The following is a 57,671-nucleotide window of genomic DNA, read 5'->3' as shown; positions in this document are numbered from 1 at the left end:
GTGTGTTGTCGTTAATAAAGTTTTTGAGTTGAGCGCGTAGCTCTGCGATATTGACTGCGCAAGCCTTTAAGACCTCTACCGCGGTAGCGTTATCTAATAAGGCTGCGAGTAAATGCTCGACCGTAATGAACTCATGTCGCGATGCCCTTGCGTCAACAAACGCCATGTGCAAACTCACTTCTAATTCTTGGGCAATCATGCTTCCTCCATAGTGCACTGTAGTGGGTGACCCGCTTCACGGGAGAGTTCGATAACTTGATGCACTTTCGTAGCGGCAACATCGCGGGTAAATACTCCGCAAACACCCTTGCCAACTAAATGTACTTGCAACATGATGCGTGTAGCTGTTTCATGATCCTTATTAAAATACTCCTGAATCACCATCACCACAAATTCCATTGGTGTGTAATCGTCATTCATTAATAAAACTTTATACATCGAAGGCGCCTTAACTTGCTCAATTTGCTTTTCGAGCAGAAGGGTATCTTCAACGTACGGATTGCTGGGGTTGCCAATAGTGGGATTTTTGGGAGCGCGACTCATGAGAAACATTCTAAACACAGATATCCAAACTTTAATTTACAGGGGTCATGTTGCGAAAAACACGCAAAAACCCCTCTTAAACCCATATTGGGGCATTTTTCGATAAAAAAAGGGGTAATTACTAGGGGGTAGGGGCATATAACTCCTTGACACCCCTCCAAAAAGGGCAAACAATCGGGGGGTAGGCTTCAAGAGAGGTTCTATTTAGGCGTGTTGTGGATTGAGACTGATTAAAAAGTATTTACCCTCATCACGGTTGTTTTAAGTTTATGTAATGGAGTTCGCATGGCGACCGGAATTGTTAAGTGGTTCAATGATGCAAAAGGTTTTGGCTTTATCAAACCTGATGATGGTGAAGAAGAGTTGTTCGCGCATTTCAGCGCAATTACTATGCCTGGGTTCAAAACCCTCAAGGAAAACCAAAAGGTAACGTTTGACATTACCCAAGGTCCTAAAGGCAAGCAAGCTACCAATATCCAAGCGGCTTAATAGTCCTTAGATCATTATTAAAAACCCAGGATTCGTTCCTGGGTTTTTTTTCGCCTGCAATTTGTATGACTTAAAATACACAGCATGTCTATATCAATCTCCAGCACTTCACAATTATTGCGCCAAGTATTTTCTACTGCGCTCTTTCTTTACTCCACCCTAACGCTCGCCCAGGTTAACGTTGGTCTACCCAACATTGAATTAAAGACGGGCATCTACCGTATTCAGGCTGAGCTTGCCGATACACCGAAGGCTAGAGAAGTTGGTCTCATGAACCGAGCCAGCATGCCAAGCAATTCTGGAATGTTATTTATATTCGAACAAAAAGCTGGTCACTGCTTCTGGATGAACAACACCAAGATCCCGCTCTCGATTGCGTTCATTGCAGATGATGGCAAGATTGTGAACATTGAAGAGATGCAGGCTGAAACTACCAACAATCACTGCCCTAAAGCAGCTGTGCGCTATGCACTGGAAATGAACAAGCAGTGGTTCTCTGAGCGTGTGATCGTCCCAGGGACGGTTGTTACGGGTTTGCCGAGAAATTAATTCAACATCACTCAAATCCATTGATGTTAGGCCAATAAAAAACGCAGACCGAGGTCTGCGTTTTGTTTGTGGGCACCTTTGATTTATTCAAAATGGCAAACGTAGTGCACTGGTTGCTCAGCACGAATAATGAAGTAACCGCCCTTTTCCACTTCCCAGCTTTGACCAGCCTTGAACTCTTGCTCAGGGGCCCCATTGATGCTGACAAAAGCATTGCCATCAACTACTTCCATAATCTCCCTAGTGCTTAAGTCAAAACGCAAGGTGCTTGGCAATACCACACCAACTGACTTACGAACGCCATTAGGCAATGTCACAGTATGAGAAACACACTTGCCATCAAAAAATACATTGGCCTTCTTGCCTACGGAAACTTGGTCAAATTGCATCTTGGTTCTTTCTATTCTGTTAGGTTCTAATAGTTTGCTTGTTTTATTGTTTTTTATTTCTTGGCGCGCTTACGTCTAGCTGTTTCAGCAATACGCATACGTAATGCATTGAGCTTAATAAAGCCGCCAGCATCTGCTTGATTATATGCGCCACCGTCATCATCAAAGGTTGCAATATTTTGATCAAACAAAGTATTTGCTGAATCACGTGAAATCACGGAGACGGAACCTTTGTAGAGCTTGAGGCGCACAACGCCATTCACAGCCAGTTGTGTATGGTCAATCAAGGTTTGGAGTGCGAGACGCTCTGGCGCCCACCACAAACCGTTGTAGATCAAACTGGCATAGCGAGGCATCAAATCATCCTTTAAGTGGGCTACTTCACGGTCCAAGGTGATGCTTTCGATACCACGATGAGCCTTTAGAAGAATGGTGCCGCCAGGCGTTTCGTAACAGCCACGGCTCTTCATGCCAACAAAGCGGTTTTCTACTAGGTCGAGACGACCAATGCCATGTTTACCACCAAGACGATTTAATTCAGCCAACAACTCATGTGGCTTATAGGCTTTTCCATCAATCGCTACCGGGTCGCCAGCCTTAAATTCGAGCTCGATAATTTCTGGGGCATCTGGAGCCTTTTCAGGAGAAACGGTCCAACGCCACATAGACTCTTCTGCCTCTGCGTTTGGATTCTCGAGGTGACGGCCTTCATAGCTAATGTGCAAGAGGTTCGCATCCATTGAGTACGGTGAACCGCCTTGCTTATGCTTCATCTCAACCGGAATGCCATGCTTTTCTGCGTAAGCCATCAACTTCTCACGTGAGAGAAGATCCCATTCACGCCAAGGAGCGATTACCTTGATTCCTGGTTCAAGGGCGTAGTAACCTAGTTCAAAGCGAACCTGGTCATTTCCCTTGCCGGTCGCGCCGTGCGATACAGAGTCAGCGCCAGTCAAGCGAGCAATTTCAATTTGGCGCTTAGCGATTAATGGGCGCGCAATAGAGGTGCCCAACAAATATTCACCCTCGTAAATCGTATTCGCACGGAACATTGGGAACACAAAGTCACGAACAAACTCTTCGCGCAAGTCATCAATAAAAATGTTTTCAGGCTTGATGCCAAATTGCAAAGCCTTAGCGCGCGCTGGTTCCAGCTCTTCGCCCTGACCTAAGTCAGCGGTAAAGGTCACGATCTCGCAGCCATAAGTATCTTGAAGCCACTTCAAGATCACGCTGGTATCTAGACCGCCAGAATACGCCAAGACTGCTTTTTTAATATCGGACATGTTTTTCTTATTCAATCAAAATTAATGAAAACGAATTGCTTGTTATTTGTTAATTATTTTATTGCTGAAGTTTTATTACTTAATCCAAACGACCACAGAGTAAATATTCCATTAGAGCCTTTTGGACATGCAAACGATTTTCCGCCTCTTCCCAAACAATACTTTGTGGTCCGTCAATCACTTCTGCTGAAACCTCTTCACCACGGTGCGCTGGCAAGCAGTGCATAAACAGCGCATTAGGCTTAGCTAATGCCATCAACTCTTCATCCACCATCCAATCCTGGAAAGCATTCATGCGTAAAGTATTTTCGTCTTCATAACCCATGCTGGTCCAGACGTCGGTGCTCACTAGGTCAGCCCCGTTGCAGGCCTCTTTAGGATCGGCGCAAATGGTTAAATGCTTGGCGGATTTCGGCGACAAACGTGTTGCATCCAACTGATAGCCCTCTGGCGCAGAGAAGCGCAACTGAAAATCTAAACATTCAGCCGCTTGTATCCAGGTATAGGCCATATTATTGGCATCACCTACCCAAGCTACCGTCTTTCCTTGAATCGGGCCACGGGCCTCTACAAACGTGAAGATATCGGCCAATACTTGGCAAGGGTGAAATTCGTTTGTTAGGCCATTGATTACCGGCACCCGTGAATTCGATGCAAAACGCTCAATAATGTCTTGGCCAAAGGTGCGAATCATGATGATGTCAGTCATCCTTGAAATCACCTGAGCAGCATCCTCTACAGGCTCGCCACGACCCAATTGGGTATCTCTGGTGTTCAGGTATACCGCATGACCACCAAGCTGATGGATGCCCGCCTCGAAGGACAGACGAGTACGGGTGGAGTGCTTCTCAAAAATCATGGCCAAAGTGCGGTCATGCAGTGGATGCCAAGTTTCATAGCTCTTGAATTTGGCCTTAAGCCACGCCGAACGCTTGAGTAAATAGTCGTACTCTTGACGAGTCAGGTCGGAAAACTGCAGGTAGTGCTTTACCTTACCGGGCACTTGAGGCTTTGCCAGCGATGTCATAGTTGAGCTTTCTACTAAAGTTTTGGCTTGCATTTTTTTCTTCAAACATTCGGCTGCACGAAAATAGACCCTAAAGCCATCTTACGGCCAACTTGGGCTGTTAAGCTAGAGGACTTAGTAATACTATTTCTTACAACCATCATTACGCGAACTTGAACCACAAAAAGCTTTTCATTCAAGGCATTACCACTTCTGGCAAACCATTTCGACCCAGCGATTGGGCGGAGCGTCTGTGCGGGGTGATGGCCACTTTTCGCCCTCCCGGTGATTCCGGGGACCCTCGCTTCACTTATTCGCCCTATGTCAGACCAGTGCTTATTGCAAAAGTGAAATGCGTTGTTATTGATACTCGACTGAGGGATCTAGATCCCCGAGCGCTAGACTTTGTCATGAACTTTGCCAAAGACAATAGCCTACCAATCGAAGAGGCGTGTGAGTTCAACCCAACAACCCCAGCCCAGCTTTAAAAACAAAAACCCGCTCTGATGAGGAGCGGGCTTAGGTCGAAACTACTTCGACCAGCCTAAAACTAAAACTGTATTACGCTGCCATCGCCTTGATAGCTGCAGACAAACGTGACTTCTGACGAGCTGCAGTGTTTTTGTGAGCAATCTTTTTGTCAGCAATCTTGTCGATTGTTGCTTGAGTTGCCGCGAAAACTTTCGCTGCAGAAGCTTTATCACCAGTTTCAATCGCTTTACGAACTGCCTTAATGGAAGTGCGGAGCTTTGAACGCAAACTGGAGTTATGTTCGTTTTGTTTTACTGCTTGGCGTGCACGCTTGCGCGCTTGTGCTGTATTGGCCATCTTTAAACCTTGCCTCTATAAATTGCAAAATGCGGTTAGTTAAAAATCTTGCGGACTTGCCAGAATCATAAGCAAGCTCGCCAAAACCCAAGATTTTACCTTAAAGGGGCAAAAAAGCCCAGCCGACCGATAAATAGGTGAAAATCGCCTCATGAATCTGCTTTCTGCCGCTGCCAAGGTCAGCTCCCTGACTATGCTGTCCCGTATTACGGGCCTGCTCCGGGAGACCCTCATTGCCCGTAGTTTCGGGGCTTCCGAGTGGACAGATGCCTTTAATGTGGCTTTTAGACTACCCAATTTGCTACGTCGGCTATTTGCCGAAGGGGCCTTTTCTCAAGCTTTTGTGCCGATTTTGGGCGAAATTGCCACAAACGAAGATCAAACTAAGGCCAAAATCCTCATAAATGCAGTCGCCACGCTCTTATTTTGGGCCTTGCTGCTTACGGTACTACTGGGAGTCATTGGCGCCCCAGTGCTCATTCTGGTCATTGCCACAGGGTTTAAAGGCGGCCCAGCCTATGACGCCAGCGTCGTTATGACCCGAATCATGTTCCCCTATATCGGGCTAATTTCTATGGTCTCGCTCTCAGCGGGGATCTTGAATACTTATCACCGCTTTGCAATCCCAGCTTTTACGCCTGTCTTACTCAACCTTGCCTTAATTGGTAGCGCCATCTTTTTGGCGCCCCACTTAGAGCAACCAATTTATGCCTTAAGTATTGGTGTTTTACTTGGTGGAATACTGCAACTTGCCCTTCAAGTTCCAACGCTTGCTCGCCTCGGCCTATTGCCTCGTATTGGCTTATTGCCTGGTGCCATCAAATCAGCCGTCACCAATCCGGAAGCTCGGCGCGTCATGAAATTAATGGGGCCAGCAGTCTTTGCAGTTTCTGTCGCACAAATCTCCCTCATCATTAATACCAACATTGCTTCACGTCTGCAGGCGGGAAGTGTGTCGTGGCTATCCTACGCAGATCGCTTGATGGAATTTCCAACTGCACTACTGGGTGTTGCCTTGGGAACCGTTCTTTTACCAAGCCTCAGCAAGGCCAACGCCAAAAACGATTTGGTACATGCCGGCGAATTACTCATCTGGGGATTGCAACTCACATTCTTACTGGCCGCGCCTTGCGCAATTGCACTCTTTATTTTTGGCGAGCCTTTAGCAGCAGTCTTGTATCACTACGGTAAATTCAGTGCGCTTGATGTCGTGATGACGCAACGTGCATTAGCGGCTTATGGTGTTGGCCTCATTGGTTTAATTCTGGTAAAAATTTTGGCACCCGGATTTTATTCACGTCAAGACATCCGCACCCCCGTCAAGATTGGATTACTCGTTTTAGTAGCCACCCAGTTAGCCAACCTAGTATTTGTTCCCTGGCTTGGGCATGCTGGCCTTGCCCTTTCAGTTGGTACTGGCGCCTGTCTAAACGCCGCCCTGCTATGGGTTGGCCTGCATCGACGCGGAGCTCTACCTAATTCAGGCTGGCTCAAGTACCTCGGTCAGCTATTGTTAGCTCTCATCCCCTTCGCAGCAGTGCTTTTTTATGCTGCTGGCACACACAATTGGATTGCCCTCCAAGCTGAGCCATGGCTACGTATTGGCTTGGTGGGAGCATGGCTAGGTCTTGCGGCCATTGTTTACTTCGCATCACTAGGTTTAGTTGGAATTCGCTGGCAAAAATTCTTGCGTCATGCAAAATAGCCAGTATGCCAACACAACAACTCGACTATTTCACCTCCCTAGTTGCTGAAGACGAACATCTTCCTTTAACGGAGGCAGCAATCGCTGTCGCACAGCACGCTTATCCTGATTTAGATGTTCAAGGGGTTCTCGATCAAATTGATGAGATGGGTAACAAACTCAAAACTCGCATCACGCCTGATACCTCACCTGTTCAGCGCTTACAAATTTTGAAGCATTTCTTTTATACCGAGCTGGGTTTTGGTCCGAACCCAAATGATTTCTATGCTCCTGAAAATTCGTACTTGCATTACATCCTTGAAAATCGCAGAGGGATCCCCATCTCATTAGCTATTTTGATGATGGAATTAGGCAATCAAATTGGTTTGAAAATTCGGGGGGTTTCATTTCCGAATCACTTCATGATGCGAATCTCTTTGCAACAGGGTGAAGTCATCATGGATCCCTTGACCGGTGAATCGTTATCAAAGACTCAGTTACAAGAAATGCTTGATCCCTACCTCGACGCTAAAGGCTATCGGGGTGAGTTGAGTCTGCCGCTCAATATCTTCCTACGTGCTTCTAGCTCGAGAGAGATTCTGTCGCGCTTTCTGAGAAACCTCAAAATGATTTACTCAGAACATGAGCGCTGGGAGCGTTTACTGGGTATTCAAGAGCGCTTGGTGATCCTACTGCCGGACTCTATTGAAGAGATTCGGGATAGAGGTTTGATCTTTGCGCAACTAGAGTATTTACGTCCCGCATTGGCGGATATGCATCGCTATCTCAGCGAAGTTCCAGAAGCTGAGGATGCTGGCGACATCCGCGAGCACATTGCCACACTTGAAAGTCAAACCAAGCTGCACTAAGGCCGAGTGGGCATTAGTGTTAGTACTTTGGTTTTTAAACTTCTGTTAGCTTTTCTTGCGCTGAAAAATTTTGTAGGCTGCTGCAAATAAAACTGGCACAACAGCTGCACCCACACCTACCAGGACGATCACATTGAGATTCTGGCGAATGACAGGGATATTGCCAAAGAAATATCCTGCTACGACCAATCCAAAGACCCACAACGCTGCACCAGTGATATTGAATAACTGGAAACGTGAGAAGTTCATCTCGGATACGCCGGCAATAAAAGGTGCAAAGGTACGAATAATTGGCAAGAAGCGGGCAAGGATGATTGTTTTGCCACCATGCTTTTCATAAAAAGCGTGGGTTTTTAATAAAGCGCCTTGATCAATCCAGCGTGATTGACTGCTGAATACTCGTTTACCAATCCAGCGGCCAATGAAGTAGTTCACGGTATTGCCTGCGACCGCAGCAATCAATAAACCAATACACAAGGTCCAGATATTGAAATGCTCGGTAGCGCAATAGGCGCCTGCAATGAACAGAAGCGAATCACCTGGTAAGAAAGGTGCGACCACTAGGCCTGTTTCTGCAAAAACAATAGCAAATAGGAGGCCATAGGCCCAAGGACCGTATTGCTGAATCACCACATCTAAATGTTTATCAATATGCAGCAATAAATCACTAATTTGCAAAAGGGTATCCATCAACTCGCTCTTTAACTTATGGGTTGTTGCGGATATTAACAGGCTCTTATAATCAGGTATGCAAACTGAACCCTACATTCAGCCTATGCATGCTCCAGATGAAGTCTCAACGCTTTGTATTGTTGGGCCCACTGGTGCAGGCAAAACCCATCTCGCCATGTCTTTAGCTGAGTATGCGAAATCCGTTGGCCTAACGATTGAACTTATCAGCATGGATTCTGCTTTGGTCTATCGGGGTCTAGATATCGGGAGTGCCAAACCAACTAAGTCAGAACAAGAAGCAGTTATTCATCATCTGATTGACATAATCGATCCTACTGAAGTGTATTCAGCGGCGCGTTTTGCTAACGATGCAAAACGACTTTGCACCGAGATTCGTGCGCGAGGCAATATTCCAGTGGTGGTTGGTGGAACGATGTTGTATTGGCGGGCTTGGGCTCATGGCCTCTCCTCGCTCCCTCCTGCAAATCCAGAAATTCGTGCTCGTTTGGATGAAGAGGGTAAAGCCATTGGCTGGCCAGCAATGCACGACAAGCTTGCCAAGGTTGATCCCAAAACTGCAGCGCGCTTAAAGCCAAACGATTCCCAACGAGTGCAACGCGCTCTAGAGGTTTATGAAATTACTGGCAAACCGATGTCCATATTACTGGCCGACTCACCCAGTGAAGATGGCAGAGAAGGTTCAGCGATTCCATCATGGATTAAGTTAGTTTCGCTTGAACCAAGTGATCGTAAGCGTTTGCATCTGAACTTAGAAAAGCGTTTTGATGAAATGCTTGCCGCTGGATTTATGGATGAAGTCAAAGCGCTACGTACCAATACTGGATTGCATGCAGATCTTCCAGCGATACGTTCGGTTGGTTATCGCCAAGCTTGGGAGTTTCTCAATGGTGAAATTGATGCTGAGGAAATGCGCTACAAAGCATTGGCAGCCACACGCCAACTTGGTAAGCGTCAACTGACTTGGCTGCGTGCAATAGATGGAAGAAGCACATTTGACCCCTTCAACCCCGAAGAGTTGAAGGCGGCGCTAGATTATTGCAAAAGCAATCTCATCCAAAAATAAAGGTAGATCGTTTAGATAACGATGGTTTGTGGCGCATCTTTTGGACGCTCAACCACTTCACCAACTGTCCAAGCCTTGAGACCTTGCGCAGTTAATGATTTGATTGCTGTATCCACTTGATCAGGCGCAACAATCACAACCATACCGATGCCGCAGTTAAATACGCGCACCATTTCAGCATCAGCAACGCCACCCTTCATCTGCAACCAACGGAAGAGGTCTGGCATTTGCCAGCTATCACGATGCAAAATTGCTTGAGTATTTTCTGGGAGCACGCGTGGTACGTTGTCAACCAAACCACCACCCGTAATATGTGCCATTCCTTTTACATTGATTTCAGAAATCAATTTGAGAAGCGGCTGCACATAAATTTCTGTTGGCGCCATCACCACATCACCCAATGGACGACCGCCCAAATCATCAGTAGGCTTTGCACCAGCACGCTCAATAATCTTACGGACCAATGAGTAGCCATTTGAATGTGCGCCACTAGAGCCAACTGCTAATACCGCATCACCCGGAACAATCGTTGCGCCAGTAATGATTTTGGATTTTTCAACTGCGCCCACGGCAAATCCGGCTAAGTCATATTCGCCTGGTGGGTACATGCCCGGCATTTCTGCGGTCTCACCACCGATTAATGCGCAACCAGATAATTCACAACCCTTGGCAATGCCACCAACAACCGTTGCTGCGGTATCCACAGTCAACTTGCCGCATGCAAAGTAGTCCAAGAAGAAAAGGGGCTCAGCACCCTGAACCAGGATGTCATTCACACTCATGGCTACCAAGTCTTGACCAATGGTTTCATGACGATTCCACTCAAAAGCCAGCCTTAGCTTAGTACCAACACCATCCGTACCGGATACTAATACTGGCTCCTTATAGCGCTTAGGTACCTCAAAAAGGGCCCCAAAGCCGCCAATTCCGGCCAAAACACCCTCGCGCATGGTTTTCTTGGCAAGCGGCTTAATGCGGTCAACCAGGGCATCGCCAGCATCAATATCGACACCAGCGTCACGGTAGGAAAGGCCTTTTGAGGAAGAATTAGTAGATGAGGTCATGTCAGCGCTGGAATATTAGTAAAAAATGCTACTAGGTCAGTAGAATCATTGAATTCTAGAGGATTACTCGTCATGGCTGAAATTTTTACCCCTTTTCTGGCTGCATTCATCCTTGCCTACATCCTGAGGCCTGCTTTTCTATGGCTGGAAAGAAGACGCATTCCCTCATCCCTGGCTGCAGGACTCACTGTCATCTTAGGGTTGGCTGCAGTAACGGCGATATTGAGCCTCTTTATAGGCCTCCTCAAAACAGAAATTCCCCTAATCAAAGCCCAGCTCCCAGGATGGATCTCAAATACACAGGCATGGCTGGGTCCTAAATTAGCTGAATTTCATATTGATGTTGATTGGGGTAGCTTAAAAAGCACCGCCTCTCAAAAGATTTCGGAACACATTAGCGACAATGCTGACTCCCTGATGAGCACTACGATAGATACAGTACTCATGTCGGGTAGCTCAGTAATCACTGGCTTTGTAAATTCCGTATTAATTTTATTTGTGATGTTTTATTTATTGATCGATTGGAATCAATTTTTTCAGTACGTCAAAAATTTAGTGCCTAAGCGCGCCCAAGAAACCGTACACCATCTTGCAATGCATACCGATGGCCTGCTCTCGCAGTATCTCAATGGCATGGTAATCGTTGTCTCCATCATGTCCGCTTTCTATAGCATTAGCTTGACTTTGATTGGCATCAAAGGTGCGGTTGCTTTGGGTATTTTTACCGCCTTAATGATTGTGATTCCTTATATCGGCATTGCACTAGGATTCACGCTTGCTATAGTTTCGGCCCTTCTTCAATTTGGTCCGGGCTCAGAAATCATCGGTGTACTAGTCATCTATGGAATTGGGCAATTCTTAGAAGGCTTCTTCTTGACGCCACGCCTAGTGGGCGAGCGCATTGGCCTGCATCCCGTTGCCGTCTTGTTTGCGTTGCTTTTCTTTGGCAAGCTATTTGGCTTCTTTGGTGTATTACTCGCCCTACCAATTAGTGCGGTCAGCTTAGTCTTAGTCCAGTACTTATGGTCTATTTATACGCAAAGCTCTTGGTATCAAAAATAAGTTTGGTAGCAATGAATACACCCTCGCTTCCAAAACAATTTGCGCTAGACATTAGTCACTCACCCATAGCTAGTTTAGAAAACTATCTTCCCGGGAAAGATCTTGCCTTAATTTCTGCTCTGCAAAATATTGAAAAATCTTGGGGCAAGGTCAGCCCTCAAAGCTCTGATAACCCGCTCAATCAGCGCTGGATTTATTGGTGGGGGCCAGAGGGTTCAGGTCGTACTCATCTACTAAATGCCATTGAAAATGCGGCGAAGCATGCTGGCCTGTTACACATTGCCCTCTCTCCACTCGAACCTACTGCTTGGGTTCGCTTAGAAGAAAAGATGAATGCAATGACTGAAAGTGATACCCCTTCAGTCATCACCGTTGATGATGTTGACCAGCTAGATGATCGTCTTGTTGGCTCCTTATTTCGGATCCTGAATGGCGTTCAAGGAAGCAAAGCGATTCATATTTTTATGGCCGGAAACGCTGCTCCAGCCAATCTCAAGCTTCGAGAAGACCTGCGAACCCGTCTGGGCTGGGGCTTAATCTTTCAAACGCAGCTTTTGGATGATGATGAGAAAATACAAGCACTAGAGGAAGCAGCCAAAGAGCGAGGGCTTGTTTTATCCCCCGATGTGTTGCCTTGGCTGTTAAGTCGCTTTTATCGCGATATGCCCAGCCTGATGGCATTGATGGATGCTTTAGACGCTTACTCCCTTGAAACAAAACGTGCTGTAACCTTACCCCTTGTTCGCGAGCTCTTGCAGCCCAAATAATTTATTAAATATCAATTCGTGACTCAGCTAGCCCTTTTCGATTTAGACCACACCCTTTTGCCTTGCGATAGCGATTACGAATGGGGTCAATTTTTGGCTCGCATTGGTGTTGTAGACAGCGAATACTATGCACGACAAAACGAGCGCTTTTATCAAGACTACAAAGAAGGCAAGCTGGATATTCATGAGTTTCTGCGTTTTGCTCTTAAGCCACTCTCAGAACATTCACGCGCGCAACTCAAAGAGTGGCATGACGCCTTTATGAAAGAAGTTATTAATGGCCAAATCCGAGAAAAAGCAATCGATCTAGTAAAACGTCACCAAGATGCTGGTGATCTTTGCTGCGTGATTACTGCCACCAACAGCTTTGTGACGCGCCCTATCGTCGAAAGCTTTGGCATCGAGCATCTGATTGCTACAGAGCCCGCCACTGAAGACAACCACCCATTAGGTAACTACACTGGCGAAGTCAAAGGCATTCCCAATTTCCGCGAAGGTAAGATTCAAAATCTACACGACTGGTTAGCATCGCAAAAACTGTCTCTAGATGCTTTACCTTATAGTTATTTTTATTCTGACTCGATGAACGATCTTCCTTTACTCGAAAAAGTAAGTCATCCTGTTGCCACCAATCCAGATGATCGTCTTCGCAACGAAGCTAAGCAGCGCAACTGGCCCATTCTTGAATTGTTTGCATGATCACTAAATTTATTAAACGTATTTTGCGGCGTGACCCGATGGTCAAGCATACGCAGGCCAACAATACTGGCGCCCCAAAGCGCATCCCTAAAAAAGCACATCGAATTGATCCGCATTTGCTTTCTAAGAATGCAGTCAAGGTAACGCACACATTGCAGCAAGCAGGATTTGAGGCATTTATTGTCGGTGGCGCCGTTAGAGATCTTGCTCTTGGTATCAGTCCAAAAGATTTTGACGTGGCAACCAATGCAACACCAGATCAAGTGCAAAGACTCTTTCGCAAAGCGCGCCTAATTGGTCGCCGCTTTCAAATTGTGCACGTGACTTTTTTTGGCAAAGGCCATCCTGAAATCATTGAGGTATCCACCTTCAGGGCCCTATTAGATAACGCTGGAGATCACGTAGCTGAGAGCGGCCGGATCCTGCGCGATAACGTCTGGGGCTCGCAAGGTGAGGATGCTGCAAGACGCGATTTCACAATCAACGCAATGTATTACGACCCTTCGTCCGAAACTGTTTTGGACTATCACGGCGGCATGGCAGATATGCAAAAGAAAACTTTGCGCATGATTGGCGATCCAGCAAAGCGCTATCGCGAAGATCCTGTTCGCATGCTCAGGGCAGTACGCTTCGCAGCAAAGACTGGCTTTGAATTAGATGGCGCTACACGCGCGCCCATTGCAAAGCTGGGCAAACTATTAAACGATGTCCCCTCTGCGAGGCTCTTTGATGAAATTTTGAAGCTCTTGATGTCCGGCTACTCTTGGGCAGCAATCCAAGGGCTCAAAGATGCTGGATTGCATCATGGTCTTCTCCCGCTCTTAGACCACATTCTGGATACAGGCGCAGACTCCAAGGGGGCCAATGATTTTGTAAAGCTGGCTTTGGCCAATACTGACGAACGCATTCAATCCGGTAAAAGCGTTTCTGCTGGGTTTTTATTTGCCACCCTGCTCTGGCCTGATCTACTAAAGAATTGGAAAGCCAACTCCGCTAAAGGAATGGCTAATATTCCTGCCTTGCATGATGCGATGGACGACACGATTGCCACTCAAAGTAGCGGCATGACGATTCAACGACGCTTCGAAAGCGATATGCGCGAAATTTGGTCTATGCAACCCCGCTTTGAGAGACGCGTGGGGCGATACCCTTATCGCCTCATCGAATCCCCACGTTTTAGAGCGGGTTATGACTTTATGTTGCTCCGCTGCGCCACCGAGGAATTAAACCCAGCAATCGGGCAGTGGTGGACAGACTTCATTGCAACCGACGTCACAGGGCAAGATGAGCTGATGGCTAGCGTCAAAAATGAATCTGGTAGCAGTCCAAGTCCTGCCAAAAGACGGCGTCGAAGAAAGCCAAAAGCGGCAGTGCCCCCAGAGAGTGCAGCAAGCTAAGCAGACTTAGAGAAATTTCAGTAAAGTAGTTTCATCTCTAGTTTGGAAACCTATGGCACGGGCATATATCGGATTTGGCGGCAACATCGGCGACACGCGTCAGCTTATTACTGATGCCATTGTTTGTTTGGCATTGCGCTCCGAACTGCAAATCTTGGCAAAAAGCTGTTTTTATCAAAGCGCGCCTGTTGAAGCTACAGGCGGCGACTACATTAATGCCGTCATTGAAGTCGAAACCGAGTTAAGCCCCTACGGCCTTTTACATGTTTGCCAAACCATTGAACAAGAATTTGGTCGTGAGCGCCCATATGCAAATGCCCCCCGGACTCTTGACCTAGACATCCTTTCGTTTGAAGGGGTTACTCAAAGCGAATCAGAATTGATGTTGCCGCATCCTAGAATTATCGAGCGCTCATTTGTGCTCCTACCCCTGCTGGAAATCGCTCCCGATATCTTTTTGCCTAACTGGGGCGAACTCAAGGCCTACCTACCCAACGTGGCACACCAAAGAATTGAAAAACTCCCCTGCAGGAACTGTAATTGCGGGGAAAAAGACGTTTATAGCCAAACGGCGCATTAATTCATTAAACTCTCGCCATGGGTTACTTACAAGGCGATAAGCCAATCACAATTACTAAGCTCCTCGCAATGCATGCTGAGGGTGAAAAAATTGCCATGCTCACAGCATACGACTCAACTATGTCAGCCCTTCTCAATCGCTGCGCTGTTGAAACGATCTTGATTGGTGACTCTCTTGGGAATGTGATCCAAGGACACTCCAGCACTACGCCAGTGACCATTGAACAAATGGCGTATCACACCGAATGTGTAGCCCGTGCTAATACCCATGCATTTCTTATCGCTGACCTCCCATTTGCAAGCTACGGAGATCCAGTGCAGGCTCTCGAATCCTCTGCTCAATTAATGCGTGCTGGTGCAGATATGGTTAAGCTTGAAGGCGGTGGCGACTGGCAGATTGATGTCATTAGTCATTTAGTTGAGCGCAGTGTTCCTGTTTGCGCTCACTTAGGATTACTACCTCAATCAGTTCATGTCTTGGGCGGCTACAAAGTGCAGGGGAAATCTAAAGATGCTGCAAGCGTCATGCTTGAGCAAGCACTTGCCTGCCAAGAAGCTGGAGCCCAAATGGTAGTGTTGGAAGCAATTCCCTCTTCATTGGGTAAAAAGATTACTGCCGAGCTTCATATTCCCACTATCGGAATTGGTGCTGGTCCAGATTGCTCCGGTCAGGTATTGGTTCTACAGGATATGTTGGGCATCAGCCCAGGTAAGCCACCGAAGTTTGTCAAAAACTTTATGGATGGTCATCACTCCGTTGAAGCCGCCATCAAGGCTTATGTGCGCGAAGTGAAGTCCGGGAAGTTCCCCGGACCCGAGCATGGCTTCGCTGGCTAATTGCCAGCTTGCCTGCCCACTAGTTACTAGCTAAAGAAACTCTTTACACCATCAAACCAACCCTTTTGTTGGGGGCTATGTTTGTCGCCAGCAGATTTGAGACTGTCATCAAACTGCTGCAACAATTTCTTTTGCTCATCAGTGAGCTTCACCGGCGTCTCTACCAGAACGTGAACAAAAAGATCGCCCACCATGGTTGAGCGCAATCCTTTGATGCCTTTATTACGCAAGCGGAAAGTCTTACCCGTCTGAGTTCCCTCAGGAATTGGAAACTCCACGCGACCAGAGAGTGTTGGCACTTCGATTTCACCACCGATAGTAGCTGTCGCAAAAGAGATTGGCATTTGTACATGCAAATCACTACCATCACGCTCAAAGACTTTATGCGGCTTAACACGCACCTCTACATAAAGATCGCCGGATGGTCCACCATTGACACCTGGTTCACCGTTACCCACTGAGCGGACACGCATTCCATCATCAATGCCTGCCGGTATTTTGATCTCAAGTGTTTTTTGTTCTTTGTGTTTTCCACTGCCGTGGCAAGTTTTACATGGCTTAGGAATGTACTCGCCAGTGCCGCGGCACTTAGGGCAAGTTTGCTGCATGGAGAAGAAGCCTTGCTGCACACGCACTTGACCATGACCATTACAGGTTGTGCATGTCTCAGCCTTAGATCCTGGCTCTGCGCCGGTACCATGACAAGGCTTGCAATTACTCCAGCTAGGTACACGAATTTGGGTTGTATAGCCTTCAGCCGCTTGCTCAAGCGTAATGTCCATGTTGTAGCGTAAATCTGCGCCTTTATAGACTTGAGGGCCAGAATGACGGCCGCCGCCTTGACCGAAGATATCCCCAAAGATATCCCCAAACGCATCAGAAAATCCACCGCCCCCGAAACCGCCACCGCCAAATCCGCCACCCATAGATGGGTCGACGCCAGCATGACCATATTGGTCGTAAGCCGCGCGCTTATTGGGGTCGGTTAAGGTTTCGTAAGCTTCTTTAACTTCTTTAAATTGGGCTTCAGCCGTTTTGCTATCGGGATTGCGATCAGGGTGATGTTTCATCGCCATCTTGCGATAAGCTTTTTTCAACTCATCGTCACTGGCACCTTTTGCTACACCAAGCACTTCATAAAAATCGCGTTTACTTTTAGGCACGGCCTATTCCTCTCAACAACCTGAATGACACAAGTCGGCACGAGGCCGACTTGTTATTTAAGTACATCAAAACTACGTTAATGAATGTCTAATTGCAAAATTACTTCTTGTCATCAACCTCTTTAAAGTCAGCGTCAACAACATCCGCATCAGGGGCGGCGCCAGGGGCTGCACCACCAGGAGCTCCACCAGGTGCGGCACCGCCAGCTTTAGCTTGTTCAGCCGCCATGACTTTTTCGCCCAGCTTCTGACTTGCTTTACCCAAAGCTTCTGTTTTAGCTTCAATGGCTTCCTTGTCGCTACCTTTAATGGCTTCGTCTAAGTCTTTCAAGGCCGCTTCAATCGCTTCTTTTTCGGAAGCCTCTAAGCTAGCACCATGCTCTTCCAAAGCCTTCTTGGTTGAGTGAGCCAAGGCATCTGCAGTATTGCGAGCAGTTACCAACTCAAGCGCTTTCTTATCTTCGGCGGCATTAGCTTCAGCATCCTTCACCATGCGTTGAATTTCTTCTTCAGTCAAACCAGAGTTTGCCTTGATGGTGATCTTGTTCTCTTTACCAGTGGTTTTGTCTTTTGCAGTTACGTGCAAAATACCGTTAGCATCGATGTCAAAAGTTACTTCAATCTGTGGCATACCGCGTTGCGCAGGAGCAATACCTTCAAGGTTAAATTCCCCTAGCAACTTGTTTGCAGCAGCCATCTCGCGCTCACCTTGGAAGCACTTAATGGTTACAGCAGGCTGGTTATCTTCCGCAGTTGAGTAAACCTGTGAATGCTTGGTAGGGATCGTGGTGTTCTTAGGAATCATCTTGGTCATGACGCCACCAAGAGTTTCGATACCCAATGATAATGGGGTAACGTCCAAGAGCAATACGTCCTTACGATCGCCAGACAATACAGAACCCTGAATTGCAGCGCCAACAGCAACAGCTTCATCTGGGTTAACGTCTTTGCGTGGTTCTTTACCAAAGATTTCTTTTACTTTGTCTTGAACAGCAGGCATGCGGGTTTGACCGCCAACCAAAATTACATCGTCGATGTCCGCTACGTTTACACCAGCGTCTTTAATGGCAGTTAAGCAAGGACCAGCGGTACGGCTGATCAGCTCTTCAACCAAAGACTCTAGCTTGGCACGGGTCAACTTTAAGTTCAAATGCTTAGGACCGCTAGCGTCAGCTGTTACATATGGCAAATTGATTTCAGTTTGCTGCGCAGATGACAATTCAATCTTGGCTTTCTCAGCAGCATCTTTCAAACGCTGCAACGCCAATACGTCTTTACTCAAATCAACGCCTTGTTCTTTCTTGAACTCAGCAATGATCCAATCAATGATGCGTTGGTCAAAGTCTTCGCCACCCAAGAAGGTGTCGCCGTTAGTGGAGAGCACTTCAAACTGCTTCTCACCATCAACGTTAGCAATCTCAATGATGGATACGTCGAATGTACCGCCGCCCAAGTCATACACAGCGATCTTGCGATCCACTTTGTCTTGCTTGTCCAAGCCAAACGCTAATGCAGCAGCAGTTGGCTCGTTAATGATGCGCTTCACATCTAAACCAGCAATACGGCCAGCATCCTTAGTTGCCTGACGTTGACTGTCATTAAAGTAAGCAGGAACAGTAATCACGGCTTCTGTCACTTCTTCGCCGAGATAATCTTCGGCAGTTTTCTTCATCTTACGTAAGATTTCAGCGGACACTTGTTGTGGCGCCATTTTCTTATCGCGTGCTTGAACCCAAGCATCGCCGTTATCGGCTGCAATAATTGAATAAGGCATCAAGCCGATATCTTTTTGAACTTCAGGATCTGTAAATTTACGACCCATCAAACGCTTCACTGCGTAGATGGTGTTTTTAGGATTCGTCACTGATTGACGTTTTGCTGGCGCACCAACCAAGACTTCGCCATCTTCAACGTAAGCGATGATGGATGGAGTTGTGCGACCGCCTTCAGCGTTCTCGACAACTTTAGGTGCATTGTTTTCAACGACTGAAACGCATGAATTCGTGGTTCCTAAGTCGATTCCGATAATCTTTCCCATAATTGCTCCAAAAAATTAAATTGTTTGTTGTACTGATAAATATTTCGATACCCAGTAAGTGGGGTCTAAAAAAGGGATTTCAAGGGGATAAAGAGCAAAAAAAGGCAGAAATCTGCCTTTTTCTACCTTTTTTATGACTTTTTAGGGTTTTAGCCCCTTTTTAGCTTATTTTGGGGCGCTGACCGTCACCAAAGCAGGTCTTAAAACCCTATCAGCCACGGTATAACCCCGCTGCAATACAGAAACCACTGTGTTGGATTCTTGCTCGGAAGGTACTGAAGCAATAGCCTGGTGGTGGTGCGGGTCAAACTTATCCCCAACAGCTGGGTTAATTTCTGTCATGCGGCCTTTTTCAAATGCAGACAGTAGCTGCTTAAGGGTGATTTCCAAACCTTCCTTAAAAGCTTTGGCATCACCAGCATCAGTGCTCAATGCAGCATAAAGACTGTCCGTCACAGGCACCAAATGCTCTGCAAAACTTTCAATCGCAAATTTATGCGCCTTCGCAATATCTTCCACGGCACGGCGACGAATATTTTCTCCTTCCGCCTTAGCGCGCAAGAAGTTATCTTGCAGCTCACCAATCTTTTGATTGAGTTCGGCAATTTCCTGTTCAGGCGTTTTTACAGGCGGAGTTTCTGCTGCAGCCTCATTGAGTGGCTCTGCAGAAGGATTCTCTTGCTCTGGGGATGGGTTTTGGTTTTCTTGTGTCATGGACGCTATTTTACTTTTCTATAAAGATGGCTATTACTTTGCAATATGGGGCTGATTGTTGCAATTTCAAGACTTCATTCTTTCAGCCAGCTCAGCCCTTTCATTACGCTTCGCTAATTCAGCGTCAGACTCCACGCCTAAAGACCAGCCTTGAAGATGATGATGAGCAATATCGCTCAAAGCCTCTATCCACTTGGGGCTGCTGTTTAGACAGGGAATATAGCGATAGTCTTTACCGCCATGCTCTAGGAAGATTTCGCGGGCTTCCATGGCGATCTCTTCTAAGGTCTCCAAGCAATCGGCCGGAAATCCAGGGCAAAAAATATCGATGCGCTGGCAACCTTCTTTGGCTAACTTTTCAATTGTTGGAGCTGTATAGGGCTTTAACCATTCCGCCTTACCAAAGCGGGACTGGAAGGTCACAATATATTGTCCAGGCTCTAAACCCAGAGACTCGCCCAGCAAGCGACCTGTTTTCAGACACTCGCAATGATAGGGGTCACCCTTCATTAAATTACGCTTTGGCAAACCATGGAAAGACATTACAAAACGATCGCCTTTTGCAAAATCTGGACGGCCATCTTTATCCCAGCTCGATAACACTTGATCACGCAATGCGGCAATATAAGCAGGGTTGTCGTGATAGTGCTTTACTGAACGCAGCTCAGGTTGATCGCGCCAAGTACCTAAAACACGAAAGACTTCATCAAAGCTAGACGCCGTGGTTGTAGCGGAGTATTGAGGGTACAAAGGCAATAACAATAAATGCTCCATACCTTGTGCCTTCAGGCTCTCCAGGACGACCTGTGTAGAGGGCTGGCCATAGCGCATTGCCAAATCCACTAAAACTGCATGCCCCTCATTGGCAAATTTCTCGCCCAATTCTTTCGCCTGCAAGCGTGAGTAGTGCATTAAGGGAGAGCCTAACTTTGGCAACCAAATAGAGGCATATTTTTTCGCAGAAGCACCACTACGAATTGGCAAAATAATGCCATTCAAAATGCACCACCAAATAATGCGCGGAATTTCTACTACGCGTGGATCCGAAAGAAATTCTTTTAAATAGGCACGTACCGCTTTAGATGTTGGAGCAGATGGTGTCCCCAAGTTCAAAAGCAATACTGCGGTTTTGGAAGCACGTAGATGCGGATTCGGATTCAAGATGTTCTGTCTCTGGTAATGAGTTTTAAATATAAAAAGTTAGGCCTGTACTCAGGAGCTTAAGGCGCCCGATAGTAATTTTGAGGTGATATCCACAATCGGAATCACTCGGTCATATGCCATCCGTGTTGGTCCAATCACCCCAAGCGTTCCCACTATTTGACCGTCTACGCTATATGGGGCGCTGATTACAGCGAGGTCCTCATAAGGCAATAAATCACTTTCACCGCCAATAAATATTTGAATACCATCCGCATGACTTGATACGTCGAGCAATTGCATGAGTACCGATTTTTGTTCCAACATATCAAACATCTTGCGTAATTTATCGAGGTTGGAACTTAAATCTCCAACATTCAATAAGCGACGCTCACCAGACAAAACCATGTCGCCCCGCCCCATGTCGTAATCAGCAACACCGGTTTGCAAAGCCAAAGCCATTAAGCCAGCAATATCTGTACGCAAATTATCTAAGTCGGATTTCAGATGCATACGCACTTGATCAAAACTTTTTCCAGCAAACTGGGCGTTGATAAAGTTACCCGCCTCAATGAGTTGACTTGGCGTGTAATCCTGAGTGGTTGGCAATATACGATTTTGTACATCGCCCTCTGGCGTAACCATGATGAGCAATATCTTGCCTTCGCCCAAGCGCAAGAACTCAATATGTTTAAAAACCTGGGCTCGTTTGGGCGTCATGACAACACCAGCAAAATGGGTCAAGTTGGACAAAATCTGCGCCGCCGAGTTCAGGACCCTTTGAGGAGAATCCGGTAGAAGGCCTTTTTCAACCTCTCTAGCAGCCATCGCCTCCAATGGGCGCACCGTCACCATGGTGTCCACAAACAGGCGATAACCCCGGGGGGTTGGAATGCGGCCAGCTGAAGTATGGGGGCTGGTAACAAGCCCCATCTCCTCTAAATCCGCCATCACGTTACGTATAGTGGCTGCGGAGAGGTCCAAACCCGAGAATCTAGACAGTGTGCGCGAGCCAATAGGCTGACCCTCCTCGATATAGCGCTCGATGAGAGTTTTTAGTAAGGCGCGGGAACGTTCATCCATGGTGGAAGGGATTTTATGCCTATGGTTTAATCGTTATATGTTAAGCCCATCCCCAAATTCCAGCAAAAAGGCATTTAGCCGGGTTGCGCTTGTCGGCAAATTTCATGCTGATGGCATTGAGGAGCACCTAAAAGACCTAGCCAAAGTAGTCTCAGGATTGGGTTGTGAGGTCTTTATTGAGTCTGAGACAGCCACTCACCTTGGTTTGAACACCTACCCCACAAAAACTGCGAAAGACTTTGCTGGAGCAATTGACCTTGTTGTTGTTTTGGGAGGCGATGGCACCATGCTGGGCATTGCACGTCAATTAGCAGGCAGCAATGTTCCGCTAGTTGGAATCAATATGGGTCGCCTTGGTTATATGACTGATATTCCAATTCAGTCGGTTCAGACTACGCTACCCAAAATTATTTCCGGGGAATACGAAGCCGATACGCGCACATTGCTCGATGCTGTAGTTCTTCGTAATGGCAAAGAAATTAATCGCGCATTAGCGCTTAATGATGTTGTCGTGAATCGCTCTGGCATTTCAGGAATGGTCGAGTTGGCAGTGCACGTCAATGGTTCATTTATGTATAACCAACGATCCGATGGTTTGATTGTGTCCACCCCTACCGGCTCAACTGCTTATGCACTCTCTGCAGGCGGACCTATTTTGCATCCACATGTGGCAGGTATATTGCTTGTCCCGATTGCGCCACACTCACTTTCCAATCGGCCAATTGTTTTGCCGGAGGATAGTGTCACGGTGATTGAGGTGGTTAATGGACTTGAAGTGATTGTCAATTTCGACATGCAATCACAAACGAATTTACAAAGCGGTGACAAGATTGAAGTGCGTCAGTCTGATAAAACTATTGATCTATTACACCCCAGCAATCACAGTGACTACAAGACTTTGCGTGAGAAATTGCACTGGAATGAATACCCATCGACTTTCTGATGTCGAGTTTTTTGCTACGCTAATACATGCTTCAAACCATCTCACTCCGTGACTTTGTCATTGTTGATCAGCTAGAGCTAGATTTCTCAAGCGGGTTTACTGTGCTCACCGGCGAGACCGGTGCAGGCAAATCAATTCTGCTAGACGCCCTTGGTTTAGTGCTGGGTGAGCGTGCTGATAGCAGCCAAATACGTGAAGGCAGTAACCGCGCAGAAATTTCATCACTCTTTCGGATTGAGCCAGAGCTAGTGCAATCGTTTAGTCAGTGGCTTGATGAGCAAGGATTCCCCATTGAAGATGAGGGCCAAAGCTTATTACTCAAAAGAACCGTAGAAAGTAATGGACGTAGTCGTGCCTTTATTAATGGCAGCGTTGCGACGCTAGCGCAATTACGCGAAGCTGGTGATCAGCTAGTGGACATTCACGGACAACATGCCCACCAACTCTTATTAAAGGGTGGTGCTCAACGCGAACTTCTCGATCGCCACGCTGGCTTGCTACCACTCTCTGCAGAGGTAGCCCAAACCTTCAAAACACTGGCCAATTCTCGTCGCCGTCTTGAGCAAGCAGAAAACGCAGGCCAAGATGTTGAACGCGAACGTGAGCGCCTTGAGTGGCAACTGGAAGAGCTCACCGAACTCTCCCCGCAAGAAGGTGAATGGGTCAACATTCAAAGCGAGCACGCCCGCTTAGCAAATGGTGCAAAGTTAATTGGTGGTTGCCAAGAAGCAATTGAAGTGTTGAGTGATGCCGATAACTCCCTGGAATCTACCTTGTCGAAGGTATGCGCCAATGTAGGCGCCCTAGCGGAGCATGACCCATCCTTAGGCGAGATCAATCAAGCACTAGAGTCAGCCAGCATTCAGCTAGATGAAGCCATTCATGGGCTCAATCGTTACCTGCAAAAGATTGACTTAGATCCCGCTCGACTTTCCGAAGTAGAAGAGCGGATGCAAGCATTGCATAGCACGGCTCGAAAATACCGTGCAGAAGTTGAGGAACTACCAAAACTTCTTCAGGAGACATCAGAGCGACTGGATGCTTTAACCGCATCCCAAAATATTGAAGCACTCCGAGATCAAGTCAAACAAGAAGAAGCAGTTTATTTAAAGCTAGCAAAACAGCTTTCACAAAAACGCAGTAAGGCCGCCAAAGAGCTAGGCGATTTAGTGACTAATGCCATGCAAGATTTATCCATGGCAGGTGGGCGCCTAGAGATTGCTTTGGCACCACTTAGCGAGGGTGGATTCCAAGGTCTTGAGCAAATTGAATTTTTAGTAGCCGGTCATGCTGGTAGCACTCCTCGCTCACTTGCTAAGGTAGCCTCAGGTGGAGAGCTGGCACGTATTAGCCTTGCAATTAGCGTTATTACAAGCAAAGCCTCATTCACTCCTACACTCATCTTTGATGAAGTGGATGCGGGGATTGGTGGCGCAGTTGCTGAAACAGTAGGCAAACTATTGCATCAATTGGGTCAATCTCACCAGATCTTATGTGTAACCCATTTGCCACAGGTAGCGGCTCAAGGCAACCATCACCTCAAAGTGAGCAAATCTCAAAACGGTGAGAAGACGGTATCGCAAGTACAGATTTTGGGTAGGGCTGAACGGGTGGAAGAAGTGGCCCGCATGCTTGGTGGCGCTACCATTACCGACACCACTCGTCGTCATGCCCGTGAGTTACTAGAGCAAAACTAAAGCTGCATTACTTCTAGCCAATACTTGAGGGCGCTTTAAAAATCTCCAGCCAAAGCGCTTGAACTGCATTTCTTGCCGCAATAAGCTCAAGCTCATTTTCTAGATTAATTTGGGTCTTTTCGACCCCATCCAAACGCAAGCGATGTTGACGAGCCCTCAACAGTCGATACGCGTTGCCAACAGTGAGTGCAGCCTCTTGGGTAATTAAGCCCACATCACCAGCAATTCGCAACAAAGCAATGTTACCTAGATTGCCAATGAGTTGAGCATGCTGATGGGCATAAGCCAAGACCAAGAACTGGACAATAAATTCAATATCGACCATACCGCCAGAATCATGCTTTAAGTCAAAATCAGTCTTGGTATTGGGATGACCTGCATGCACCTTGCGGCGCATTTCTAAAATTTCTGCCCTGAGCTGCTCAATATTTCGTTTCTGACTTAACACCTCGGAACGAACTGAGTCAAAGAATTTGCCCACACCCCGATTACCGGCCGAGCAACGAGCTCGCGTAAGGGCCTGATGCTCCCAGACCCAAGCCGCATTATCACCTTCTCGAAGTTGGTATTTTTTAAAGGCATCCGCGTTCGTTACTAAGAATCCAGCAGAGCCATTAGGACGAAGACGCGTATCGATCTCAAATAAGCTACCAGTAGAAGTAAACGCAGTTAACCAATTAATCATGCGCTTTGCTAGCAAGGCATAAACTTCTTGAGCCGCATAGTCTGAGTCTTCCGCTTGATACAAAAAGATAATGTCTAAATCAGAGGCATAGCCTAATTCTTTGCCGCCCAATTTGCCATAAGAAATAATTGCAAATGGAGGACTAGCTTCGAGAGGTAAATCAAACTTTTGAGCCACACTAGGCCAAACCCGCTCAAATGTCGCCTGCAAAATTAAATCCGCTAAAGCAGATAGGTGGTCACTAACCCGCTCCACCGGCAACGCTTGTTGCACGCCAATACCTAGATCCGTCAATAGCGTGATGAAGGTTTCGTTGTGATGGGTGACTCGTAGGATATCCATCGCCTGCTCAGAGCCATCACTATCGGCCACAACATCATCGAGCCGCATATTGAGATTGGCTCGCACCTCGGTCCAATATCTTGATGGATCCTCGATTAAAGTTCTCTCGGTTTGAGAGTTCAATAAGTGATCCAGTAAATGTGGATGACGCGTAAGATATTGCGCACCCCATTGTGACGCCTTGAGTAAGTCAAGCACATTAGATAATGCCCTGGGATACTCGGCCAAAATGGAAAGATAGGCACTACGCCTCGCAATTGCCTCAAGCAAATCAAACAAACGCAATAGTGTTTGGTCAGCATGTGCCGAGGTAGCAGCTTCAATCTGCAAACTCTCTGCCGCCTTACACATCAAGTTATCGAAAATTAAACGACTTTTTTTCGGCAGTAATTTTTGTTTTGGGCTATCAATCCACGACTGCCAACGAATATAGGAGTCAGGGAAAAATATTGGGTCAGGCGCCCAGTCCCGAGCTAAGGGCGCAATCTCGAGACGCGAGCCATCGTCCAGTAAAAATGCTTTTTCAAAAAGTTGAGCAACCTTATTTTGATGCCGCTCCAGTTCAGCCATAAAAGCGCTTACTTCTACTTCTTGACCTTGCATTGAAATCGCCAAACGTGACCGTACTTCAGCATCATCAGGCAGATAGTGGGTTTGCTGGTCATCCCATACCTGAATACGATGCTCCAAGCGCCTTAAGAAAACATAGGCCGCCTGTAAGGCATCTACCTCATCGGCGGGCAAGATGCTACATTGCTTAATGAGATCTAAGACCTCCAAGCTTGGGCGGACTCTAAAGCGAGGATCTGTACCGCCCCGCATGAGTTGAAACATTTGCGCCAAAAACTCAATCTCTCGAATGCCCCCGCGCCCTAACTTGATGTCACGTGAACGCCCCTGATGACCCGAAGAGCGTTTTTCTGCTTCTGCCTGAATTTGCGCATGCAAATCCCGAATGGAGGCAATCACACCGTAATCTAAATGTCGACGATACACAAAGGGACGAATCAGTTGGTCAAGCCCTCTTTGGCAGCGAGAAAAATCTGGGGCACCAGGTAGAGGCGCGATTAATCTACCTTTAATCCAGGCGTAGCGCTCCCACTCTCGCCCCTGAACCAATAGATATTCTTCCAGCATATCCAAACTACATACCAGGGGTCCTGAATCTCCATTGGGACGAAGGCGCATATCCACCCTAAAAACAAACCCATTGGCGTCGTGCTCAGCAAGCAGCTTAATTAAGCGTTTGCCCATTCTCGTGAACCATTCCTGGTTGGATAAACTCTTAGGCCCACCAGTGGTTTCACCCTCATGCTCATAGAGAAAAATCAAATCGATATCTGATGACAGGTTGAGTTCAAGGCCACCCAATTTACCCATGCCGACAACCATGAGCGGCATCTCTGATTGCGTTGCGTTACTCCAAGGCAAGCCGAAACGGGCTTTGAGGTCTTCCCTAATAAAGGCAATCGATGCGGAAACTGCTAATTCAGCAAAATGGCTCAGCGCCTGAGTCACCTCTTGCAAGGCGGCCATGCCATTTAAGTCTCTGAATGCAACCCAGAGCATCAATCGCTGCCTTGCCAAACGCAAATTGGTCATCCATAGGGCCTCGTCTTGCGAATCAGCCCGTTCATCGACACCACAGTCTTTTAGCAAGGCCTTAATGCCCTGTATATCGACTTTTTTCTGCCCTTGAATACGGAGCCACTCAAGCCACTCAGGGTGAGCAGTTAGCCAACGTCGCGCATAAGTCGAGTGTTGCTCTAAAAAATCGATTTGCCGGGAAAAATCATCCATTCCCCCATCTTAATCCGACCCCAAGACCCAAGCCAGAAGCTTGTCGATCAGGCTGGGGCTGAAGGATAATGGAGGTCATGCTGCAAAACATCATCCCGCCTCGCCTCAAGAGCGTGCTTGCTAAACGTCCTCAAGGTTCGAACGGGGCTTGGCGTAAGCGTGCCCTCATCTTGACGGGCGTTGTTTTGGCTCTTTGTGTGCTGGTGCATGTGGGCGTGCGGTTTGTTCTTTGGCCGCAAATTGAGAAATCCAAAACCTCCGTTGAAAGACTCATTAGCGCTCGCATTGGTGCCGATGTATCTATGGACTCTCTACAAGTTTCATGGACGGGCATTAGACCTAATTTTGAAATTGAAGGTTTGCGCTTCAACGCGCCCGATAAAGCGAAACCGCTCTTACTCATTCAGAAGATTAATGGACAACTCAGCTGGGCAACTTTTTATCACCTAGCACCATTCTTTCATGAGCTCAATATCGAGGGCGCTGAAATTTATGGGCAACGTAATGGCAAAGGCGTCATTACTATTGCCGGCATACCCATAGATGGAAAATCCAATGACTACTCTACTGAGAATTGGCTCTTTGCTCAAAATGAGATTCGTGTAAGTAATGTCAAATTATTTTGGGATGATCAACTCAAAAAGAAACCCATTACTTCAATAGATATTCAAAACCTTTCTCTTAGCAACGGCATTCGTAGCCATCAAGGCTCACTGAGTGTCATTACCCCCTGGACCAAAGGGCCGGTCTCGCTTGATATTGATCTTGTTCACCATATCGGCGGCCAAGCGGGTAATTGGCGCGATTGGATCGGGACTATCTCTTGGAATATAAATGAACTCCAGCTCACTCAAATAGCAAATGAATTTGCTCTCTCGCTCAATACGCTTGAGGGAGTAGTGAACTCCAATGGAAAATTAAAAATTGACAACGGCAAACCTGATGGCGGAGAAATTTATCTTGCTGCTGATCGTTTAACTATTCAACTATCTAAAGATGAAGATGCTATTTCTCTTGGAAGGCTAGAAACCAACCTGGTTCAAGAAACTGATAATGGATTGATATCTGTTACTACCAAGACATTTGCCTGGCGTGATATTGAGAGTCCAGCATCTACCCCCCTCGAGAATTTAAGCCCAATGACTTTCCGCTGGAGACCACCAGCAGGAGACGGGGAAATTAAAGAGTTTGGTTTTTCATCGCCAAAGATTTCGGTTGAAGATGTTGCATTATTTGCCCTCAACCTACCGCTATCTAAAAAAGTTCATCAGTGGATTAAAGCCTCACAAGCTGATGGTGAGTTACAAGATCTCGATATCAATTGGTCTGAAAGTAAATCACCCTTATCTGCCCTCAATATTCCCGGCGGCTGGTTCAAGTCGAACAAAGTAGACTTTACTGTGAGCGGAAAACTCATCGACCTCAGCTTTGTTGGCATCAATAAAGCTATGCCTTCAGTATCCAAACTGTCTGGCTTCCTTTCTGCCGACCAAAACAAGGGCAGCTTCTCGATTAAATCCAGCGATCTAGAGCTCGAGGTTAAGGACCTATTGGTTGATCCAAAAATCAAGCTTGATCAAGCCAATGGTCAAATTTCTTGGGCAAAACAAAAAGGGAATTGGGTCGTTAATGCAAAGCAGTTGGCGCTTAGTAATTCTGAGATTTCAACCACGCTCAATCTCAATTACATCATTGGTGAAGGTAAAAATCCTGACTTCATGAACCTGGACATGAATTTTGCTCATGCTGACCTCAAAACTGCCTATCGTTATTTACCCGTTGGCATGGGTGGTGATGCCAAATCCTATTTAAGTAAAGCCTTTGATGCAGGCATCATCAAAAATGGTAGCTTGCATATTAAAGGTGATCCTAATGAAGTGCCCTTCCCCAAATCGGGTACCGTAGAATTTAGCCTCAAACTTCCTGTTACTGACGCTACTTTCAGCCCAGTGCCAAGCTCATCTACCGCACAAGGCATCTGGCCCGCATTCAATAAAGTAAATGGCATGATCAATATGCAGAATGCCAACTTTACGGTAGACATTGATCAAGCAAACTACAAACAAGTTGCACTAAGCAAATTTCATGCAGAAATTCCTAGTGTGAGCGCAAAACAATTACTTCTGACAGTAAATGGTGAGGCTCAAGGTGACGCCCCACAACTGCTTGAATATCTATTTGCCTCACCTGTTGGTAAAAAGCAGGTTGCGCTTGAGCGCAATCTAAAGGTTACAGGACCCACCAAGCTCAATTTGGCTCTTAGCATTCCCCTATCAGGGAATGAAGACACCAAAACTGACATTCAATTAAGTTTTCCTGGCAACAGAGTCCAGTGGGATGACTTGCCTCCTCTGGATAACCTCAAAGGAAAGATTCGTATAACCGAGATCAATCCTGAATTCGAAGATATCACCGCTAATTTCCTAGGTGGCGCTATTAAGATTTCAAGCGCAACGCCAAATCAAGGCGGCCAGAGCTACAACATCTCAGGCGATATTAGCGCTAGCTTTATTAGAGACTACTTTGCAAAAGATGCATCGGTTCAGGTGGCGCCGATTTTGCAAGCAATGAGCGGCATAGCAAGGTATGAGGGTGCCATTCATTTTAATAAAGGCAATAGCGAAACCAATCTCAAGATTGATATGCGTGATTGGGCTAGTTCAGCACCAGCCCCCGCGAAAAAACAGTCGGGGACACCCATGTCAGGCCAATTAACTCTGAAGTCCTTTGCGAAATCACCCTCCGCCCCCAGTCGGTTTACATGGGATGGAAAAATTGGTGATACCTACTTTATTCAAGGTGAGCTTGGCAGTGATGACACTCTTCGTCATGCGGTAGGTATTGGCACTGCCGCAGTCCCACCGACTCAAGGATTTCAACTCAATCTTGCAAGTGCAGAACTTAATCTCGATATATGGCAAGATTTTTTAGGAAGCCAAAAGAAAAAAGGCGCCTCTAAAGCAGAAGAAAACAATCCAAGCAACATTCAAATTGCCGCCCAAGTAAAAAAAGTCATTTTGTTTGAGCGCAATTGGCAGGATCTGAATTTTTCAGCAAGCAATAAAAATGCTGCTTGGCAAATGCGCATTAATTCACCCTCCATCGCCGGTCAACTGCAATATACAGAACCCAATAAGTCACAACCAAGCGGTTTAATTAGTGGGCGCTTAGCACGACTCAAGTTTCCCGAGAAAGTCAGCGCTCCAATTGAGGTCAAAAAGCCAGCCTCAAAAAATCTTCCTGTCAAAACTGCGGTTAATCCTGACTCCATTCCCAGTATTGACTTAGCTATTGATGACTTCAACTGGGGCAAGGCTCAACTTGGTCAGGTGAAAATTAAAACTAGGACAAATAACAACGTCCTCAATATGGATTCCATTCAATTTAATAACCCCCAAGGTAGCTCTGTTTTGACTGGTCGCTGGGTTGGTGCTGCTCAGAATCAAGCTGAGCACACAACGGTGAATGTTGATTTAGACATTAAGGATGCTGGTCAAATTATTGGACATTGGACCAGCCAAAAATCAGTCGAAGGTGGCCAGGGCAAACTCACAAGTAACGTGGAGTGGGATGGCACTCCTTTCACACCTCAATATGACACTCTAGCCGGTAAGGTAACTTTGAATCTTGAAAAAGGTCGCCTGTTAGAGGTGAATACTAGCGGCGCTAAGCTACTGGATGTTCTCAGTCTACAAAGTTTGTTTAGATTTGCTACTTTGGACCTCAAGGGAAGCGTGGGCAATATTGTGACTAAGGGAACTCCGTTTAATTCGATTGATGCTTCTTTTGATATTAGCTCTGGAGTTGCTCAAACAAAACAATTCACAATGGGTTTAGACCAAGCACGGGTTGCCATGAATGGACAAATCAATATCCCCAAACAAACGCAAGATTTACGTGTCACTATATTCCCAACAATTGATGCAACAGCCGGCTCATTGGCTGCCTTTGCTATTAATCCCATCGTAGGTCTGGGCGCATTGGTTGGGCAGTACTTAATTACGAGTCAAATTAACCGAAATCTCCAATCAGACTATCTGGTCCAGGGCTCTTGGGATGATCCAGAAGTGATTCCCCTTGATCAAAAGGGTCAGCCAATTGACTCGAAAACATTAGACACTATTCGCAGCAAAGACTTGTTAAAAGAACAAAGCAAGCCAAACAGCACTAACTCTGGACCACAAAGTAACCCAACCAATTCAGGCAACTCCAATAAAATTGCTAACTAAATCATCATGAGCCCATCAGCAAGCAGCGCCGATCTCAAGATTGCATCCATTCAGATGGTCTCTACCCCTGATGTACAGGAGAATCTATCTATAGCAAGCAGACTCATCGCTGCAGCTACAACTGAAGGCGCACAACTAGCCGTCTTGCCAGAGTATTTTTGCTTAATGGGCCTTAAGGACACCGATAAAGTACGGGCCCGCGAAAGTATTGGAAACGGCCCCATCCAAGAACAACTTTCGGATATTGCAAAACAAAATAATATTTACCTAGTGGCAGGCACTATTCCGCTGGAAGCAAAAGATCCCAATAAAGTACTCAATACAACCCTCGTCTTTAATCCTGCCGGTGAGCAAATTTCTCGTTACGACAAAATTCATTTATTTGGTTTTCAAACAGCCACTGAGCGTTATCAAGAATCCGAAACAATTGAGGCTGGCAATGCGCCGGGCCTCTTAAAAATTTCAATTGGCGGAAATGATTGGACCTTTGGTTTAAGTATTTGCTATGACCTGCGCTTCCCAGAGCTCTATCGCGCCCTTGGACAGGTAGATTGCCATATCATCCCTGCGGCTTTTACCTATACAACCGGCAAGGACCATTGGGAAATCCTCTTGCGTGCTCGCGCTATCGAAAACCAATGTTACGTATTAGCATCTGCCCAAGGCGGCATTCATCAAAATCAACGTCGCACTTGGGGCAACAGTATGTTGATTGACCCTTGGGGCAGCATCTTGGCTAACCTCCCTGAGGGGGAAGGCTTTATTTCTGGGGTTTTGTGCAAAGATAAATTAAACGAGGTACGCTCTAAGTTACCCGCACTTACGCATCGCACGCTTTAAAGAAAGATTTGCTGAATCACATGAATGCACCAGAAGCACTATTCCCCGCCAATTGGACCAAAGCCAAAAAGCAAGCAGACCTCATCAAACTAGCCAAATCTATTTTGCTCGAACCAACCGGCTTATCCGAGCAAGATTTGCACGGCACCTTTGGCAACCTATTTGCTCATCGCCTTGATGATGCAGATCTTTACTTCCAACATACTCGGAGTGAAAGTTGGAGTCTTGAAGAGGGTATCGTTAAATCCGGCAGCTTTAATATTGATCAAGGCGTTGGTGTGCGCGCTATCTATGGCGATAAGACGGCTTTCGCTTATTCGGATGAGATTAATTTAGAAGCATTAAATAAAGCAGCCAAAGCTACTCGAGTAATTGGGCCAGAGGGTGGCAAGCAAGCGGTTGCAAGCAAGCTGTTTAACCCCGTATCCAATAAGCTCTACTCGGATGTGAATCCTTTAGATTCTCTTGAGCCCAAAGAAAAAATCGCGCTTCTGGAAAGCATAGAACGTCGCGCTAAAGCACGTGACCCACGGATCATCCAAGTGATGGCCAGTCTGGCTGGGGAATTTGATGTTGTATTGGTTGTGCGTGCAGACGGCTTATTAGCGGCAGATGTACGCCCACTAGTACGCGTTTCGGTACACGTTATTGCAGAACAGAATGGTCGACGTGAATCAGGCTCTTCTGGCGGCGGTGCACGTCATGACTATCTTTACTTTAATACTGATTTGATTAATCGCTATGTCGATGAGGCTGTTGACGGAGCCCTAATAAATCTGGAATCGCGCCCAGCGCCTGCTGGTCCAATGACAGTTGTAATGGGACCAGGCTGGCCTGGCGTTCTATTGCATGAGGCAGTAGGTCATGGTCTCGAAGGTGACTTTAATCGCAAAGGATCCTCTGCTTTTGCTGGTCGCATTGGACAACGTGTTGCAGCTAAAGGTGTCACCGTTGTGGATGATGGAACTTTATCTGGACGCAGAGGCTCTCTGAATATCGATGACGAAGGTACTCCCACTCAATGCACCACCTTAATTGAAGACGGCATATTGAAAGGTTACATTCAGGACAGCCTGAATGCCCGACTCATGAATATGCCCCTCACCGGCAATGGTCGCCGTGAAAGTTTTGCTTCGCTGCCAATGCCGCGCATGACAAATACCTATATGTTGGCCGGTAAAGAGGATCCTCAAGAAATTGTCGCCAGCATCAAGCGCGGTTTATACGCAGTGAACTTTGGTGGTGGTCAGGTTGATATCACTAGTGGCAAATTTGTGTTTTCTGCTTCAGAGGCCTACTGGGTTGAGAACGGCAAAATTCAATATCCCGTCAAAGGCGCGACCATTATTGGTAGCGGGCCAGAATCCCTAAAACAGGTTTCTATGATCGGAAATGATCTGAAATTAGACGGTGGGGTTGGGGTTTGTGGCAAGGAAGGGCAAAGTGTTCCAGTCGGGGTTGGGCAGCCTACCCTGAGGATTGATAGCCTGACTGTGGGTGGGACTGCCTAATACTGGCTAATTACGGCTTAAAATAGCTGGATGAGCCAACAAAATACGAATCCCGCCAATTGGTACTCTGCTGTCGACAAGACTTCAGATACTGACGATCAACGCATTGACAACATTTCTGTTCTGCCTCCGCCAGAGCATTTAATCCGTTTCTTTCCGATTTCTGGAACACCTACTGAAGCGTTGATCAGCAACACTCGCAAAAAGATCCGCGACATTATTCATGGCAAAGATGACCGCTTACTCGTGATCATCGGACCATGCTCCATTCATGACCCAAAAGCAGCGTTGGAATATTGCCAACGCCTCTTAGCTGAGCGCGAGCGTTTTGCTGGTGAATTAGAAATTGTGATGCGCGTGTATTTTGAAAAGCCACGCACTACTATTGGCTGGAAGGGTTTGATTAACGACCCGTATCTGGATGAAAGCTATCGCATCGAAGAAGGTCTTCGCCTTGCGCGCCAAGTGCTAATGGAAATTAATCGCCTTGGCATGCCTGCTGGTAGCGAATTCTTAGATGTGATTTCTCCGCAATATATTGCGGATCTGATTTCATGGGGTGCTATTGGTGCGCGTACTACTGAGAGCCAAGTTCACCGCGAACTTGCATCTGGCCTATCCGCACCTATCGGATTTAAGAACGGTACTGATGGCAACATCAAAATTGCTACCGATGCGATTCAAGCAGCAGGTCGCCCTCATCATTTCTTATCCGTTCATAAAAATGGTCAAGTATCGGTTGTGGAAACTAAAGGCAATAAAGATTGCCACGTGATTTTGCGTGGTGGCAAAGAGCCAAACTATGAAGCTCAGTTTGTGCAAGCGGCCTGCTCTGAGCTAGAGGCAGCCAAGCTTCCAGCCAGTTTGATGGTTGATTTATCCCATGCCAATTCAAGTAAGAAGCATGAGCGTCAGATTGTGGTTGCTGACGATGTGGCGCAGCAAATTGAGTCTGGCTCACACCAGATTTTTGGCGTGATGGTTGAGAGTCATTTAAATGATGGTGCTCAGAAATTTACGCCAGGAAAAGATGACCCAAGTAAATTGGAATACGGCAAGAGCATTACGGATGCCTGCATCAACTGGGATGACTCTGTGAAGGTACTAGAGCGTCTAGCTACAGCCGTTAAGAAACGTAGAAGCAAGAAAAAGTAATACTGCAGTATTTTTTAAGTACTACTAATAAAAGAGACTAATTTATTTAGTCTCTTTTTTTTCATGCTTCCACAACACATCCGAACCGCCAGCCGCACGATTCAAAATACGTGCAAGCACAAAGAGCAAATCAGATAGGCGGTTGACATATTGACGAGGGGAATCATATAAAGGCTCTTCCCAACCCAAGCGAACAATCGAACGCTCTGCCCTGCGACATACGGTGCGACAAACATGCGCTTGAGCGGCAGCGCGAGTCCCGCCCGGCAAAATGAATTCAGTCAAAGGGGGTAATTGTTTGTTGTATTTTTCGAGCCAAACATCTAGCTGCGCTACATGCTCAGGATTGAGCAGTTTGTAATTAGGGATGCAAAGTTCACCCCCTAAATCGAATAAATCATGCTGCACCTGCAGAAAAAGCTCCTGTAATTCAGCAGAAATGCTCGCTGGGATCTCCTCAGTCATTAAAACCCCGATTTCTGAGTTCAGCTCATCGATATCGCCCATGGCGCAGACCCGAAGGTGATCCTTCTCTACGCGACTTCCGTCACCCAAGCCCGTCATTCCTGCGTCACCGGTTCTAGTGGCGATTTTTGATAGTCGATTTCCCATAAGCTTAATTATAGGTAAATGGCTAAAATGATTCTTATGAATATGGTGACCCCACCCCCCGAATTAGCCGCTATTAGCGCCCTTCAGTCCAAATTGGTTGCGGCCTTGCGCCCAATCCTGCCGGAACATGCCCTTCTATGGGAGCCAGAAGACACCATTCCCTATGAATGTGATGGTCTGGCCGCTTACCGTCGGATGCCTTTGGCAGTAGCTCTGCCAGAAACAGAAGGGCAAGTTACCCAAATTTTGAAGATTTGCTATGCAATGCAAATCCCCGTAGTGCCTCGCGGATCGGGAACTGGTCTCTCGGGTGGTGCAATGCCTATTTCTCAGGGGTTGGTACTGTCATTAGCCAAGCTCAAGAAAATTATCAGTATTGATCCATTTACCCGCACTGCAGTTGTTCAACCTGGCGTGCGCAATCTTGCTATTTCTGAAGCAGTTGCCCATCTTGGCTTGTATTACGCTCCAGACCCCTCCTCTCAGATTGCCTGTTCAATTGGTGGCAACGTCAATGAAAACTCCGGTGGTGTGCACTGTCTTAAATATGGGCTTACTCTGCACAACGTTCTTCGCGTGCGTGCAATCCTCATGAATGGTGAGATTGTTGAATTTGGCGGCCTAGCACCCGATGCACCAGGCCTTGATTTATTAGCCATCATGATGGGCAGCGAGGGCATGCTAGCTGTTGTGACTGAAGTTACGGTCAAATTGGTTGCTAAACCAAAATTAGCACGTGTCATCATGGCGAGTTTTGATGACATTGAAAAGGGTGGTAATGCAGTTGCCGCCATTATTGCTGCTGGCATTATTCCTGCCGGTCTTGAAATGATGGACAAGGCTACTACCCGCGCTGTAGAAGAGTTTGTACATGCTGGCTATGACTTAGACGCTGCAGCTATTTTGCTCTGCGAATCTGATGGCACCCCTGAAGAAGTAGCCGAAGAAATTGAACGCATGACTAAAGTACTCGAAGAATCTGGTGCTAGTGGCATTCAGATCTCCAAAGATGAAAGCGAGCGTTTAAAGTTTTGGAGTGGGCGCAAGAACGCCTTCCCTGCTGCAGGTCGGCTGGCAGCTGATTACTACTGTATGGATGGCACTATTCCGCGCCGCCATATTGCTACGCTCCTCAAGCGCATTCAGGGCATGGAAGAAAAGTACGGCCTTGGTTGTTTAAATGTTTTCCATGCGGGTGACGGCAATATGCATCCATTGATTTTATTTAATGGTGCCGATCAAGACGAATGGCATCGCGCAGAAGAATTCGGCACTGAAATATTAGAAGCCTGTGTTGAGCTTGGCGGCACCATCACTGGTGAGCATGGTGTTGGCATTGAAAAAATTAATTCGATGTGTGTTCAGTTTGGTGAAGGTGAGCGCGAATCTTTCTGGGGCGTGAAGAGCGCCTTTGATCCAGAAAAATTACTCAACCCAGACAAAGCTATTCCGACTTTGAGTCGCTGCGCAGAATATGGTCGTATGCGTATTAGCGGCGGCCAATTGCCTCACCCAGAATTGGAGCGCTTCTGATGAGTCACTCCCATTCACAAATTAATGCATTCCAAGAGCAAATTCTCAATGCAGCAAAGAATAAAACCCCGCTCTCGATTGAAGGCGGTGGCACTAAAGCTTGGTATGGCAATCCGAATAGCTATACCAAGCTAGATACACGTACTTACTCCGGTATTTTGGAGTATCAGCCAGAAGAATTAGTCATCACCGCCTGCGCAGGCACTCCGCTAAAAGAAATTGAAGCAGCTCTAAAAGAAAAGAATCAGGTGTTTGCTTTTGAACCACCACACTTTGGTGAACATGCAACCTTTGGTGGTGCAATTGCCGCCGGACTTGCTGGCCCAGGGCGCATTGCTGTGGGCAACTTCCGTGACTTTGTATTGGGTGCTCGCATTATTGATGGCAAAGGCCAAGATCTTTCCTTTGGCGGTAAGGTCATGAAGAACGTAGCGGGATATGACGTCTCTCGTTTACTGCCCGGCTCTTTGGGAACGCTTGCTCTTTTGTTAGAAGCCTCAGTCAAGGTCTTACCTAAACCTGCGGCGACCGCAACCTTACGGTGCCAGATCTCCCAAGAGAAAGCCCTCAAGATATTGAATGAATGGGCTGGACAGCCACTACCTTTATCTGCAAGCTGCTGGATTGGCTCCACTACAGGCGGCGATGGAGAGTTAACTTTCCGTCTTGCGGGTGCCGCAGCCGCGGTTAAAGCCGCAATTCCTCTCATGAGTTCTTTGGTTATGGCTACTGAGGTTAATCCTGAAACCGCAGAACATTTCTGGAATGATTTACGTGAGCAAAAACTTTCTGCATTTGCCAATCTAGGTGCCGATCAAACGCTTTATCGCTTAGCACTCCCTGCAGCCAGTGGGCCAATTACTATCAGTGGTGCCTCAGATGAAATTGTTCTAGAGTGGCATGGTCAACAACGTTGGATTACAGCGCCTGGCGATGATGCTACCTTTAAAGCCATCAAGGCCATTGCTAATTCCCATGGCGGACATGCAACTCGCTTTAAACAGGGTGCCAATGTAGATCCTAGCAATCAGCGCTTTACCTTGCTATCCGAGCAAGCTCACTCCTTTGCCCTTGAGGCAGTGCAAGAACGCCTGAGATCAGCTTTTGATCCTGCAGGTGTATTCGCTACTAAACGCCTTCCATAAGTATTTCTATGCAAACTCAACTCGCTCCTCAATTTGCCAACACACCGGAAGGTATCGAGGCAGCCCGCATTCTGGGCAAATGTGTTCACTGTGGTTTTTGTACGGCCACCTGCCCTACCTATCAAATACTAGGTGATGAGTTAGATGGGCCTCGCGGACGCATCTATCTGATTAAGCAGATCGCAGAAGGGCAGGCACCCACTGAAAAGACTCGCCTGCATTTAGATCGCTGTTTAACTTGTCGCAATTGCGAGAGTACTTGCCCGAGCGGTGTTCAATACGGCAACTTAATAGACATTGGTCGCAAGTGGGCAGAAGAAAATACGCCTGAGCGCCCAATCGGCCAACGCTTGACCCGTTGGGCCCTAAAAGAAGGTTTAACTAAGCCTGCTTTATTTAATACGGCTATGACCCTAGGTCGCTTAGTGCGTCCGTTAATGCCAAGCGGCATCAAGCGCAAGATTCCGCTAACTGTTAATAAAGCACTGGCCGATTCCACTGATGCTTACGCAAGACCTACTACAACCCATCAGCGCAAAATGGTTTTACTCGAAGGTTGCGTACAGCCTGGCATGCTCCCAAATATCAATTCAGCAACAGCACGTGTGCTTAACGCGTTAAAGATTCAAATGATTAGTGCGCCCAATGCCACTTGCTGTGGAGCACTACGCTATCACCTTAATGATCAAGCTGGCGGTTTAGATAATGCCAAGCAAAATATTGATGCGTGGTGGCCTTTGGTTGAAAGTGGTGTAGAAGCCATTGTCATGACTGCATCTGGTTGTGGTGTGATGGTGAAGGACTATGGCCATCTCTTTGCAAATGATCCCATCTACGCAGCCAAAGCGAAAAAGATTTCAGAGCTGACCAAAGATATTTCTGAAATACTACCTTCCTTGCAAAATGAGCTGGTGCAGCTGGTAGGTACAGATCCAAAACCAGGCGTCGTATATCACCCGCCTTGCACCTTGCAACACGGCCAACAAATTCGCGGCAAGGTTGAGGGCTTACTTTCTAGTATCGGTATTGGTGTGCGTTTATGTGCGGACAGCCATCTTTGCTGCGGCTCTGCAGGCACTTACTCTGTTACTCAACCAGAACTCTCTGAGCAACTTCGTAAAAATAAGTTAACCCACTTAAATGCCGCCTGCGAGGAATCTGGTGCAGAGGTCATTGTTTCTGGAAACATTGGCTGCATCACCCATCTGCAGCAAGAAGACACCCCAGTAGTGCATTGGATTGAAATCGTAGATCAATTACTTAGCAAATCTTCTAAGGCCTCATGAATTCCATTGTTGTCAATCTGATGCAAGTTAGAGCAAGGATTGAACTTGCTGCCCTAGCAGCAAAGCGTGAGCCGGAAGATATTGAACTTTTAGCCGTTAGCAAAACCTTTCCAGCTTCTGCAGTTGAGGAAGCTATGCATGCTGGTCAATCAGCCTTTGGCGAAAACTATGTGCAAGAGGCCGTTGAAAAAATTGAGAAGCTAGCTAAATTACGCCCCTGGTTGAACTGGCATTTCATTGGACCTTTGCAGAGCAATAAAACCAGAGAAGTAGCCCAACACTTCGATTGGGTTCATAGTGTGGACCGCCTCAAAATTGCAGAACGCCTATCCGCCCAACGTGGCGAGTTTCCAGATTTACCGCCATTGATGGTTTGCGTACAAATCAATGTTAGCGAGGAAGAGAGCAAAAGCGGCATTTCCCTGGTTGAAGTTGAAGAACTCTGTAACGCTATTACCTCTTTGCCAAACTTAGTTCTGCGGGGCTTGATGGCTATTCCCGCACCTAATCCAGACCCCGTCTTGCAACGCCAGGCTTTTGCAGCCGTACAAGATTGTTTCAAGCGCATACAGGCCAGCCATTTCACTGAACTTGGTTACCAGTTCTTTGACACCCTTTCGATGGGCATGTCCGATGATTTAGAGGCCGCCATCGCTGAAGGCAGCACTGTAGTTCGCGTTGGTACAGCCATTTTCGGGAAGCGCGATAAGATTAGCAAATGAGCACAAACAAAATCGCACAAAACAATAGCAATGCGCACATCATCTTTATTGGTGGCGGCAATATGGGGCGCGCCCTCATTAGCGGCCTTCTTGCTAGTGGATTCGAATCCAATCAAATCTCTGTTGTAGAAGCAAATGCTACAACCGCCCTCAAGCTGCACGAAGATTTTGGCGTTCAAGGCATTAGCGCTTTAGAACATATCGCTTTTGACTTCTCTAAAAATAATGTGCTTGTCATGGCGATCAAACCCCAAGACTTCAATGTCGTCGCCAAAGGTTTGGCATCTAAACTTAAGCATGCTAGCGCTCCCGGCCCACTCATTCTGAGCATCGCTGCCGGTATTCGCCTAAAAGATATGAGTCGCTGGCTTGATCACACACGCTGTGTGCGCGCTATGCCCAATACTCCAGCCTTAATTGGTAAAGGGATTACCGGTCTTTTTGCAGATACAGCTGTAGATCAATCTGACCGCGCCTTAGCTGAAACCATTTGTAATGCGGTAGGTCAAACCGTTTGGGTAAATGAAGAAAAATTGATGGATGCAGTAACTGCTGTTTCTGGTAGTGGCCCAGCCTATGTCTTTGCATTTCTAGAGGCAATGCAATCTGCTGGAGAGAAGCTCGGTCTTGATTCAGAGACGGCTCGCAAGCTGGCTTATGCCACTCTTGAGGGTGCTACACAGCTCGCCCATAACTCTGATGAACACGCTGGCGTTCTCCGCGAGAGAGTCACTTCAAAGGGTGGAACCACTGCTGCCGCTCTAGATGTCATGAAACAACAAGGTTGGCATGAAATTTTAGAAAAAGCGATTGATGCAGCCAGTCAGCGTGGCAAAACGATGGGCGATGAACTCGGCCAGAGTTAGTTAATACCTAAACCCAGCACAATTCCTATAAATAAAAATCCGCCTAACCAGTTGTTATGGCGGAATGCTTTAAAGCAATTATCTCTATTGCGAGTTGAAACCAACTTCAAGTGATAGATTGCGCAAGCCAATGCAGCGAACCAACCCACTAAATAATAATTGCTTAAGCTGGCTAATTGCGCCACCCATAGCTGACTCAGAAAAAGCATCCCGTAGCTTATTGCTATAGCGACGACATCGTACTGACCAAAAGTAATGGCCGATGTTCTCAACCCTAGGCGCAGATCATCATCGCGATCAACCATGGCATAAGCGGTGTCATAAGCAATCGCCCAAAAGATGTTCCCAATAAATAAGAACCAAGCCTCTAGGGGGATGAAATCCAAAATAGCCGCATACGCCATCGGAATGCCAAAGCCAAAGGCAATACCCAAGACAGCTTGAGGCATGACAAAAAAGCGTTTAGTAAAGGGATAGACGAAGGCTACTATTAAAGCAAGCACGGACAACTGCTTTGTAAATAGGTTCAGGGGCTGAATGAGTAAAAAGGCGAGTAGTGCCAAAACACCAGCTACGGCTACAGCCTCTTTGCCGGAGATTTTTCCACTCGTGACTGGGCGACCTTGAGTCCGCTTAACATGCCGATCAAAATCACGATCAGCATAATCGTTGATTGCGCAGCCCGCACTACGCATCAAAAAAGTACCAACCGTAAAGATCAGCAAAATGGATAAATCAGGCACGCCACTGCTTGCCAACCAAAGAGCCCAGAGCGTAGGCCATAACAGTAATAGCGTACCAATTGGCTTATCTAGCCTGATTAGGTACCCGTAAGAAATAAAACGATCTTTTAAATTCATAAGGTAATTATCAGGCCTTCAGAAATTCAGCTCGAGATCCGAGCCAGCGCTCTAAATGACGCTCTACCAGATCTGCATGCTCAGCGAGTAAGCGCTCAGCCGCCTGTTGAGCCAACTCAATTAACCAGGCGTCGCGTTGCAAATCAACAAAGCGCAACATCGCATCCCCTGATTGCTTTGCGCCCAATAATTCACCCGGACCACGCAGTGATAAATCTCGCTCAGCAATCACAAAACCATCTGAGGTCTCACGTAAAGTTTGTAGACGCTCCTTGGCGGCCATTGAAAGTGGTTCGGCATACATCAAAATACAGACCGAATCCGCAGACCCTCTACCCACGCGCCCGCGTAATTGATGAATCTGGGCATAACCAAAACGCTCAGCATGCTCAATCACCATTAACGCCGCATTAGGTACGTCTACCCCAACCTCAATTACCGTAGTAGCCACTAAGAGCTGAATCTCGTTTGCCTTGAAGGCAGCCATGACTGCCGCTTTTTCTTCTGCTTTTAATCTGCCATGTACCAGGCCAACCTTGAAGTCAGGTAAAGCCTGCGTCAGTTGCTCGAAGCTCTCAACTGCTGTTTGCAATTGCAGCACTTCAGACTCTTCAATGAGAGGGCAAACCCAGTACGCTTGCAACCCCTTAGACAACCAACTTTGCAAACCACCGATCACCTCATCACGGCGACTGGCTTTAACTACCTTGGTAGCAATCGGTTTTCGACCGGGAGGTAACTCATCGATAACAGAGACATCTAAGTCTGCATAGTAGGTCATCGCTAAAGTGCGCGGTATTGGGGTGGCAGACATCATCAGTTGATGACAGTAAAATAATTCCGAACCAACACGTTGCTGAATCTCTAAACGCTGCCTCACTCCAAAGCGATGTTGCTCATCAATCACCGCTAAACCCAACCTGGCAAAACTGACATTCTCCTGAATCAAGGCATGTGTACCAATAATGAGTTGGGCTTGTCCATTCTCAATCACCTCTTGTGCCAGTCTTTTTTCTTTGGCTTTCAGACTCCCTGACAGCCAAGCGATTATTACCCCCAAAGGTTCAAACCATTCTTTCATTTTGAGGTAGTGCTGCTCAGCCAAGATCTCCGTAGGCGCCATGATGGCTGCTTGATAACCATGATCCATCACCCGCGCCGCAGCTAAAGCAGCCACTACGGTCTTGCCGCTACCCACATCTCCTTGTAGAAGGCGATTCATCGGAAATGATTGAGAAAGATCATTACTAATTTCAGACCAAACACGATCTTGAGCATTAGTTAATTTAAAAGGTAATGCCTTTAACAAACCCTCTTCAAAGCTTTGTTTCTTTGCCCTTGGAAAGCTTGGTGCATGCCGCTCCCGACGAATCGCATGGGCACGCTTTAACGAAATTTGCTGAGCAAGGAGTTCCTCAAACTGCACTCGACGCCAAGCAGGATGAGTACGCTCTAGCAATGCTTGGGTATTTGCATCAGCAGGTGGTTGATGCAAATAGGTAATCGCCGCTTGCAAGTTTGGCCAATCATGACTTGGTAGCAACTCTGCCATCAGTTCTTTGGGCAAGAACTCAGCCAAACTATCTTGCAGACTTGGTTCACGCAAGGCTTGTGTCACTGCCTTACGAATAATGGTTTGCGAGACTCCAACACTTGCTGGATAAACTGGAGTCAGACTAACGGGCAAAGGTGCATCTGGAGCGACAGCTCTCACCGTAGGGTGCACCATCTCTGGACCCTGAAAACCTTCACGCACTTCACCGCGGACTCGAATATTGACCCCAACAGCCATTTGTTTTTGCTGGCTAGGATAGAAGTTCAGGAAACGCAGATTTAAGGTTTCAGTTTCATCCTCAATAGTGACTATCATCTGCCTTCTGGGTCTAAATAAGACCTGATTACGAATAACTGCACCTTGAGTCTGAGCGGAGTTAAATCGACCCTGATGTATTGCCTCCTCGATAGTGAGCAGCTCGGTCTCATCCTCGTAACGGGATGGCAAGTGCAAAGCAAGGGCCATAGGGGTATCTAAACCCATCTTTTGGAGTGTGCTTGGCGCTTGTTTAGTAGTCATCGTTAAAATCTAATACCTGATGGTAATGCTATGCAACTCTCCGACTTTAATTACGAACTCCCACCCGAGCTAATCGCCCAACATCCCTTGGCGAATAGAACCGATAGCCGCCTCTTAGAGGTCAAGGCTGATGGGCCAAATCACGTCCAATTGGTAGATCGACAGTTTAAGGACATTCTGAGCATTGTTCAGCCCCGGGACTTATTAGTCTTTAATGACACCAAGGTTATTCCTGCGCGCTTACACGGCAAAAAGGAGACTGGCGGGAACGTGGAACTGCTCATTGAACGAATTAGCGGTGAAAAGCAGGTTTGGGTGCAAATTAGAGCCTCCAAGGTACCCAAGACTGGAACCACTGTTCATATTCACAATCAGGCTGGCGAAACCTTTCCTGTAGAGATGATTGGGTATGACGGACGTTTTTACGAGGTGCGCTTTCCTGAGAATGTGTTTTCCTTGCTTGAACGTTTTGGTGAGCTCCCATTGCCCCCCTATATTGAGCATCAACCCGATGGTGAAGATGCGCAGCGTTATCAAACGGTAGTTGCCAAAAATCCAGGGGCGGTAGCTGCCCCAACAGCAGGCTTACATTTTGATGAAGCAATTTTGCAAAAGCTAAAGGATGCTGGTGTAAATCACGCAACCGTCACACTTCATGTCGGTGCAGGAACATTTACTCCTGTTCGCGAAGAAGATCTTTCAAAACATAAGATGCATTACGAATGGTTCTCTATCCCCAATGAGACATTAGAAGCTATTGAGACTACCAAGAAAAATGGTGGCAAAGTTGTTGCGGTAGGCACTACCAGTCTGCGCGCACTAGAGAGCCAGGCTGCTAGCGGGCAAAATAGCGGCGAGACCAATCTCTTTATTACCCCCGGCTACCAATTTAAAACCATAGATTGTTTGTTAACCAACTTTCATCTGCCAAAATCTACCTTATTAATGTTGGTCAGTGCTTTTGCGGGAATGGAAAACATTCGCGCCGCTTATCAACATGCCATTCATCAGAAGTATCGTTTCTTCAGCTATGGAGATGCGATGTTTCTATGTCGACTCGAGAATCCAAAGTTATGACCAAACCTGTTCACTTCAATATCCTGGCGCGCGACTCGCAAAGCCCAGCTCGCCTTGGTCAGCTTGACCTTCCACATGGCAGCGTGCAAACACCAATCTTCATGCCCGTGGGAACGTATGGCACCGTCAAGGCAATGACACCGCGTGATTTGAATGAAGCCAAGGCACAAATTATTTTGGGAAACACTTTTCATCTCTGGCTAAGACCAGGATTAGATGTGATTAAAAAACATGGTGGCTTGCATCGTTTTATGGGTTGGGACAAACCAATCCTCACTGACTCTGGTGGCTTTCAGGTATTTAGTTTGGGCGCGTTGCGCAAGATCTCTGAAGAGGGTGTGACTTTTGCATCTCCAATCAATGGCGACAAATTATTTATGTCTCCAGAAGTGTCAATGGAAATTCAGGCGGTTCTCAATAGCGATATCGCGATGCAGTTTGATGAATGCACTCCTTATGAAATCAAAGGTCAACCCACCTCTGAAAAAACAGCTCGTGCATCACTAGAAATGTCTTTGCGTTGGGGTGATCGCTCCCTTAAGCGTTTCCGAGAGCTCAATACTGGAAATGGACTCTTTGGCATTGTCCAAGGCGGCATGTTTGAGAATCTTCGTGAATTTTCTTTAGATGCCGTAAGTCAGCAAGGTTTTGATGGGATTGCTATTGGTGGCTTATCAGTTGGAGAGCCTAAACCCGAGTTTGAGCGGATTCTCAATTTCACTGCACCCAAATTGCCAGAACTTATGCCTCATTATTTAATGGGCGTTGGCACTCCAGAAGATCTGATATTGGGCGTTAGCCTAGGCATTGATATGTTTGATTGCGTGATGCCAACCCGCAACGCCCGCAATGGCTGGCTCTTTACCCGCTTTGGCGACCTAAAGCTCCGTAATTCTGGGTACAAGGACGATGATCGCCCAGTAGACCCTACCTGCGCCTGCTATACCTGCCAAAACTTCACCAGATCCTATTTAAATCACCTCCAAAAGGCGAATGAGATCCTAGGGTCCCAGCTAAACACCATTCATAACCTGTCCTACTACCTCCAGCTGATGACTGAGGTCCGCGAGGCTCTCAGCAAAGACCGCTTTAGCGCCTATCGTGAGGAATTTCATAGCAATCGCCAGCGTGGTGTTGAGCCTGGACAGGACTAATAGCCCTACAGGGGGCAAAACCCCCTGTAAATCACCTCCAAAGCCCCACACAGTTTAGAATTGCGGGTTACGGCCATCGGTTTAAAGGTCGAAAAATATCGCAGTTTTTAATTGGTAATTAACGGAGGTTTTGTATGTGGATTAGTAACGCTTTTGCCCAAGCTCCTGCAGCGGGCGCAGATTCCAGTGGCTTGATGAGCTTTCTCCCTTTGATTTTGATGTTTGCAGTTTTGTACTTCATCATGATTCGCCCACAAATGAAGCGTCAAAAAGAAACTAAGGCAATGCTCGAGTCATTAGGCGTTGGCGATGAAGTTGTTACTGTTGGCGGCATCATGGGCAAAGTAACGGCATTGAAAGACCAAGTGGTTACCGTTGAAATTTCTGCTGGCACTGAAGTGCACATGCAAAAAGGTGCCATCACTACAGTATTGCCAAAAGGCACTCTGAAGTCTGCTTAATTTATTTGTTTAAAAGTATCTCAATATGAATCGCTACCCTCTCTGGAAATATCTAGTCATTGCCGTTGCATTACTGATCGGCGGACTATATTCATTACCCAATTTCTATGGTGAGGCTCCAGCGGTTCAAGTCTCGTCTGCCAAGCCAACCATCAAGGTTGATTTGGCAACGCAGGCTCGTGTCGAAAAGATTCTTACAGAAGCTAACATTAGTAACACCGGTCTCTTCTTCGAAGTCGCTGGCAATGTAGGCTCGATCAAAGTTCGCTTCAATAACACTGACATTCAGTTGCGCGCACGCGATCTATTGCAGCAGAAATTAAATGTAGATCAAAATGATCCCAACTACACTGTTGCCTTAAACCTGCTGTCCAATACACCGGGCTGGTTAAGTGCAATCAATGCATTACCAATGCCACTAGGCCTTGATTTGCGTGGCGGTGTCTATTTCCTCTTGCAAGTGGATATGAAGGGGGCAGTCCAGAAAAAAGTGACTTCCTTGGCAGGCGATATTCGCAGTCAATTACGCGATAAGAGCATCAGGCATCAAGGTATTGAACGTGGCGCTGACTTTATCTCCATTAACTTCGCCAATGTCGAAGATGCAGATCAAGCGCGCGCAGTACTTACAACGGGGCAACCTGAGCTCATTTGGTTAATCAAATCCAATGGCTCTTTACCTAAATTAGTGGGTGAATTTAAGCCAGCTGCTCTCAAGGCCATTCAAGATAACGCCGTCAAACAAAACATCATCACCCTTAATAAGCGCGTCAATGAATTAGCGGTTAAAGAGCCGGTGATTCAGCAACAAGGTGCTGAGCGCATTGTGGTGCAGTTACCTGGCGTACAAGATACCGCTCGTGCCAAAGACATCATCGGTCGCACAGCAACTCTAGAGTCTCGCTTAGCTGACCCCTTGGCGTCTACCATCAGCTTAGGCGAAACCCCTCCTCCAGGCATGGATACTTTCCGCTTTGGTGAAAATCGCTTGGGTGTATTTAAAAAATCAGTCATCTTCAGTGGTGATCGCATTACCGATGCTAGTGCTGGCTTTGACCAAAACCAACGCCCAGCAGTAAACATCTCCCTGGATGCCGCTGGTGGTCGCGTCATGCAAGAAGTGACTCGCGAAAATATCGGCAAGCCGATGGGCATGATCTTATTTGAAAAGGGTAAAGGTGAAGTGCTCACCATCGCCACCATTCAAAGTGAGTTTGGCTCTAAGTTCCAGATCACTGGTCAGCCAACTACCGAGAGCGCTAATGACTTAGCCCTGCTCTTGCGCGCTGGATCATTAGCAGCACCAATGGAAATCATTGAAGAACGCACTATTGGACCAAGCCTTGGCGCAGAAAATATTGAGAAGGGCTTTAAGTCGCTCTTGATCGGCTTTACTGCGATCGCGATTTTCATGATGGTCTACTACTTACTGTTTGGCACTTTCTCCGTTGTCGCTTTGGCGGTGAACTTGCTCTTGCTCATCTCAGTGCTATCGATGCTGCAAGCCACGCTCACCTTGCCGGGCATCGCTGCGATGGCCTTGGCTCTGGGTATGGCTATTGACTCCAACGTGTTGATTAACGAACGTATTCGTGAAGAGTTACGTAACGGAGCTTCGCCACAAACAGCCATTTCTGTCGGCTTTGATAAAGCTTGGGCAACAATCCTGGACTCTAACGTAACAACCTTAATTGCTGGTCTGGCCTTGTTAGCATTTGGATCTGGCCCTATCAAAGGCTTCGCAGTGGTTCACTGCTTAGGTATTCTGACTTCAATGTTCTCGGCTGTCTTCTTCTCACGTGGCCTTGTTAACCTCTGGTACGGCAGACATAAGAAGATTCAAAAACTCGCTATCGGCCAAGTTTGGCGTCCACAGGAGAAATAAGCCATGGAATTTTTCCGGATCAAAAAAGATATTCCCTTCATGCGCCATGCATTGGTGCTTAATGCGATTTCTTTAGTTACTTTTTTAGCTGCAGTCTTTTTCCTCTGGCATAACGGCCTGCATCTCTCCATCGAATTTACTGGTGGAACGGTGATGGAAGTCAGCTATCCACAAACTGCGCCTTTGGACTCCATTCGTACCAAGGTTGAGAAGTTGGGCTATGCAGATACTCAAATTCAGAACTTTGGTAGCTCACGCGATGTCATGATTCGCCTACCATTGCAAAAAGATGCTGAAGGCAAATTGATTTCTTCTGCTGATCAAAGCACGGCAGTGATGCAAGCGCTTGAACCAGCAACGACTGGTGTGAAATTGCAACGCGTTGAGTTTGTTGGCCCACAGGTGGGTCAAGAGTTGGCTATTGACGGCTTAAAAGCACTCATCTTTGTAATCATTGGCATCGTGGTGTATCTATCCTTCCGCTTTGAGTGGAAGTTTGCGCTTGCCGGCATCATTGCGAACTTACATGACGTTGTCATCATCCTGGGCTTCTTTGCCTTCTTCCAGTGGGAGTTCTCCCTCTCAGTGTTGGCGGCTGTTCTCGCAGTTCTAGGGTACTCAGTAAACGAATCTGTGGTGATCTTTGACCGTATTCGTGAGAACTTCCGCAAATATCGCAAGATGAATACCCGTGAAATCATTGATAACGCAATCACGAGCACTATCAGCCGTACCGTAATCACTCACGGCAGTACTGAAATGATGGTCCTGGCAATGCTGGTCTTTGGTGGTCCAACACTCTTTTACTTTGCATTAGCACTGACCATTGGTATTTTGTTTGGTATCTACTCTTCAGTCTTCGTGGCTGCAGCATTAGCCATGTGGCTTGGTGTTACACGTGAAGATTTAGTGAAGGGCGATAAAAAGCCTGATGACAATGCCCGCAATGATGATCCCAACTACGGGGCACGGGTTTAACTCAGCAGTTTTTTAGTTCAGCGTCAGTTTTGTTGATCAAGGGCAGCTAAGATTCTGTTAGTTGCGCCTTGATGTTCAGTTGAATAAGCCTTAGCAGCGGCGCCCATCTTCGCTAACTCAGCATTATTCAGAAGCAATGCTTTCAAGGCCTCCATTAAGGCTATTGGCTCCGTTAAAAGTAATTCGCCATGAATGCGTTTAGCAGCGCCACTATCAATCGCATCTAAGGCAGCCTGTTGAAAGTTATAGGTGTGCTCACCCAATAGAACAGGGCAGCCGGCTGCACACGCCTCAATCAAGTTTTGACCTCCAAAGGGCAGCAAGCTTCCACCCATTAGCACTAAGTCAGAAGCGCTGTAATACATCGGCATCTCACCCATGGAGTCGCCCAAAACAACATCCAATCCAGCGCACTCACTCGGAGTACCAGGCCACTCGCTACGACGGCGAAATCTAAAGCTAGCATTATTAATTTGATCTGCTACTTCTGTGAAGCGCTCGGGATGGCGCGGTACCAAACAAAGCAGAGGTGGAATTGGAAATGCATTACTTAGGAGTAAATCTTTCCAAGCCTTCAGAATAATGGCCTCCTCTCCATCGCGCGTGCTCGCTGCACACACCATCAAGCGATTTCCGGCATGTAGCTCACTCTGCCATTCTTTACCCTCAGCAAGCAATTTTGGATCGAGCGGAACATCAAATTTCAGATTGCCGGTAATAACAACATTTTTAACGCCTAGGCTGCGATAACGCCCTGCATCAAACTCAGTCTGCGCGAGGATTCCCGCAAAGGCTTGAAATAATGCACGCCCCGCTTCACCAAATCGATTAACGCGTCTGGCGCTTCTCTCGGAAAGGCGAGCATTTACTAGAAATAGGGGTAAGCCAATTTCTTTGCAACGAAAGACCACCGTCGGCCACGCCTCGGTTTCCATGAAGAGGCCAAACTTTGGCTTAAATGTTTTCAAGAAATGCTCTACAGACCAGCAAAGGTCGTAAGGTAAATAAACTTGACGCATTTGCCCAGCAGCAATCTCTTTAGCAAATAACTGCTTGCCAGTACGGCGGCCATTCAAAGTCATGTGGGTGAGCAAAATAGATTCGCCCTTAGCTAAATAAGCCTCAATCAAAGGTTGTGCAGCGCGCGTCTCACCAACTGATACCGCATGAATCCAAATAGAGCCCAGAGCAATAGGCTTGCTGTAGCCAAAGCCCAATCGCTCAGGAATGTGATGAAGATAGGAGAAGGCATGACGTGCACGCCAAGCTAGACGTATAAATGCTAATGGCAATAAGAGGTGCCATAGCAATTGATAAGCAGCAAACCAGATCCGGGGACGCGCCCCGTATTCTGAATTGGTAGTCAAACTCACTTTTTGAGACGTTCGGTCAACTCGACCGCCTTACCTAAGTAAGAAGATGGTGTCATCTCCAACAAACGTACTTTTGCATCCTCAGGAATCTTCAAACCACGAATAAAGGTTTGCAGGTCTGCTTGATTAATCCCTTTGCCACGAGTCAATTCTTTTAACTGCTCATAGGGATTCTCGATGCCGTAACGGCGCATCACCGTTTGCACTGGCTCAGCCAATACTTCCCAACAAGCGTCCAAATCAGCAGCGATTGCAGCATGATTTACCTCTAACTTACCAAGGCCGCGCAAGGCGCTGTCATAAGCTAATACGCTATGGCCAAATGCAGGGCCTAGATTGCGCAAGACAGTAGAGTCAGTCAAGTCACGCTGCCAACGAGAGATTGGTAATTTTTCTGCAAGGTGGCGCAGCAATGCATTAGCAACGCCCAAGTTACCTTCAGAGTTTTCAAAATCAATCGGGTTCACTTTATGCGGCATCGTAGATGAACCGATCTCACCTGCTTTAGTGCGCTGCTTAAAGTAGCCAACCGAGATGTAAGCCCAGAAGTCGCGATCCATATCCAAAAGAATCGTATTAGCACGAGCGATCGCATCAAAGAGCTGAGCCATACCATCGTGTGGCTCAATTTGAATGGTGTAAGGATTGAACGTTAAACCCAGACGTTTTTCAACCACACTCTTGGAAAAATTTTCCCAATCAAAATCAGGATAGGCTGACATGTGAGCGTTATAGTTACCCACTGCGCCATTCATCTTGCCTAGCAAAGGGGCTGCAGCGATAGATTCGATCGCACGCTCTAAACGCTTGGCAATATTGGCGATCTCTTTACCCAAAGTACTTGGTGAGGCCGGCTGGCCATGAGTGCGAGAAAGCAAGGGCACTTTAGCGTTCTCAATCGCGAGATCAGTCAGTACTGAGAGTACTTTTCTGAGTTGAGGCAATAGAACTTGATCACGTGCACCGCGCAACATTAAACCGTGAGAAGTGTTGTTGATATCTTCTGATGTACAGGCAAAGTGAATAAACTCACTTGCTTTCAACAAATCTGGTCGTCCAGCAACTTTTTCTTTCAAGAAGTACTCAACTGCTTTTACGTCGTGGTTGGTTACCGCTTCGATATCTTTAATACGCTGAGCATCTGCATCTGAAAAGTTTTCTGGGAGCGAAAGCAAAAAAGCTTCGTCAGCAGCATTAATTTTTGGGACATCAGGTAAGCCGGCAGCAGCCAAAGCCAAGAGCCAATGAATTTCCACAAAAACACGTTGGCGCATAAAAGCGGCTTCGGAAAGCCAGGGGCGTAAGGCATCCAGTTTTCCGGCATAACGGCCATCTAGAGGGGAAAGGGCATTGAGGGTTGAAAGCGGCTGACTCACGAATATTGCCTTTGCATTGAATATGTCAATAAAAGCTGATTTTAATGCGTTCTGGAGTACAGCAAACCCCAAATAGGATCGCTATACTTGAGCCCATGAAACTTATCGGATCCCTCACTAGCCCTTATGTACGTAAAGTACGCATTGTTTTTAACGAGAAAAAGGTCGATGTTGACCTCGAATTAGAGAATGTTTGGGCTGCAGACACCAAAATAGCCCTTACCAACCCCTTAGGGAAGGTTCCCTGCCTCATGGCTGACGATGGAGAGGCTATTTACGACTCCCGCGTTATCGCCGAATACGCTGATGGCCTAAGTCCAGTCAGCAAGCTTATTCCAGCAGATAACCGTGAGCGCGCTGCCGTGAAAACCTGGGAAGCGCTAGCAGACGGAATTGTCGACGCGAGTATTTTGGCTCGTCTAGAACTTACATGGCGCCCAACTGAACAACAAAGCCAGGCATGGGTTGATCGTCAAATGAGCAAAATTGATGTGGCGCTGCGTCACATGTCCGAGCAACTGGGTGGAAATGCCTGGTGTCATGGCAATCAACTTACATTGGCAGATATCGCCGTAGGTTGCGCAATCGGATATTTATTATTTCGCTTTCCAGAAGTGAAATGGCAAACTCAATACCCAAATTTAGATCGCCTGTATCAAAAATTATTACAGCGACCTTCTTTTATTGAAACCGAACCACCGGCTGCTTAATTAACTTGCCGCTGAATAAAAAATGCCAATCAAAACTGATTGGCATTTTTGTATCTGCTGTTTGATAAAAATTATGCGGAAATAATTCCGCCACCCAAACAAATATCTCCGTCATATAAGACGGCAGATTGTCCAGGAGTAACAGCCCACTGCGCCTCTGGAAAACTCAAATCAAAACTCAGTGCTTCATCACCAGCACTCAATGTACAAGCAGAGTCTGCTTGTCGATAACGAGTCTTAGCGGAATAATTTCCAGGTGTTGGTGCCGCGCCAGAAACCCAACTGGCATCCATAGCAGCAAGCTTGTGAGCCAATAGCCATGGGTGTTCGTGGCCTTGCGCTACATACAAGGTGTTATTAGGAACGTCCTTGCGCGCCACATACCAAGCGTCACCATTACCGTCTTGACTGCCGCCCAAACCAATACCTTTGCGTTGACCTAAGGTGAAGAAGGCCAAGCCCATATGTTCACCAACCGTCTTACCTTCTGGCGTTTTAATCGGGCCAGGTACGCGCGGTAAATAGCGATTTAAGAATTCTCTAAAAGGACGTTCACCAATAAAGCAAATCCCGGTGGAGTCTTTCTTTTTAGCATTGTGCAAACCAATTTGCTCTGCAATTTTTCTGACTTCCGTTTTGGGAATCTCACCAAGAGGGAACATTACATTAGCTAATTGCTGCTGCGTTAGACGATGCAAGAAATAACTCTGGTCTTTACTGGCATCGACAGCTTTCAACAACTGCACCCTGCCACCTTCATGACGGACGCGCGCATAGTGGCCTGTTGCAATCGCATCCGCACCCAAACTGATGGAGTGATCTAAGAAAGCCTTGAACTTAATTTCGGCATTACATAAGACATCGGGGTTGGGTGTTCGCCCTGCAGCGTACTCGCGCAAGAAATCAGCAAATACGCGCTCACGATATTCGGCAGCAAAATTGACTGCTTCAACGTCTATTCCGATCAAATCTGCGACTGAAACCACATCGAGCCAGTCTTGACGAGCAGAACAGTACTCGTCGTTATCGTCATCCTCCCAATTTTTCATAAAAAGGCCAATAACTTCAAAGCCTTGCTCTTTGAGCATCCAGGCAGCCACCGACGAATCCACCCCTCCAGACATGCCAATAACGACTTTCTTGGGCTGGGAGGACGGGATTGAGGAAGAATTGAGCGGGATCATCAAAAAATGCGAGAATTCAATATAAGCTTACAGACCATATTGTAGAAGTCTTAGCCTGATTTCACAGAATTTCGGGCAAAAACCAAGCAAAAGGACTTAGGGGTGAGTAAATAGGCGCAACGAGCCCTATTTAACTAAAATAGATTTTTTATAAATTTTTGCTTTTGGAGACATGCCATGCGCATAGGAGTGCCACTGGAAACAAGGCCCGGGGAAACTCGAGTAGCCGCCACACCAGAAACCGTTAAAAAATTAATTGGTCAAGGTCATACCGTCGTTATTCAAAAAGACGCCGGAGTAAAAGCCAGTCAACCTGACTCCGCATACGAATCTGTCGGCGCAAGCATTGGTAGCGCTGCAGATGCGTTTGGTGCAGAGATCGTTCTTAAAGTACGTGCGCCCGAGGCAGCCGAACTTAAACAGATTAAATCCGGTGCCGTTCTTCTGGGCATGCTCGATCCGTTTGATAACGACATGATTGCAGCCATGGCTGCTCAAGGTGTTACTGCATTCTCTTTAGAGGCTGCACCACGCACAACACGCGCACAAAGTATGGACGTTTTGTCTTCCCAGGCAAACATTGCTGGTTATAAAGCGGTATTGGTTGCTGCAAATGAATATCAACGCTTCATGCCAATGCTGATGACTGCTGCAGGAACCGTGAAAGCAGCTCGCATACTAATCTTGGGCGCTGGTGTTGCAGGCTTACAAGCAATTGCCACAGCAAAACGTCTTGGCGCCGTGATTGAAGCATCTGATGTGCGTCCAGCAGCCAAAGAACAAATCGAATCATTAGGCGCCAAGTTTGTTGACGTTCCTTATGAAACTGATGAAGAGCGAGAGATTGCTCAAGGCGTTGGTGGCTATGCCCGTCCAATGCCTGAAGCTTGGATGAAGCGTCAAGCGGCTTTGGTTGCGGAGCGTGCGCAACAAGCTGACATCGTGATCACAACCGCATTGATTCCGGGACGTAAGCCGCCCGTGCTTTTGCATAGCGACACGGTTGCTAATATGAAGCCAGGCTCCGTCGTGATCGACTTGGCTGCTGGCAAAGGTGATAACGGCTCAGGTAACTGCCCGTTAACGCAAGCTGACAAAGTAATTGATGTGAATGGCGTGAAAATTGTTGGCTACACCAACTTAGCTAGCATGGTTGCGGCAGATGCTTCTGCACTGTACTCACGTAACTTGCTCGACTTCATGAAACTCATTGTGGATAAAGAAGCCAATTTAGTTATCCCAAGTGATGATGACATCGTTACCGCTTGCTTAATGTGTCGTGATGGTCAAGCCATCCGCAAAAACTAATAGTAAAAATACTAAGGAAACACTATGGATCTCGCTGCCTTTCAAAGCATCCTCACCGTTCAAAACATTACTGTGTTTGTATTGGCCATTTTTGTTGGCTATCACGTAGTTTGGAACGTTACGCCAGCATTGCATACGCCTTTAATGGCGGTGACCAATGCCATCTCCGGCATCATCATCGTTGGAGCATTGCTCCAAACTGAAGTTATCGGTGGCGATGAAATCACTCTCACCAGCATTATTGGTGCAGTAGCGGTATTCCTCGCATCTATCAATATTTTTGGTGGCTTTATGGTCACCCGCCGCATGCTTGAGATGTTCAAGAAAAAAGCTCCTAAAGCTGATGCGGCTGGAACCAAATAAACCTAGAACAAGACCTATATAGAGACCAAAACTATGTCAAACATAACCGCTATTTCTTATCTCATTTCGTCGGTGTTGTTCATCCTCGCTTTGCGTGGCTTGTCTTCACCAACTACTTCACGTCAAGGTAATACCTTTGGCATGATTGGTATGTTGTTAGCCGTTGTCACTACTTTCTTCATTCCTGATTTCAAACCAGTTATCTCTTTAATTGGTGTTGCAATTGTGGGTGGCGCGATTATTGGAACGATTGCCGCTAAACGCGTGCAAATGACCAAGATGCCTGAGTTAGTTGCCTTGATGCACTCCTTCGTAGGTTTATCAGCTGTGTTAATTGCGATCGCTGCTGTATTTAATCCAGCGCATGACCATACTGGCGCTCAAAAGATTGAGCTGTTTATCGGCGCGTTTATCGGCGCTATCACCTTCACTGCATCCGTGATTGCATTCGGCAAGTTATCAGGCAAAGTGAGCGGTAAGCCAGTGAGTTTTACTGGTCAACACTTGCTAAACCTCATCTTGGCTGTTTCGATGGTAGGCGCTGGTATCGCTTATTACATGGGTGACAGCCACGCAGCCTTCTTGGCAATGTGTGCCATTGCTTTGGTATTGGGCGTAACCTTGATCATCCCTATCGGCGGTGCTGATATGCCGGTGGTGGTATCGATGCTGAACAGCTATTCCGGTTGGGCAGCGGCTGGTATTGGTTTCACCTTAAACAACCCAGTGTTGATTATTGCGGGCGCTTGCGTAGGATCATCCGGTGCGATTCTGTCTTACATCATGTGTAAGGCGATGAACCGCTCCATCTTGGCTGTATTGCTAGGCGGCTTTGGCGCTGAAGCTGCTGCCGGCGGTGCTGATGATGGTGGCCCTAAGAACTACAAAACAGGTTCACCTGAAGATGCCGCTTTCCTGATGGAAAATGCTGACACTGTGATCATTGTTCCAGGTTATGGCTTGGCAGTGGCTCGCGCTCAACATGCATTGAAAGAATTGACTGAAAAGTTGACTCATCATGGCGTGACTGTGAAATACGCGATTCACCCAGTGGCAGGCCGTATGCCTGGTCATATGAACGTACTCTTGGCTGAAGCTGAAGTTCCATACGATCAAGTATTTGAGATGGAAGATATCAATAGCGACTTTGGTCAGGCTGACGTAGTGTTAGTCCTTGGTGCGAATGACGTGGTAAATCCTGCTGCACGCACACCTGGTAGCCCAATTTTTGGCATGCCAATCTTGGAAGCATTTAAGGCTAAGACTATTATTGTGAACAAGCGTTCGATGGCAGCTGGTTATGCCGGCCTGGATAACGAACTCTTCTATATGGATAAAACCATGATGGTCTTCGGTGATGCAAAGAAAGTGGTTGAGGAGATGGTGAAGGCTGTTGAATAAGTCTGATTCAGAAATCACCAAATAATTAACCGCCTTCGTGAACTGACCCCCAAAAGTTGGACATCAAGTCCAACCAAGGGGGTTTTGTTTTATGAGCAAATACAGTACGGAGTTCAAGCTCCAGGTAGTTAATGAGTATTTAAAATCCGGCGGCCAAAA

At 46.9% G+C, this 57,671-nt stretch carries 52 protein-coding genes (1 of these 52 running past the window's edge); 32 read left to right on the top strand and 20 right to left on the bottom strand.

Annotation, left to right across the window (positions count from 1 at the left end):
• Both clpA and clpS read right to left on the bottom strand, forming a co-directional pair.
• On the bottom strand, window positions 1–199 hold the start of the coding sequence (clpA, locus tag ICN40_RS09870) for an ATP-dependent Clp protease ATP-binding subunit ClpA (protein ID WP_216243749.1). The gene continues 2,108 nt to the left of window position 1, outside the view; 199 of the gene's 2,307 nt are visible here — the first part of the coding sequence; the start codon lies at window positions 197–199; its stop codon lies beyond the left edge, outside the window.
• Entirely contained in the window at window positions 196–552 is a 357-nt protein-coding gene (gene clpS, locus ICN40_RS09865) for an ATP-dependent Clp protease adapter ClpS (RefSeq protein WP_255561302.1), read from the bottom strand. The genes clpA and clpS overlap by 4 nt, the downstream gene beginning before the upstream one ends.
• A 276-nt stretch (window positions 553–828) precedes the next feature.
• On the opposite strand from clpS, the gene ICN40_RS09860 reads away from it, so the two are divergent.
• Complete coding sequence (locus ICN40_RS09860; RefSeq protein WP_011903586.1) at window positions 829–1,032, top strand: cold-shock protein; 204 nt, start codon at window positions 829–831, stop codon at window positions 1,030–1,032.
• A 90-nt stretch (window positions 1,033–1,122) separates the two neighbouring features.
• Window positions 1,123–1,581 (top strand): DUF192 domain-containing protein, encoded by a 459-nt coding sequence (locus tag ICN40_RS09855; RefSeq protein WP_374222788.1) that lies wholly within the window; start codon window positions 1,123–1,125, stop codon window positions 1,579–1,581.
• An 83-nt stretch (window positions 1,582–1,664) separates the two neighbouring features.
• Here the strand turns inward: ICN40_RS09855 and ICN40_RS09850 are convergent, their stop codons facing one another.
• The 3 genes from ICN40_RS09850 to argF form a co-directional block, all read right to left on the bottom strand.
• Window positions 1,665–1,970: a pyrimidine/purine nucleoside phosphorylase gene (locus tag ICN40_RS09850; RefSeq protein ID WP_072582833.1), complete on the bottom strand. Its 306-nt coding sequence runs from the start codon at window positions 1,968–1,970 to the stop codon at window positions 1,665–1,667.
• Between the two features lie 53 nt (window positions 1,971–2,023).
• Window positions 2,024–3,256, bottom strand: coding sequence for an argininosuccinate synthase (locus tag ICN40_RS09845; RefSeq protein ID WP_072582832.1), 1,233 nt, complete (start codon window positions 3,254–3,256; stop codon window positions 2,024–2,026).
• A 79-nt stretch (window positions 3,257–3,335) separates the two neighbouring features.
• Window positions 3,336–4,283 carry an ornithine carbamoyltransferase gene (gene argF / locus ICN40_RS09840; protein WP_192846854.1) on the bottom strand — a complete coding sequence of 316 codons (948 nt, stop codon included), beginning with the start codon at window positions 4,281–4,283 and terminating at the stop codon, window positions 3,336–3,338.
• A gap of 152 nt (window positions 4,284–4,435) precedes the next feature.
• Here argF and ICN40_RS09835 point away from each other — a divergent pair, with 152 nt between their 5' ends.
• Window positions 4,436–4,750 (top strand): DUF3579 domain-containing protein, encoded by a 315-nt coding sequence (locus ICN40_RS09835; protein ID WP_216243747.1) that lies wholly within the window; start codon window positions 4,436–4,438, stop codon window positions 4,748–4,750.
• A 73-nt stretch (window positions 4,751–4,823) separates the two neighbouring features.
• Here ICN40_RS09835 and rpsT read toward each other — a convergent pair whose 3' ends face one another.
• A complete protein-coding gene (rpsT, locus tag ICN40_RS09830; RefSeq protein WP_071466054.1) occupies window positions 4,824–5,090 on the bottom strand; it encodes a 30S ribosomal protein S20 in 267 nt (88 codons plus the stop codon).
• A 151-nt stretch (window positions 5,091–5,241) separates the two neighbouring features.
• Between rpsT and murJ the strand changes: the two genes are divergently transcribed.
• Both murJ and ICN40_RS09820 read left to right on the top strand, forming a co-directional pair.
• Window positions 5,242–6,795 carry a murein biosynthesis integral membrane protein MurJ gene (gene murJ, locus ICN40_RS09825; RefSeq protein WP_072582829.1) on the top strand — a complete coding sequence of 518 codons (1,554 nt, stop codon included), beginning with the start codon at window positions 5,242–5,244 and terminating at the stop codon, window positions 6,793–6,795.
• Window positions 6,796–6,800: 5 nt separating this feature from the next.
• Entirely contained in the window at window positions 6,801–7,643 is an 843-nt protein-coding gene (locus ICN40_RS09820) for a SirB1 family protein (RefSeq protein WP_216243746.1), read from the top strand.
• 45 nt (window positions 7,644–7,688) lie between these two features.
• Here the strand turns inward: ICN40_RS09820 and ICN40_RS09815 are convergent, their stop codons facing one another.
• The gene (locus ICN40_RS09815) at window positions 7,689–8,333 is read right to left on the bottom strand and encodes a VTT domain-containing protein (protein ID WP_216243745.1); all 645 of its coding nucleotides are present in this window, start codon (window positions 8,331–8,333) and stop codon (window positions 7,689–7,691) included.
• A 58-nt stretch (window positions 8,334–8,391) separates the two neighbouring features.
• Between ICN40_RS09815 and miaA the strand changes: the two genes are divergently transcribed.
• Window positions 8,392–9,399: a tRNA (adenosine(37)-N6)-dimethylallyltransferase MiaA gene (miaA, locus tag ICN40_RS09810; RefSeq protein WP_216243744.1), complete on the top strand. Its 1,008-nt coding sequence runs from the start codon at window positions 8,392–8,394 to the stop codon at window positions 9,397–9,399.
• Between the two features lie 11 nt (window positions 9,400–9,410).
• On the opposite strand, the gene purM is transcribed toward miaA, so the two are convergent.
• Window positions 9,411–10,463, bottom strand: coding sequence for a phosphoribosylformylglycinamidine cyclo-ligase (purM, locus tag ICN40_RS09805; RefSeq protein ID WP_216243743.1), 1,053 nt, complete (start codon window positions 10,461–10,463; stop codon window positions 9,411–9,413).
• A 72-nt stretch (window positions 10,464–10,535) separates the two neighbouring features.
• Here purM and ICN40_RS09800 point away from each other — a divergent pair, with 72 nt between their 5' ends.
• Genes ICN40_RS09800 through panB form a run of 6 tightly spaced genes read left to right on the top strand, consistent with a single transcriptional unit; the run spans window position 10,536 to window position 15,804 of the window.
• Complete coding sequence (locus ICN40_RS09800) at window positions 10,536–11,525, top strand: AI-2E family transporter (RefSeq protein WP_216243742.1); 990 nt, start codon at window positions 10,536–10,538, stop codon at window positions 11,523–11,525.
• A gap of 11 nt (window positions 11,526–11,536) precedes the next feature.
• Complete coding sequence (gene hda / locus ICN40_RS09795; RefSeq protein WP_072582823.1) at window positions 11,537–12,292, top strand: DnaA regulatory inactivator Hda; 756 nt, start codon at window positions 11,537–11,539, stop codon at window positions 12,290–12,292.
• A gap of 18 nt (window positions 12,293–12,310) precedes the next feature.
• Entirely contained in the window at window positions 12,311–12,991 is a 681-nt protein-coding gene (locus ICN40_RS09790) for an HAD family phosphatase (protein ID WP_216243740.1), read from the top strand.
• On the top strand, window positions 12,988–14,388 hold the full coding sequence (pcnB, locus tag ICN40_RS09785; protein WP_216243738.1) for a polynucleotide adenylyltransferase PcnB: 1,401 nt from the start codon (window positions 12,988–12,990) through the stop codon (window positions 14,386–14,388). Before ICN40_RS09790 ends, pcnB begins: the two co-directional genes overlap by 4 nt.
• Before the next feature lie 52 nt (window positions 14,389–14,440).
• A complete protein-coding gene (folK, locus tag ICN40_RS09780) occupies window positions 14,441–14,968 on the top strand; it encodes a 2-amino-4-hydroxy-6-hydroxymethyldihydropteridine diphosphokinase (RefSeq protein ID WP_216243736.1) in 528 nt (175 codons plus the stop codon).
• A gap of 17 nt (window positions 14,969–14,985) precedes the next feature.
• Window positions 14,986–15,804 carry a 3-methyl-2-oxobutanoate hydroxymethyltransferase gene (gene panB, locus ICN40_RS09775; protein ID WP_216243734.1) on the top strand — a complete coding sequence of 273 codons (819 nt, stop codon included), beginning with the start codon at window positions 14,986–14,988 and terminating at the stop codon, window positions 15,802–15,804.
• Between the two features lie 26 nt (window positions 15,805–15,830).
• Here the strand turns inward: panB and dnaJ are convergent, their stop codons facing one another.
• The 5 genes from dnaJ to hrcA all read right to left on the bottom strand — a co-directional run bounded on the left by dnaJ (window position 15,831) and on the right by hrcA (window position 21,942).
• A complete protein-coding gene (dnaJ, locus tag ICN40_RS09770) occupies window positions 15,831–16,967 on the bottom strand; it encodes a molecular chaperone DnaJ (protein ID WP_215320918.1) in 1,137 nt (378 codons plus the stop codon).
• A gap of 100 nt (window positions 16,968–17,067) precedes the next feature.
• Window positions 17,068–19,005, bottom strand: coding sequence for a molecular chaperone DnaK (gene dnaK / locus ICN40_RS09765; RefSeq protein WP_216243732.1), 1,938 nt, complete (start codon window positions 19,003–19,005; stop codon window positions 17,068–17,070).
• A 165-nt stretch (window positions 19,006–19,170) separates the two neighbouring features.
• A complete protein-coding gene (gene grpE, locus ICN40_RS09760) occupies window positions 19,171–19,719 on the bottom strand; it encodes a nucleotide exchange factor GrpE (RefSeq protein WP_216243730.1) in 549 nt (182 codons plus the stop codon).
• 66 nt (window positions 19,720–19,785) lie between these two features.
• Window positions 19,786–20,880: a ferrochelatase gene (gene hemH / locus ICN40_RS09755; RefSeq protein ID WP_216243729.1), complete on the bottom strand. Its 1,095-nt coding sequence runs from the start codon at window positions 20,878–20,880 to the stop codon at window positions 19,786–19,788.
• A gap of 51 nt (window positions 20,881–20,931) precedes the next feature.
• A complete protein-coding gene (hrcA, locus tag ICN40_RS09750; RefSeq protein WP_215358563.1) occupies window positions 20,932–21,942 on the bottom strand; it encodes a heat-inducible transcriptional repressor HrcA in 1,011 nt (336 codons plus the stop codon).
• Between the two features lie 37 nt (window positions 21,943–21,979).
• Here hrcA and ICN40_RS09745 point away from each other — a divergent pair, with 37 nt between their 5' ends.
• Complete coding sequence (locus tag ICN40_RS09745; protein ID WP_072582913.1) at window positions 21,980–22,885, top strand: NAD kinase; 906 nt, start codon at window positions 21,980–21,982, stop codon at window positions 22,883–22,885.
• Window positions 22,886–22,911: 26 nt separating this feature from the next.
• Window positions 22,912–24,582 carry a DNA repair protein RecN gene (gene recN, locus ICN40_RS09740; protein ID WP_216243728.1) on the top strand — a complete coding sequence of 557 codons (1,671 nt, stop codon included), beginning with the start codon at window positions 22,912–22,914 and terminating at the stop codon, window positions 24,580–24,582.
• Between the two features lie 13 nt (window positions 24,583–24,595).
• Here recN and glnE read toward each other — a convergent pair whose 3' ends face one another.
• Entirely contained in the window at window positions 24,596–27,409 is a 2,814-nt protein-coding gene (glnE, locus tag ICN40_RS09735; RefSeq protein ID WP_216243727.1) for a bifunctional [glutamate--ammonia ligase]-adenylyl-L-tyrosine phosphorylase/[glutamate--ammonia-ligase] adenylyltransferase, read from the bottom strand.
• A 77-nt stretch (window positions 27,410–27,486) separates the two neighbouring features.
• Between glnE and ICN40_RS09730 the strand changes: the two genes are divergently transcribed.
• The 4 genes from ICN40_RS09730 to ICN40_RS09715 are packed head-to-tail and all read left to right on the top strand — an operon-like array spanning window position 27,487 to window position 35,144.
• Window positions 27,487–31,638 (top strand): YhdP family protein, encoded by a 4,152-nt coding sequence (locus ICN40_RS09730; RefSeq protein ID WP_216860764.1) that lies wholly within the window; start codon window positions 27,487–27,489, stop codon window positions 31,636–31,638.
• Window positions 31,639–31,644: 6 nt separating this feature from the next.
• The gene (locus ICN40_RS09725) at window positions 31,645–32,478 is read left to right on the top strand and encodes a carbon-nitrogen hydrolase family protein (protein ID WP_216243726.1); all 834 of its coding nucleotides are present in this window, start codon (window positions 31,645–31,647) and stop codon (window positions 32,476–32,478) included.
• 20 nt (window positions 32,479–32,498) lie between these two features.
• Window positions 32,499–33,989: a metalloprotease TldD gene (gene tldD / locus ICN40_RS09720; RefSeq protein WP_255561301.1), complete on the top strand. Its 1,491-nt coding sequence runs from the start codon at window positions 32,499–32,501 to the stop codon at window positions 33,987–33,989.
• A 30-nt stretch (window positions 33,990–34,019) separates the two neighbouring features.
• On the top strand, window positions 34,020–35,144 hold the full coding sequence (locus tag ICN40_RS09715) for a 3-deoxy-7-phosphoheptulonate synthase (RefSeq protein ID WP_216120378.1): 1,125 nt from the start codon (window positions 34,020–34,022) through the stop codon (window positions 35,142–35,144).
• 42 nt (window positions 35,145–35,186) lie between these two features.
• On the opposite strand, the gene ICN40_RS09710 is transcribed toward ICN40_RS09715, so the two are convergent.
• The gene (locus ICN40_RS09710) at window positions 35,187–35,756 is read right to left on the bottom strand and encodes a cob(I)yrinic acid a,c-diamide adenosyltransferase (protein ID WP_072582808.1); all 570 of its coding nucleotides are present in this window, start codon (window positions 35,754–35,756) and stop codon (window positions 35,187–35,189) included.
• Between the two features lie 42 nt (window positions 35,757–35,798).
• Here ICN40_RS09710 and ICN40_RS09705 point away from each other — a divergent pair, with 42 nt between their 5' ends.
• The 5 genes from ICN40_RS09705 to proC are packed head-to-tail and all read left to right on the top strand — an operon-like array spanning window position 35,799 to window position 41,308.
• Window positions 35,799–37,289 carry an FAD-linked oxidase C-terminal domain-containing protein gene (locus ICN40_RS09705; RefSeq protein ID WP_216243751.1) on the top strand — a complete coding sequence of 497 codons (1,491 nt, stop codon included), beginning with the start codon at window positions 35,799–35,801 and terminating at the stop codon, window positions 37,287–37,289.
• Window positions 37,289–38,434, top strand: coding sequence for a glycolate oxidase subunit GlcE (gene glcE / locus ICN40_RS09700; protein WP_216243725.1), 1,146 nt, complete (start codon window positions 37,289–37,291; stop codon window positions 38,432–38,434). Before ICN40_RS09705 ends, glcE begins: the two co-directional genes overlap by 1 nt.
• An 8-nt stretch (window positions 38,435–38,442) precedes the next feature.
• Window positions 38,443–39,720, top strand: a complete 1,278-nt coding sequence (glcF, locus tag ICN40_RS09695) for a glycolate oxidase subunit GlcF (RefSeq protein ID WP_216243724.1) — start codon at window positions 38,443–38,445, stop codon at window positions 39,718–39,720.
• The gene (locus tag ICN40_RS09690; RefSeq protein ID WP_216243722.1) at window positions 39,717–40,442 is read left to right on the top strand and encodes a YggS family pyridoxal phosphate-dependent enzyme; all 726 of its coding nucleotides are present in this window, start codon (window positions 39,717–39,719) and stop codon (window positions 40,440–40,442) included. Before glcF ends, ICN40_RS09690 begins: the two co-directional genes overlap by 4 nt.
• Complete coding sequence (gene proC, locus ICN40_RS09685) at window positions 40,439–41,308, top strand: pyrroline-5-carboxylate reductase (RefSeq protein ID WP_216243720.1); 870 nt, start codon at window positions 40,439–40,441, stop codon at window positions 41,306–41,308. The genes ICN40_RS09690 and proC overlap by 4 nt, the downstream gene beginning before the upstream one ends.
• Here proC and ubiA read toward each other — a convergent pair.
• Both ubiA and recG read right to left on the bottom strand, forming a co-directional pair.
• Window positions 41,305–42,168 carry a 4-hydroxybenzoate octaprenyltransferase gene (gene ubiA / locus ICN40_RS09680; protein ID WP_216243718.1) on the bottom strand — a complete coding sequence of 288 codons (864 nt, stop codon included), beginning with the start codon at window positions 42,166–42,168 and terminating at the stop codon, window positions 41,305–41,307. The genes proC and ubiA overlap by 4 nt on opposite strands.
• Window positions 42,169–42,178: 10 nt before the next feature.
• Complete coding sequence (gene recG / locus ICN40_RS09675) at window positions 42,179–44,242, bottom strand: ATP-dependent DNA helicase RecG (RefSeq protein WP_216243716.1); 2,064 nt, start codon at window positions 44,240–44,242, stop codon at window positions 42,179–42,181.
• A gap of 30 nt (window positions 44,243–44,272) precedes the next feature.
• Between recG and queA the strand changes: the two genes are divergently transcribed.
• From queA to secF, 5 genes are all read left to right on the top strand, one after another.
• Complete coding sequence (gene queA, locus ICN40_RS09670) at window positions 44,273–45,319, top strand: tRNA preQ1(34) S-adenosylmethionine ribosyltransferase-isomerase QueA (RefSeq protein ID WP_216243715.1); 1,047 nt, start codon at window positions 44,273–44,275, stop codon at window positions 45,317–45,319.
• On the top strand, window positions 45,316–46,473 hold the full coding sequence (tgt, locus tag ICN40_RS09665) for a tRNA guanosine(34) transglycosylase Tgt (RefSeq protein WP_216243713.1): 1,158 nt from the start codon (window positions 45,316–45,318) through the stop codon (window positions 46,471–46,473). Before queA ends, tgt begins: the two co-directional genes overlap by 4 nt.
• A 134-nt stretch (window positions 46,474–46,607) precedes the next feature.
• On the top strand, window positions 46,608–46,934 hold the full coding sequence (yajC, locus tag ICN40_RS09660) for a preprotein translocase subunit YajC (RefSeq protein ID WP_215320955.1): 327 nt from the start codon (window positions 46,608–46,610) through the stop codon (window positions 46,932–46,934).
• A 25-nt stretch (window positions 46,935–46,959) separates the two neighbouring features.
• Window positions 46,960–48,819, top strand: a complete 1,860-nt coding sequence (secD, locus tag ICN40_RS09655) for a protein translocase subunit SecD (protein WP_216243711.1) — start codon at window positions 46,960–46,962, stop codon at window positions 48,817–48,819.
• A gap of 3 nt (window positions 48,820–48,822) precedes the next feature.
• Window positions 48,823–49,797 carry a protein translocase subunit SecF gene (gene secF, locus ICN40_RS09650; RefSeq protein WP_216243709.1) on the top strand — a complete coding sequence of 325 codons (975 nt, stop codon included), beginning with the start codon at window positions 48,823–48,825 and terminating at the stop codon, window positions 49,795–49,797.
• 23 nt (window positions 49,798–49,820) lie between these two features.
• Here secF and ICN40_RS09645 read toward each other — a convergent pair whose 3' ends face one another.
• Window positions 49,821–51,170, bottom strand: a complete 1,350-nt coding sequence (locus ICN40_RS09645) for a 3-deoxy-D-manno-octulosonic acid transferase (protein WP_216243707.1) — start codon at window positions 51,168–51,170, stop codon at window positions 49,821–49,823.
• Entirely contained in the window at window positions 51,167–52,546 is a 1,380-nt protein-coding gene (gene purB / locus ICN40_RS09640) for an adenylosuccinate lyase (protein ID WP_216243705.1), read from the bottom strand. Before purB ends, ICN40_RS09645 begins: the two co-directional genes overlap by 4 nt.
• 95 nt (window positions 52,547–52,641) lie before the next feature.
• On the opposite strand from purB, the gene ICN40_RS09635 reads away from it, so the two are divergent.
• Window positions 52,642–53,256, top strand: a complete 615-nt coding sequence (locus ICN40_RS09635) for a glutathione S-transferase N-terminal domain-containing protein (protein WP_216243703.1) — start codon at window positions 52,642–52,644, stop codon at window positions 53,254–53,256.
• Between the two features lie 71 nt (window positions 53,257–53,327).
• Here the strand turns inward: ICN40_RS09635 and mnmA are convergent, their stop codons facing one another.
• Window positions 53,328–54,440 (bottom strand): tRNA 2-thiouridine(34) synthase MnmA, encoded by a 1,113-nt coding sequence (mnmA, locus tag ICN40_RS09630; RefSeq protein ID WP_216243701.1) that lies wholly within the window; start codon window positions 54,438–54,440, stop codon window positions 53,328–53,330.
• Between the two features lie 177 nt (window positions 54,441–54,617).
• On the opposite strand from mnmA, the gene ICN40_RS09625 reads away from it, so the two are divergent.
• The 3 genes from ICN40_RS09625 to ICN40_RS09615 are packed head-to-tail and all read left to right on the top strand — an operon-like array spanning window position 54,618 to window position 57,512.
• A complete protein-coding gene (locus ICN40_RS09625; RefSeq protein ID WP_216243699.1) occupies window positions 54,618–55,748 on the top strand; it encodes a Re/Si-specific NAD(P)(+) transhydrogenase subunit alpha in 1,131 nt (376 codons plus the stop codon).
• 24 nt (window positions 55,749–55,772) lie between these two features.
• Complete coding sequence (locus ICN40_RS09620; RefSeq protein ID WP_011903634.1) at window positions 55,773–56,111, top strand: proton-translocating transhydrogenase family protein; 339 nt, start codon at window positions 55,773–55,775, stop codon at window positions 56,109–56,111.
• 33 nt (window positions 56,112–56,144) lie between these two features.
• Window positions 56,145–57,512 carry an NAD(P)(+) transhydrogenase (Re/Si-specific) subunit beta gene (locus ICN40_RS09615; RefSeq protein ID WP_216243697.1) on the top strand — a complete coding sequence of 456 codons (1,368 nt, stop codon included), beginning with the start codon at window positions 56,145–56,147 and terminating at the stop codon, window positions 57,510–57,512.
• Window positions 57,513–57,671 lie beyond the last annotated feature (159 nt).

This window comes from Polynucleobacter sp. Fuers-14, assembly GCF_018882045.1.
Taxonomy (GTDB): domain Bacteria; phylum Pseudomonadota; class Gammaproteobacteria; order Burkholderiales; family Burkholderiaceae; genus Polynucleobacter.
Note: the sequence above shows the minus strand (reverse complement) of the source record. Positions and strands in the feature narration are given on the sequence as shown.

Excerpts from the sequence above, each read along its gene's own strand:
- murJ (WP_072582829.1), top strand. The coding sequence starts at position 5,242 with ATGAATCTGCTTTCTGCCGCTGCCAAGGTCAGCTCCCTGACTATGCTG.
- yajC (WP_215320955.1), top strand. The coding sequence starts at position 46,608 with ATGTGGATTAGTAACGCTTTTGCCCAAGCTCCTGCAGCGGGCGCAGAT.
- recG (WP_216243716.1), bottom strand. The coding sequence starts at position 44,242 with ATGACTACTAAACAAGCGCCAAGCACACTCCAAAAGATGGGTTTAGAT.
- ICN40_RS09690 (WP_216243722.1), top strand. The coding sequence starts at position 39,717 with ATGAATTCCATTGTTGTCAATCTGATGCAAGTTAGAGCAAGGATTGAA.
- tldD (WP_255561301.1), top strand. The coding sequence starts at position 32,499 with ATGAATGCACCAGAAGCACTATTCCCCGCCAATTGGACCAAAGCCAAA.
- ICN40_RS09725 (WP_216243726.1), top strand. The coding sequence starts at position 31,645 with ATGAGCCCATCAGCAAGCAGCGCCGATCTCAAGATTGCATCCATTCAG.
- secD (WP_216243711.1), top strand. The coding sequence starts at position 46,960 with ATGAATCGCTACCCTCTCTGGAAATATCTAGTCATTGCCGTTGCATTA.
- ICN40_RS09705 (WP_216243751.1), top strand. The coding sequence starts at position 35,799 with ATGGTGACCCCACCCCCCGAATTAGCCGCTATTAGCGCCCTTCAGTCC.
- glcE (WP_216243725.1), top strand. The coding sequence starts at position 37,289 with ATGAGTCACTCCCATTCACAAATTAATGCATTCCAAGAGCAAATTCTC.
- ICN40_RS09815 (WP_216243745.1), bottom strand. The coding sequence starts at position 8,333 with ATGGATACCCTTTTGCAAATTAGTGATTTATTGCTGCATATTGATAAA.
- ICN40_RS09635 (WP_216243703.1), top strand. The coding sequence starts at position 52,642 with ATGAAACTTATCGGATCCCTCACTAGCCCTTATGTACGTAAAGTACGC.
- pcnB (WP_216243738.1), top strand. The coding sequence starts at position 12,988 with ATGATCACTAAATTTATTAAACGTATTTTGCGGCGTGACCCGATGGTC.
- recN (WP_216243728.1), top strand. The coding sequence starts at position 22,912 with ATGCTTCAAACCATCTCACTCCGTGACTTTGTCATTGTTGATCAGCTA.
- ICN40_RS09745 (WP_072582913.1), top strand. The coding sequence starts at position 21,980 with ATGTTAAGCCCATCCCCAAATTCCAGCAAAAAGGCATTTAGCCGGGTT.
- secF (WP_216243709.1), top strand. The coding sequence starts at position 48,823 with ATGGAATTTTTCCGGATCAAAAAAGATATTCCCTTCATGCGCCATGCA.
- ICN40_RS09620 (WP_011903634.1), top strand. The coding sequence starts at position 55,773 with ATGGATCTCGCTGCCTTTCAAAGCATCCTCACCGTTCAAAACATTACT.
- hrcA (WP_215358563.1), bottom strand. The coding sequence starts at position 21,942 with ATGGATGAACGTTCCCGCGCCTTACTAAAAACTCTCATCGAGCGCTAT.
- mnmA (WP_216243701.1), bottom strand. The coding sequence starts at position 54,440 with ATGATCCCGCTCAATTCTTCCTCAATCCCGTCCTCCCAGCCCAAGAAA.
- ICN40_RS09615 (WP_216243697.1), top strand. The coding sequence starts at position 56,145 with ATGTCAAACATAACCGCTATTTCTTATCTCATTTCGTCGGTGTTGTTC.
- queA (WP_216243715.1), top strand. The coding sequence starts at position 44,273 with ATGCAACTCTCCGACTTTAATTACGAACTCCCACCCGAGCTAATCGCC.
- ICN40_RS09820 (WP_216243746.1), top strand. The coding sequence starts at position 6,801 with ATGCCAACACAACAACTCGACTATTTCACCTCCCTAGTTGCTGAAGAC.
- ICN40_RS09800 (WP_216243742.1), top strand. The coding sequence starts at position 10,536 with ATGGCTGAAATTTTTACCCCTTTTCTGGCTGCATTCATCCTTGCCTAC.
- proC (WP_216243720.1), top strand. The coding sequence starts at position 40,439 with ATGAGCACAAACAAAATCGCACAAAACAATAGCAATGCGCACATCATC.
- glnE (WP_216243727.1), bottom strand. The coding sequence starts at position 27,409 with ATGGATGATTTTTCCCGGCAAATCGATTTTTTAGAGCAACACTCGACT.
- ICN40_RS09845 (WP_072582832.1), bottom strand. The coding sequence starts at position 3,256 with ATGTCCGATATTAAAAAAGCAGTCTTGGCGTATTCTGGCGGTCTAGAT.
- ICN40_RS09730 (WP_216860764.1), top strand. The coding sequence starts at position 27,487 with ATGCTGCAAAACATCATCCCGCCTCGCCTCAAGAGCGTGCTTGCTAAA.
- clpS (WP_255561302.1), bottom strand. The coding sequence starts at position 552 with ATGTTTCTCATGAGTCGCGCTCCCAAAAATCCCACTATTGGCAACCCC.
- ICN40_RS09850 (WP_072582833.1), bottom strand. The coding sequence starts at position 1,970 with ATGCAATTTGACCAAGTTTCCGTAGGCAAGAAGGCCAATGTATTTTTT.
- panB (WP_216243734.1), top strand. The coding sequence starts at position 14,986 with ATGGGTTACTTACAAGGCGATAAGCCAATCACAATTACTAAGCTCCTC.
- glcF (WP_216243724.1), top strand. The coding sequence starts at position 38,443 with ATGCAAACTCAACTCGCTCCTCAATTTGCCAACACACCGGAAGGTATC.
- argF (WP_192846854.1), bottom strand. The coding sequence starts at position 4,283 with ATGACATCGCTGGCAAAGCCTCAAGTGCCCGGTAAGGTAAAGCACTAC.
- ICN40_RS09860 (WP_011903586.1), top strand. The coding sequence starts at position 829 with ATGGCGACCGGAATTGTTAAGTGGTTCAATGATGCAAAAGGTTTTGGC.
- dnaK (WP_216243732.1), bottom strand. The coding sequence starts at position 19,005 with ATGGGAAAGATTATCGGAATCGACTTAGGAACCACGAATTCATGCGTT.
- miaA (WP_216243744.1), top strand. The coding sequence starts at position 8,392 with ATGCAAACTGAACCCTACATTCAGCCTATGCATGCTCCAGATGAAGTC.
- grpE (WP_216243730.1), bottom strand. The coding sequence starts at position 19,719 with ATGACACAAGAAAACCAAAACCCATCCCCAGAGCAAGAGAATCCTTCT.
- folK (WP_216243736.1), top strand. The coding sequence starts at position 14,441 with ATGGCACGGGCATATATCGGATTTGGCGGCAACATCGGCGACACGCGT.
- ICN40_RS09710 (WP_072582808.1), bottom strand. The coding sequence starts at position 35,756 with ATGGGAAATCGACTATCAAAAATCGCCACTAGAACCGGTGACGCAGGA.
- tgt (WP_216243713.1), top strand. The coding sequence starts at position 45,316 with ATGACCAAACCTGTTCACTTCAATATCCTGGCGCGCGACTCGCAAAGC.
- ICN40_RS09715 (WP_216120378.1), top strand. The coding sequence starts at position 34,020 with ATGAGCCAACAAAATACGAATCCCGCCAATTGGTACTCTGCTGTCGAC.
- purM (WP_216243743.1), bottom strand. The coding sequence starts at position 10,463 with ATGACCTCATCTACTAATTCTTCCTCAAAAGGCCTTTCCTACCGTGAC.
- ICN40_RS09625 (WP_216243699.1), top strand. The coding sequence starts at position 54,618 with ATGCGCATAGGAGTGCCACTGGAAACAAGGCCCGGGGAAACTCGAGTA.
- hda (WP_072582823.1), top strand. The coding sequence starts at position 11,537 with ATGAATACACCCTCGCTTCCAAAACAATTTGCGCTAGACATTAGTCAC.
- ubiA (WP_216243718.1), bottom strand. The coding sequence starts at position 42,168 with ATGAATTTAAAAGATCGTTTTATTTCTTACGGGTACCTAATCAGGCTA.
- rpsT (WP_071466054.1), bottom strand. The coding sequence starts at position 5,090 with ATGGCCAATACAGCACAAGCGCGCAAGCGTGCACGCCAAGCAGTAAAA.